This window comes from Bradyrhizobium sp. USDA 3397 (assembly GCF_054060965.1).
Genome location: NZ_JBSSDS010000001.1, coordinates 2,973,945 through 3,030,134 on the forward strand (window position 1 = coordinate 2,973,945; position 56,190 = coordinate 3,030,134).

Sequence of the window (56,190 nt, forward strand, 5' to 3'; positions counted from 1 at the left end):
CCGGCAACGACGTGCCGAACGATCGCAAGCTCGACAAACCACGCGACAGCAATGAGCACAGGCTGCAACTTCAGGCCCGCCGGCTGGACGCGTTCATGACGCTGACCATGGCGCAGCTGGATCGCATCAGGGTGCGATACCGCCCCACCGGCTTCTTCTGCCATGTTCCGCTCGCGCGCGATGCCATCGGCTATTTCAGCAACCAGTGCCTGCCGAACCAGCCGGTCACGAGCGAGCGCAGCTGAGCCGTACCGCGGAGACACCTTCCGGCGCCGGCAGCCGGCGTGATCGGCCTGTCATGACGGCCTGTTAGCATCGGCCGTGTCGATCAACCTGAAAGGACAATCCATGGATCTGAAGGCCGGCGATGTCGTGATGCTGAAATCCGGCGGTCAGCCGCTGACCGTCGCGGAGGTGAAGGAGAACGAGGCGCTGTGCCTGTGGATGGGCATGGAAGGCGACCTGTTCCGCGAGACGCTGCCGCTCGCCGTGCTCGTGCAGGTGGAAGAAGACGACGAGGACGACGAAGACGAAGATGATGACGAGGAGTAGGCACTTCTCGGACTGCATTCTCGTGCGAGCCGAGTTCGGCTCCGGCGCGCCCGGCGATGGATTTCGCAAGTGAAGCTCGCCGCCAATGGCTCGACGGTGAAGGCGCTGTGCGTCGAGGGCCTCACCGCGGCCCCGATGACGGGCGCGGGTTGATCAGACGAGGATACGAGGCGCCGCCGTGGCCTTGTCTCCGGAATTCGGCGTCCCCGTCGGTTCGATCAAGAGGATGTGCACTTCCCCACGCGCCACCGGCCGGTGCTCAACGCCCTTCGGCACGACAAAAACCTCGCCGGGCTTGAGGGTGACCGTGCGGTCCCGCAGCTCGATGTCGAGCGTCCCGCTGAGCACGAGAAAGAAGTCGTCCGTGTCCTCGTGCTTGTGCCAATGAAACGGCCCCTCGAGCTTGGCCACCATGATGTCGTTGTCGTTATAGGTCGCCACCGTGCGCGGGGAGAAGCGATCGGTAAACGTTGCGAGCTTCTCGGCGAGATTTGCGGGTGCTTTCATCGCGTTTCCTCAGGTGAACACTTCCAGCTCATATGGTGACGGGTTACGCTCCTGGAACGGATAGCACGACGTGCTTTGGGAGCTTCATGTGACGCCTTCAAGGAGCACCATGGATGAGGATCGCAATTGTCGGAAATGGCGGCGGTCCGCTCAAAATGAAGCTTGGACCATTGATTGACGGGTGCGATCGAGTCGTTCGCATCAACGAATTCCGGACCAACGGTTATGAGGAATCCGTCGGTTCGCGCCTCGATATCCACATGGTCAATAGTTGGACCAGGATCGCCGGCCGGGACGACCAATGGCGAACCGGCCAGTGTCTGTGGTTCGCCTTTCCAGATCCCGTGTCATGGACGAGGATGGCGACGGAGTACGAGGGCTTCGAGCTGGAATACCTGACGAGGTGGCATCTCGATCTTCTTCCGGAGGAGGCGTCTTCTGAAATCCACGCTCGTGCACTGGAAGCGGTCGTTTCAGGTCCCGTGCAGTATTTCAGCCAGTCATTGATGATTGATCTGGTGCGCGCAATGGATTTTGAACGCGCAGGGATCATGATCGGCAAAGACGGCAAAGTTGTACAGCCAACGACAGGTCTGAAAGCACTGTCGCTCGCGCGCCATCTTTACCCAGATGCGGAGCTGCTTGCTTTGGGCTTTGATGGCTTCCAGTCAAGTACCTACTACTGGGATCCGCAGCGAGCCGACCAGTACGACAATCACGCCTACGCTCGGGAAGTCGATTATTTCAGTCAGCTTGTGCAGCGGGGGGCGATAACGAGACTTGATGTTCGCGCGCCCTGACGGGCTGCTGCATAGCGCTGTCAATGGCAATGAGGGCTTGCGATGACGGCATTGCCTGAGAGCTGGCCGGATTGTCGGCTGACGATGCTGCTCACCGCACCGGCGGTGAGCAAATGACGACATGGATCGAGGCGAGGGTTTCGCAACGGCGAAACCCTCCTACGAGCTGATGCCGGTCGAGATCAGAACCGATAGTTGATGCCGCCCTTGGCCGTATGAAGCTGAACCTCGGTGTCGGTGAAGGACGCTCCGGGGAATGCAAGCGCATTGCCGTTCGACTTTCCGAGATTGATGTAGATGTACTCGGCCTTGAACGTCCAGCGCGGGTCGAAAGCCCATTCAAGGCCGCCACCGGCGGAGAAGCCCACCTGGACCTCCGACGAGGACGCGCTTCGCGTCAGGGCCGGGAAGAAGCCGTTGAAATTGGCGATGTTCGGCGTGGCGAGATTGGAGGTGAAGATGCTGTTCTTGACGTGGCCCCAGGCGAAGCCACCGGTACCGTAGATCAGCAGGTTGTTCGCCGCGTATCCGAGACGTCCGCGGATGGTGCCGAAGACATCGATTTCCTGCTTGAGATTGAATACGCCGGTGAAGGCGCCATTGTCGCCGCCGATCGTGCCGGTGACGCTGAACGGGCGGCTCGCCGTCTCCCTGATGGCTGCGCCGCTCACATCCGCTTCCAGACCGTACACGAACGTGCCGGACTGCCAGTTATAGCCGATTTGGCCGCCGCCGAATCCGCCCTTGGGGTTCACATCCAGGGTGAACGGCCCAGTCCCACCCGTGACGACATAGCCGGGCACCGTCCCGGTTGCGAGCGCGCCCGGATCGAAGGTCGCGGTCGGATCGCTCCAGCCATAACCACCATGCACGCCAGCATAAAAACCGGTCCAGCTGAACGCGACCGGCGCGGGCGGCGCCTTGGTGTAAGCCCTGCCGAGATCGGCCGCGGAGGCGGCGTGGGAGAGACAAAGAGCCGAGATCAGGAGAGTACCGGAGACAATGGATTTCATAACTTCCCTCGAGGCGCCGCTTGAGCACTCGTACAACCGCCGATGACCGGCCGTCCGCTTGAGCCAAGTCATACAGGTGGTCTCGCAGTATTGCTGTAGCGTCCGCGACACGGCGTGGAGCTGTGGAACACGGTTTATGCGCGCAAAATTCGCCTGGCGCGACGTGATCCGGATTTTCGCGACGTCAGATGCTCCTGGGACGCCAGACGCGCGGTGGGACTTGCGGAACGACGTGAGGGCGCTTCAAGCCAACGACATTGGGATTCGGCGCTGCACCTGCGCCATTTCAGCCGGCGTCGTTAGGCCATCAGCTGCCGCGCCACCACTGAAATCATCACCAGCCCGCCGGTGATCACGGCGGCATCGAGGATCGCCGTGTGAATCTGCACCGGCATCCGTTCGACGAAAGCCCTGGCCAGGAACGCGCCGGGCACGGCCATGCCACCGATCAGCAGCGCCAAGGCGAGCACCTGCGCGGTGACGGCGCCGGCGAGGCCGAATACCGAGATCTTGATGAGGCCGGTGCCGAGCGAGATCATCGCGTCGGTCGCAATCACCGCGGCGCCTTCGAGCCCTGCGGCCATCAACAGCGAGAGCAGGATCACGCCGGAGCCCGAGGTGCCGCCGACCAGGACGCCATAGCCGACCGAGCCAGCGGCGAGGCCGGCGTCGCCGATCCTGACATCGCGGCGGCGAAGCCTGCGGCGCAGCGGCACGCTCAGGATCAGCATGGCGCCGATCACGAGCGCGGCGCCGGCATTGGTGAGGCGGGTGTAGCCGTAGGCGCCGAGCGCGGTGGTCAAGCCTGCGCAGGCCAGCACGACCAGCACGCGGCGGCGGTCCGCATGGCGGACATAGGCAAGCGCGCGGCTCGCATTGGTCAGCATCGCGGAGATCGCGATGATCGGCACGACGGGCTCGGCCCCGACCAGCGGGACCAGCACCAAGGGCATCAGCGCACCGGTGCCGTAGCCGGCGAGACCGCCGATAATCGATGCAAACAACGCCATCGCTGCGACCAGCAGAAGCTGCAGAAGCGAGATATCGGCGAAGCCTGAGACGATGGTCAATCTTTCTGGTCGCCTCTGATGCGGGCCACGGCTTGATCGGCGATCGCGGCGAGCGTGGCTTCCTCGCGTGGGAAATCCGACGCGAGCCAAGCGTCTTCGGCGAGCGTCAGCACATGGCCGAGCGCGGGTCCTTCGGCGAGGCCGCGCGCGATGAAGTCGGCGGCCTTCAGCGGGAATTTCGGCGCGCTCCAGCGCTGCGGCAGCTCGGCGAGCGCGCGCCAGCGCGTCGATGTGACGTCGCCGCCGTTGCGTGCCCAGCCAAGCAATACGCGATCGTGATAGCGCTCGGGCCCGAGCCGGTACAGCAAGCGCCGTGCCCTGGCTTCGTCTTTGGTGGCGAAGCGCCACCAGCGGTGCCCCATCGAATCCAGCGCCTTGGCCTCGGCATTGGAAAGCCGCAGGCGCACGGCGAGGCGCTTGGCGTCTTCGGTGACGGCGACCGCGAGCGCGGCCAGGCGCCGCGTGCTGCTGGGGCTGAGGCCGAGCTCGCGCTCGATTGCGATCATTGTGTCCAGGGGACCCGTGTAGACGACGCCGCCGGTCAACGCCTGCAGCAATCCGCCCTCGGCCATGGCCCGCACGGCCGCAGCCGCACCACCGGCGACCAGCAGCTTGAGCATCTCCATGCGCACCCGCTCGGCCGACAGGCTGGCCAGGCCCGCGCGTCCGCGGATGCAGGCGAGATAGCCGTCGCGGTCGGGCTCGCCGGCACCGAAGGCGGCATGGATGCGGAAGAAGCGCAGGATGCGTAAGTAATCCTCGGCGATGCGCTGGTCGGGATCGCCGATGAAGCGCACGCGCCGCGCTTTGGCGTCGTTGATGCCGCCGACATAGTCGTAGACGACGCCGCGCGCATCGACCGACAGGCCGTTCATGGTGAAGTCGCGCCGCTCGGCATCCTTGACCCAGTCGCGGCCGAACGCGACCTTCGCCTTGCGGCCGAAGGTCTCGGTGTCCTCGCGCAGCGTCGTGACTTCATAGGGGTGGGCATCGATCACCAACGTGACGGTGCCGTGGTCGATGCCGGTCGGCACGCTCTTGATGCCGGCGGCCTTGGCGCGCCGTATCACCTCATCCGGCAGCGCCGTGGTCGCGATGTCGATGTCACCCGGCGCAAGACCGAGCAGCGCGTTGCGCACGGCGCCGCCGACCACCCGCGCCTCCTCGCCATCGGTGCCGAGCAGCGCCAGGACGCGCGCGGTGCCGCCTGCGGTCAGCCAGGGCGCATCGGCGAGTAAAGGCTCCGCGCTCATGGACCCGCCCCTACTTTTCCGTGCCCGGCACGAGCTTGCCGTCCTCGATATGGGCGGGGACGTAGGTCGAATCCGGCGGCGCGCCGGAGAACTCCGCCAAGCCGATGAGGCCCGCGATGACCAGCACGATCGCCACCAGCGCAAGACGCGCGACGATCGCGACCGGCCATGAGGAGCGTGCGAACACACCGGACCGCGTCGCCGCCAGGAACAGCGCATAGACGGCAAAGGGGATGAGGAAGATTCCGATCTCGGTCAGAACCGTCCGGATCATGACGAATAGATCCGCTCATACAGCACACGCAGCATGCCCGCCGTCGCACCCCAGATGTAGCGTTCCGCGAACGGCATCGCGTAATAGGATCGCGGCGTGCCGCGGAATTCCTTGCTGTGCACCTGGTGGTTCACCGGATTCATCAGGAAGGATAGCGGCACCTCGAACGCATCATCAACCTCGGAATGGTTGATGCTGAGCGAAAAGCCGGGCCTGACCCTGGCAACCGTCGGCAGGATGCGGAAGCCGAAGGCGGTGCCGTAGAGATCGAGATAGCCGAGCGGCTCGACGAAGTCGCGCGACAGCCCGACCTCCTCCTCCGCCTCGCGCAGCGCCGCATCGAGCGGCGAGGCATCGATCGCGTCGATCTTGCCGCCGGGAAAGGCGATCTGGCCGGCATGGTCGTTGAGATGCGCCGAGCGCTGCGTCAGCAGGATGGTGGGCTCGGGATGGTCGACCACCGCGATCAGGACCGCTGCCGGGCGCACCGGCTGCTCGCGCGCGATGATCTCGAGCATCTTGTCGGTGCCGGGATCGCCCGAGGCCGGGATGATGTTGGGATCATAGAGGCCGGGCGGCACGTCGAAGCCGAGCCGCGCCCTGGAGCGGGCGAAGAAATCCGCAGCGCCAAGCGCGACCGGCTCGTTCGTCAGGATAGGGTTGTTCAAATTCAAAGCGCCGCCCTCACCTGCTCCGCATCGGCCATGGCGAAGAACTCGCCGGCCGACTCGACACCGAACATCGGCTGGCCATCGACCATCCGCTCCTCGCCCATGTCAACCAGATCGTAATAGAGCGCGCGCGTCACCTTGGCCCAGAGGTCGGCGCGGACGTGCAAGTAGGGCGTCAGCCCGCCATCCCTTGCCTGCTCGAAACGCAGCCGGTGCGCCGCGTCGCAGCTGACCCAGTCGTCGACATTGGTGCGGAAGTGCAGCACGCGATGGCTGCCCTCGCCGTCCTTCTGCATCTCGACCGCCATGAACGGCGCATCGTCGACGCGGATACCGACCTTCTCCACCGGCGTGACCAGGAAATGCTTGTCGCCCTCGCGCTTGAGAATGGTCGAAAACAGCCGCACCAAAGCGGGACGCCCGATTGGCGTCCCCATGTAGAACCAAGTACCATCGGAGGCGATTCGGATGTCGAGATCGCCGCAAAACGGCGGATTCCACAGATGCACCGGAGGCAGGCCCTTTTTGGCGCCTTCGGCACCGGCAGCGCTTTTGGCGGCAGCAGTCAGTCCCTCGAGACCCCGATCGGCGCTCTGCCCTTGGTTCGCCATGGTTTGCCCTGACTTTGTGATTGGCACGATTGGTGCAGGTCTACGTTGTACTTAGGTGCGCGGTTCCATCCGGAATAGTCCGATGTGGAGGTCGCCACTTCGTGATGCCGTACATACCCCGAAGCCGATAAGGTGGGGATAGGTTAATTCAACGAATACATGGCCTTCCTGCAAGTCTAGCATGGGGCCCATGATCTGGCGTGATGACCTGACGTGACAGGCTGACGATGCAAGCAAGCCGCGTTGCACAGGCTGAAGGAGCAAGCGAATGGCGGAGAGTGTCGAGAAACTCGAGGACGGGATCGTCCGTTCGGCCGAGCAGGTGTCGAGCCAGGTTCGCGCGGCCAAGGACGCGATCGCCTCGGTCATCTTCGGCCAGGATCGCGTGATCGAGAACACGCTGGTCACCATCCTCTCCGGCGGCCATGCGCTCCTGATCGGCGTGCCGGGCCTTGCCAAGACCAAGCTGGTGGAGACGCTCGGCGTCACGCTCGGTCTCGACGCCAAGCGCATCCAGTTCACGCCCGATTTGATGCCTTCCGACATTCTCGGCGCCGAAGTGCTGGACGAGAGCACCGCGGGAAGGCGCGCCTTCCGCTTCATTGCCGGTCCCGTGTTCGCGCAGCTCCTGATGGCCGACGAGATCAACCGCGCCTCACCGCGCACGCAATCGGCGTTGTTGCAGGCGATGCAGGAGCAGCACATCACCGTCGCCGGCGCGCGTCACGATCTGCCGAAACCCTTCCACGTGCTCGCGACGCAGAACCCGCTGGAGCAGGAAGGCACTTATCCGCTGCCCGAAGCCCAGCTCGACCGCTTCCTGATGGAGATCGACGTCGACTATCCCGACCGCGATGCCGAGCGCCGCATCCTGTTCGAGACCACGGGCGCGGAGGAGACGCTGGCCAAGGGCGCGATGACGCCCGATGCGCTGATCACCGCGCAGCGCCTGATCCGGCGCTTGCCGGTCGGAGATTCCGTGGTGGAAGCAATTCTCTCGCTGGTGCGCTCGGCCCGCCCGGGTCCGGACGCCGGCGAAGCCGGCAAGTTCATTGCCTGGGGCCCCGGCCCGCGCGCCAGCCAATCCCTGATGCTGGCGGTGCGCGCGCGTGCGCTGATCGACGGCCGCCTGGCCCCGTCGATCGACGACGTGCTCGACCTTGCCGAGCCCGTGCTGAAGCACCGCATGGCGTTGACGTTCCAGGCGCGCGCCGAAGGCCGCACGATTCCGGACGTGATCCGGCAATTGAAGACACGGATCGGTTGATGGCAGCGGAGAACGGGCGGGCAGCGAAGGAGATCCTGGCGATCCGACGTGCCGATGGCGAAAGCCGCACGCTCGCCGCTTCGTTGCCGCGCCTGGTGCTCGAGGCCCGCCGCATCGCCGCCAACGTCATCCACGGCCTGCATGGACGGCGCCGCGCCGGCTCGGGCGAAAACTTCTGGCAGTACCGCCGCTTCGTCTCGGGCGAACCGTCGCAGAACGTCGATTGGCGCCGCTCGGCGCGCGACGACCATCTCTACGTGCGCGAGCTGGAATGGGAAGCCTCGCACACGGTCTGGATCTGGCCGGACCGCTCGCCCTCGATGGCGTTCGCCTCGAAGACCGCGCGCGTGTCCAAGCTCGAGCGGACGCTGATCGTCGCCTTCGCACTGGCCGAGCTGCTCGTCGCCGGCGGCGAGCGCGTCGGCATTCCCGGGCTGATGGCGCCGACCGCAAGCCGCAGCGTCATCGACAGGATGGCGCAGGCGATGCTGCATGACGATGCAGACCGACTGAGCCTGCCGCCATCCTTCGTTCCGGCCGCGCTGGCCGAGATCATCGTGCTGTCGGATTTCTGGTCGCCGATCGCCGAGATCAGGACGACGCTCGCCGGGCTGTCCAGCTCCGGCGCGCACGGCACGATGGTGCAGGTGGTCGATCCCGCCGAGGAATCGTTCCCCTATTCCGGCCGCGTCGAGTTCGTCGAGCCGGAAGGCTTTGGCGTGATCACCGCCGGCCGCGCCGAGAGCTGGGCGCAGGACTACACCGCGCGGCTCGCGCTGCACCGGGACCAGATCCGCGCCGAGACCAACAAGCTCGACTGGCTGTTCACGACGCACGCGACCGACCGCTCCGCCGCCGAACTCTTGCTGTTCCTGCATGCGGGCATGCAGGTGAGCAAGTCCGGCGCACGCACCACGACGATCAAGGCGGGGCCGGCCGCATGATGGGATTGCCGCTCGCCTTCACACAACCGCTGCTCCTGATCGGCCTCCTCAGCCTGCCCGTGCTGTGGTGGCTCCTGCGCGTGATGCCGCCGCGGCCGCGGCGCATCGAGTTTCCGCCGACGCGGCTGTTGTTCGACATCACGCCAAGAGAAGAGACGCCCTCGCGGACGCCATGGTGGCTGACCGCGCTTCGCCTGCTCGCCGCCGCGCTGGTGATCTTCGCCGCCGCCGGCCCGATCTGGAATCCGCAAACTGGCGTCGCCGGGAGCAAGGCGCCGCTGATGATCATGTTCGACGACGGCTGGAGCGCTGCATCGCACTGGGACGTCAGGATCAGGACCGCCGACGAGCTTATCGCCAATGCCGACAATGACGGCCGCGGCATCGCGCTGGTGCCGCTGTCCGAGCCGAACCGCGACATCACCCTGATGCCGGCGGGTGCGGCGCGCGTCGCGCTGCGGCAGCTGGCGCCAAAGCCCTATTCGATCGACCGGGTCGAGACGCTGGCTGCGGTCGACCGTTTCCTCAAGGTCACCGGCGACTGCGAGATCGCCTGGCTCTCGGACGGCGTCGACACCGGCCGCGGCGAGGACTTCGTGGCCGGCCTCGGCAAGACCATCGGCGACCGCAGCCTGACCGTGTTCGAAGGCGGCACCTCCTCGCCGCTGGCCCTGGTCGCCGCCGAGAACGCCGCGGCGAAGATGACGGTGAAGGTGCTGCGCACCGACAGCGGGATTGCGGTCGGCACGGTGCGCGCGCTGGACCAGAAGGCCTCGCCGATCGGCGAAGCGCGCTATTCGTTCGGCCCGCAGGACAAGGAAACCGAGGCGGCGTTCGATCTGCCGGTCGAGCTGCGCAACGACATCACGCGGCTCGAAATCTCCGGCGAGCGCTCGGCCGGCGCGGTGCAGCTGCTCGACAAGCGCTGGCGTCGCCGCGCCATCGGCATCATCTCGGGCGCGACCAGCGAGACCGCGCAGCCACTGCTGGCGCCGACCTTCTATCTCACCCGCGCGCTGGCGCCGTTCGCCGACGTCCGGCTCGCCGACAAGGGCTCGCCGCAGCAGGGCATCACGCAGTTTCTGGACCAGAAGCTGCCGATGATCATCCTCGCCGATGTCGGCACCATCGCCCCCGAGCTGCGCGAACGCCTCAATGCCTGGGTCGACCAGGGCGGCGTGCTGGTGCGGTTCGCTGGGCCCCGGCTGGCACAGGCGGAGGACGACCTCGTGCCGGTCAAGCTGCGCAAGGGCGGCCGCACGCTCGGCGGCAGCCTGACCTGGGAGAAGCCGCAGCATCTCGCCTCCTTCGCCGTCGACGGCCCGTTCGCCGGCGTCGCGGTGCCCAAGGACGTCACCGTGAGCCGGCAGGTGCTGGCCGAGCCCGACGCCGTGCTCGCCACCAAGAGCTGGGCCTCGCTGGAAGACGGCACGCCGCTCGTCACCGGCGAGCATCGTGGCAAGGGCCTCGTCAGCCTGTTCCACGTCAGCGCCGACATGCGCTGGTCGGATCTGCCGATGTCGGGCACCTTCGTCGAAATGCTGCGGCGGGTGGTCGACATGTCCGGCTACACCGCGAAGCCCGGCGCTGGCGTTGCCGGCGAAGCGACCGCTGAGACCGTGGCGCCGCTGCACATCCTCGACGGATTTGGCGCGTTCGGTCCGCCGCCCGCGACGGCCAAGCCGCTTCCTGCCGATTATCGCGACCGCGCCACATCAGATCATCCGCCCGGCTTCTACGGTCCGGCAGAAGGACCGCTCGCCGTGAACACGCTTGCCAGCGCCGACCGCATTGCCGCCCTGAACACCGCGAGCCTGCGCGCCCGGCACGCCACCTACACCAATGCCGAGCCGCGCGATTTGCGCGGCTGGCTGCTGTCGACGGCGCTCGCGCTGTTCCTGATCGACGCCATCATCATCGCGGTGCTCGGCGGCGGCATTGCCGCGCTGCTGCGCCGCCGCGCCGCGCCCGCGATGATCGTGCTCGCCCTGCTCGCGGGATTCGCGGCGCTCTCGCCGGCGCCGTCGCGCGCCGACGGCATCACGGACGAGTTCGCGATGAAGTCGGTGTCGCAGACCCGCCTCGCCTATGTCGTCACGGGCAATGCGGACGTCGATTCCATCGTCAAAGCGGGAATGAACGGCCTGACGCTGTTCCTGGCCCAGCGCACGGCGCTCGAGGCCGGCGATCCCGTCGGCGTCGATCCCGCGCGCGACGAGCTCGCCTTCTTCCCGCTGATCTACTGGCCGATCGTGCCGGGCGCGCCGAAGCCGCCGCAGGACGCCATCAACAAGATCGACGCCTACATGAAGCAGGGCGGCACCGTGCTGTTCGACACCCGCGACGCGATCGAGGCGCCGCCCGGCGCCAACGGCGCGGCGCAGACGCCGGCGATGCAGACTCTGCGCGAGATCCTGTCCTCGCTCGACGTGCCCGAGCTCGAGCCGGTGCCGCGAGAGCACGTGCTGACCAAGACCTTTTATCTGCTGCGCGACTTCCCCGGCCGCTTCACCGCCGGCCAGACCTGGGTCGAGACCTTGCCGCGCGAAGACGACGATGAGAGCGCGCAACGGCCGGCGCGCGGCGGCGACGGCGTCTCGCCGATCATCATCACCTCGAACGACCTGGCCGGCGCCTGGGCGGTGCGGCCCGACGGACAGGCCATGCTGCCGGTGACCGGCGGCGACGCCCGCCAGCGCGAATTCGCCTACCGTGCCGGCGCCAACATCGTGATGTACACGCTGACCGGCAACTACAAGGCCGACCAGGTGCACGCTCCGGCGCTGATCGAACGGCTGGGGCAATAGGATCGACATGAACTACGGCATCGCGTTCACACCGCTTGTTCCTACCATCGTGCTGTGGCTCGCGCTCGCCGCGATCGTCATTGTCGCGCTCGTGCTGCTGCTGGCGCGCGCGCGCGGCGCCGCGGTGCGGGTGGCCGCGCTGGCGCTGTTCCTGCTGGCGCTTTCCAATCCCTCCTTCACCCGCGAGGACCGCGATCCCCTCACCTCGGTCGCCGCTGTTGTCGTCGACAAGAGCCCGAGCCAGAACTTCGGCAACCGCAATCGCGAAGCTGCGCAAGCGCAGGAGGCGCTGGTCGACAGCCTGAAGAAGATCAAGGGCCTCGAGGTCCGTGTCGTCGAAGCCGGACAGGCCGACGGCGAGACCGACGGCACCAAGCTGTTCGGCGCACTGGCCTCGGCCTTGGCGGACGTCCCGGTCGACCGCGTCGCCGGCGCGTTCCTGATCACCGACGGCCGCGTCCACGACATTCCCGCGAACGCCGCCGCGCTCGGCTTCCAGGCGCCGGTGCACGCGCTGGTTACGGGCCAGAAGGACGAGCGCGACCGCCGCATCGCGATCACCGCCGCGCCGCGCTTCGGTATCGTCGGGCAGAGCCAGACCATCTCCTACCGCCTCGACGACCAGGGTGTCACCGGCGAGCGCGCCAGGGTCACGGTCCGCCGCGACGGCGAGGTCATCAACGAGCGCACGCTCTCCAGCGGCCAGGCCGCGAGCGTCGACGTCGACATCAAGCATGCCGGGCCGAACATCGTCGAGATCGAGGCCTCGCCGCTCGAGCGCGAATTGACGCCGGTGAACAACCGCGCCGTCGTCGCCATTGACGGCGTGCGCGACAAGCTGCGGGTGCTGCTGGTCTCGGGCGAGCCCCATTCGGGCGAGCGCACCTGGCGCAATCTGCTCAAGTCCGATGCCAGCGTCGACCTCGTGCATTTCACCATTCTGCGCCCGCCGGAGAAGCAGGACGGCACGCCGATCAACGAATTGTCGCTGATCGCGTTTCCGACCCGCGAGCTGTTCCAGCAGAAGATCAACGAATTCCAGCTGATCATCTTCGATCGCTATGCCCGCCAGGGCGTGCTGCCGATCCCCTATTTCGAGAACATGGCGCGTTACGTGCGCGCAGGCGGCGCCGTGCTGGTCTCGGCCGGCCCCGACTATGCCTCCAACAGCAGCATCTGGCGCACGCCGCTCGATTCGGTGCTGCCGGCCGAACCGGTCGGCGTCACCGAGAAGCCGTTCTATGCGCATCTGTCCGACCTCGGCAAACGCCATCCCGTCACGCGCGGGCTGGAGGGCTCCGCCAGCGAGCCGCCGCGCTGGAGCCGGTTCTTCCGCACCGTCGATACCCGCAATGCGGTCAACCCGCCCGTCATGACCGGCGTCGACGGCAAGCCGCTGCTGTTCCTGTCTCGCTTCGGCGAGGGCCGCGTCGCGCTCCTGCTGTCTGACCACATCTGGCTGTGGGCGCGCGGCTATGAGGGCGGCGGTCCGCATCTCGACCTGCTGCGGCGGATGTCGCACTGGCTGATGAAGCAGCCTGATCTCGACGAGGAGGCGTTGCGCCTCCAGGTGCAGGGCAAGGACCTCGTCGTGGTGCGTCAGACCATGGCGGACAGCGTCCAGCCCGTCAGCGTGACCTCGCCATCGGGTGTATCGCAGGATCTGACGCTGAGCGCCGGCGATCCCGGCGAGTGGCGCGCCAGCCTGCCGGCGAGCGAGCTCGGCCTGTGGCAGGCCACCGACGGCACGCTGAAAGCGCTGATCAATGTCGGCCCGACCAATCCGAAGGAATTTTCGGAAGTCACCTCCACGGTCGATACGTTGAAGCCGCTGACACAGGCGACAGGCGGCGATGCCGTGCGCGTGGCCTCTGGCTCGAGCGTCGAGCTGCCGCGCATCCTGCCGGTGCGCTCGGTCGGCATGTTCCACGGCGATGGCTGGATGGGCGTGCGGATGCGCGACGCCAGCGTCGTCAAGGGCGTCGGCGTGCTGCCGATCTTCGCCGGCGTGATCGGCCTGCTGCTGCTCCTCGGCGCATTCGCGGCGACCTGGGTGCGCGAGGGGCGGTGAGCTCCTGAGGCGCGATGAAATTCTGCCGACTGTCCATGGCTCACCTCTCCCCGACGGGGAGAGGTCGGATTGCTACGGCGCGCATTGCGCGCCAAAGCAATCCGGGTGAGGGGCCGCAGCGCATCGTGAGACCGTAAGCCCCACCCGGCTCGCATCTCCGATGCGATCCGACCTCTCCCTTCGGGAGAGGTGTTTCGAATGCTTGGCGAGCACCATTCATCCCACGCCCGTTGCCCGAAGGACACATCGGGCGGCTGCGTGCACAGGCAGCTCGCCCTGCCGTTGACATGCACGGACCGTCGGGCGATGTTATACTATAACATCGCGGCGTCCTGGGATTGACGCCTCGGTGTGGGGGTGGCGTTTTCCAGATGAAGTGGTTCCGGTCGAAGATCAGGCACGGCGCCCGGCTCGCATTGTTCGCGATGCTGGTGCAGCTCGCGCTGACGTTCGGCCACAGCCATTGGTTCGCGCAGGCCGCGCCGCTTGCTCAATCCTCGGCCCAGCACACAGAAGGCGGCGCCAAGGACGTTGCAACCACCGACAGCGCCGCCGTCGAGAAGCAATCGCCCTCAAGTCCCGACCGCGAGCATTCGCGCGACGAGGGTTGCGCCATCTGCGCCATCATTGCGATGGCGGGCACGATCGTGTCGGCGACGCCGCCCGTGCTGCTGCTCCCGCAGGCGATCGAGCTGCTCCGGCGCAGCCTCGACGCCGAGTTCGCTCATCTGACATCGGCCGGCACGGCGTTCCAGCCGCGCGCCCCTCCTGCGTCCTGACTCCAACGCTTGATCACGCCCAGCCTCGCCGCCCATCGGCAAGTATCTGGGAGAAGTTGAAGTCGAATTCCGTCGCGTCGCGACGGCAGGCCGCCTCCGGTCAGCAGAGCATCATCCGGACGGCGCCTGAGTGGAATCAGGACCATGTCATTTCAATTGCGACGCGCGCAGCGCCTTGGCGGAGCAAGCCTGCTCCTGCTCGGCGCCGCCGCTACATCCGCGTTCGCCCAGGACTCGGCACAACGACCGGCACAACAGCCGGCACAAGATAAATCGTCGACTGAGCTCCCCGCCATCACCGTAACGGCGCCGAGCCCGATCGTACGCAGAGCAGTGGTGCCGACCCGCAACGCAGGCCGCGGCACGCGAACCGCGCGGGTGCGCAGCCGCGAGCAGGCAGTTGAAGCGGCGCCGGCAGCCCCGGTGCCCGCCGCGCCTCAGCAAGGCGTGCTGCCTGTTGTGACCGATCAGTTCGCGACCGTCACGGTCGTGCCGAACGAGGAGATTCGGCGCAACGGCGGCGGCACGCTCGGCGATCTCCTGTTCTCGAAGCCCGGCATCACCGGCTCTGAATACGCACCCGGTGCATCGAGCCGCCCGATCATTCGCGGCCTCGACACCAACCGTGTCGGCATTGTCGAGAACGGAACGGGCAGCAACGGCGCGTCCGACCTCGGCGAGGATCACTTCGTGCCGATCGATCCGCTGGCAGCCAACCAGGTCGAGGTCATCCGCGGACCGGCGACGCTGCGCTACGGCTCCACCGCGATCGGCGGCGTGGTCAGCGCAACCAACAATCGAATTCCGGATGCTTTGCCGTCCTGCACGGCGCCCTTCCCGACTTACGGACTCCCGACCAAGGCGCCGCTGGCAAACGTGGGATCGCCGGGCTGCATCACCGCGGAAACACGGACGGCCGTGACGTCGGTCGATCGCGGGACCGAAGGTGCCGTGCTGCTCGACGCCGGCGGCGGCAACTTTGCCTTCCACGCCGATGCCTTTGGCCGCAAGGCCGGCGACTACAACATCCCGAGCTACCCGTTCTTGACCGACCCGACGCTGCCGTTCAACGGCCGTCAGCCGAATTCGGCATCGCAGGCCTACGGCGGATCTGTCGGCGGCTCCTACATCTTCGACGGCGGCTACGTCGGCGCGGCAATCACGCAGCACAACGCGCTCTATCACATTCCCGGTATCGAGGGCAGCGAGTTCCTGACGCGGATCGACGGACGACAAACAAAATTCACGACAAAAGGCGAGTATCGGCCGGACGCGGCGGCGATCGATGCGATCCGGTTCTGGGCCAGCGCCACCGACTATAAGCACGATGAGGTCGGGCTCGCCGACTCTGCCGACCTCGGCTCCCTCGGCGTGAGACAGACCTTCACCAACAAGGAACAGGAAGGCCGCGTCGAGGTGCAGCTTGCGCCATTCGACGTCCGCTTTGCCGCGCTGACCACCGCTGTGGGTGTTCAGGCGTCGCACCAGAAGCTGACTGCGCCGAGTCCGGACGATCCAGGCAGTCCGGTCAACGGACTGTTCGATCCGAACAAGAACACAAAGGTCGCCGGGTACATCTTCAACGAGTTCAAGTTCAGCGAAGCCACCAAGGCTCAGATCGCCGGGCGCGTCGAGAGCGCAAGGTTGAGCGGCACGGCGCCAGCCTTCGTCCCCGATGTGTTCGACCTCGCCGTCGATCCGGCCGCGATCGGCCCCGCAACAGCGGTCAACCGCAACTTCGCGCCGGTGAGCGGGAGCATCGGCCTGATCCACAGCCTTCCCTGGGATCTGGTCGCCAGCATCACCGGCCAATATGTCGAACGCGCGCCGAAACCGGCGGAATTGTTCTCGCGCGGCGGCCACGATGCCACCACCACTTTCGACATCGGCAATCCCAATCTCGGCATCGAGACCGCCAAGTCGGTCGAGGCGGGACTGCGACGGGCGGTCGGGCCGCTTCGCTTCGAAATCACCGGCTACTACACCAAGTTCAACGGCTTTATCTACCGGCGCCTGACCGGCAACACGTGTGAGGACGGCGTTTGCCAGCTTGGCGCCGGCCTCGAACTGAATCAGGCGGTCTATTCGCAGCGCGACGCGACATTTCGTGGCGGCGAATTCCAGTTCCAGTACGACGTGATGCCGGTCTGGAACGGGATCTGGGGCATCGAAGGTCAATACGACATCGTGCGTGCGACCTTCGATGACGGCACCAACGTGCCACGCATTCCGCCCCAGCGGCTGGGCGGTGGTGTGTACTATCGCGACGCCAACTGGTTTGCGCGGATCAACCTGCTGCACGCGTTCGCGCAAAACGACATCGCACCGATCGCGGAGACGCCGACGCCCGGCTACAACCTGCTAAGGGCCGAGGTCAGCTACAAAACGCAGCTCGATCAACGTTGGTTCGGCGCGCGCGAGATGCATGTTGGGCTAGTCGGCAACAACCTGCTGAACGAAAACATCCGCAACGCCGTCTCCTTCAACAAGGACCAGGTGCTGTTGCCCGGCATCGGCGTCAGGGCGTTCGCGAACTTCAAGTTCTAGGTAACGACACACGCCGTCATTGCGAGGAGCTCTTGCGACGAAGCAATCCAGACCGCCTCCGCGGAAAGATTCTGGATTGCTTCGCTGCGCTCGCAATGACGGAGTATGACGCGCGCAGCCGCGCGTCTTCTCGACGGTCTCTTAGCCGGATGAGCTACGAGCAGTGTCGTAGCCCGGATGGAGCGTAGCGTAATCCGGGGTTCTCTCGTTGCGGCAGGACCTTCCCGGATTGCGCTGCGCTCCATCCGGGCTACGGCGTTTCCAACGACGCGCGCCGCTCCTATGTCCGCGCCTTGCTCCAGTCGGGGCCGACCGCGCCCGACACGCCCTCGAAGGCGCCGTCGACGAGCTCGAACACCAGGATGCGCGCGGCATCGACGGGACCCGGCATGGTGACGCGGCCCTTCGGCACCTGCTTGAAGCCGACGCGGCCGTAATAGGGCTCGTCGCCGACCAGCAGCACGAGGCGGTGGCCTTTTTCCCTGGCGTCCTTCAGCGCGCGCTCCATCAACTGACGGCCGATGCCGCGGTCGCGGAACGGCGGCTCGACGGTGAGCGGCCCGAGCAGCAGCGCGGGCGTTTCGCCGATCAGGATCGGCAATTGCCTGACGGAGCCGACCAGGAGCGTGCCGATACGGGCCGTGAAGGACAGTTCGAGCAGATGGTCGACGTGCTCGCGGATCCGGTAGGCGCTCAGCACGAAGCGGCCGGGGCCGAAGGTGCGTTCGTGCAGCCGCTCGATCGCCTGAGCGTCGCCGGCGGCTTCGGGAAGAATGGTCAGTGAGAGATCGTTCATGTCAATTCGCGGAGTAGCACTTGCGCCTGCGAAGGTCCATGGGCGGCGGCGGTGCCCCGTTTCACCTCCCGGCGGGCGAACTGCAGGCCTGGCTCAACCTGCGTCCCGTTTCGACGCCGGCTGGGACAGATAGGCCAGCATCTTCATCTCCCGCCGCCCTCGCGTCACCGTATCGAGCACGAGCCCTGATGACACCGACAGCAGGGCCATGATCATCAGGCCCATCGACAGCACCGCGGTGGGCAGGCGCGGCACGAGGCCGGTTTCGATGAAGGTGATCACGATCGGAATCGCGAAGATGATCGACGCCAGCGCCAGCAGGATTCCGATCACCGTGAAGAAGCGCAACGGCCGCTCGCTGCGATAGAGCTTCAGCATGGTGCCGAGGATGCGAAAGCCGTCGCGCCAGGTGTTGAGCTTGGAGAACGAGCCTTCGGGGCGCGCATAGTAGGGCGTCTCGACCTCGGCGACCGGCAGCGACAATTCCAGCGCATAGACCGCAAGCTCGGTCTCGATCTCGAAACCGTCGGAGAGGACGGGAAAGGACTTGACGAAGCGGCGCGAGAACACCCGGTAGCCGGACAGGATGTCCTTGAAAGCGTGACCGAAGGTATCGGACAGGAAGCCGGTCAGCATGCGATTGCCGGTGCGGTGGCCGAGCCGGTAGGCGGCCTGGACCTGATCGACGCGAAGCCCGACCACCATGTCGAGATGCTCGTCGAGCAGCTTGTCGATCATCATCGGTGCGCTCGGCGCATCGTAGGTGGCATCACCGTCGACCAGCACATAGACGTCGGCCTCGACGTCCGCGAACATGCGGCGTACGACGTGACCTTTGCCCTGCCGCCGCTCGCTGCGCACGATCGCGCCGGCTTCGCGCGCGACCGCGGCGGTCCGGTCGCGCGAATTGTTGTCGTAGACGTAGATCTCCGCCGCTGGCAGCGCCTTGCGGAAATCGGCAACGACGGTCGCGACCGCGGCCTCCTCGTTGTAGCAGGGCACCAGCACCGCGATACGAAGTTGCGTTGTGGTCATCAGGGCAGCACTCCGAGGCTTGTCGGCTCGCGCCCGAGCGGCGTGGCCTACCGTGCGCGTCGAGCGGGTTACTAGCACAAGCCGCCCTCAGCGCCACGTCGCAATCACGGGCCTGCCATCGAGCACTTCGGCGATCCGCAGCCGCGTGCCGGGCGTGGTGCCCTCGGGCAATGCGGCATTGTCGAAGAACCCGCATTCGACGATCTCGCGGTTGGGCTCAGGGACGCGGTCCTGCCTGAACTGCCTGACCACGTAGACCGCGACGTGGTCGCGGCGGGAGACGTGGCTGTTGAGGAAGACGCCGTGCAGGATCGCCTCGCCGGTCAGATCGATGTCGCCCTCCTCCTTGAGCTCGCGTCGCAACGCCTCTTCCATGGTCTCGCCGAAGTCGACGCCGCCGCCAGGCAAATACCAGCCGCTGACGTAGCTATGCCTGACCAGGAAGACGCGATTGTCGGCATCCAGCACCACGGCGCGGACGCCGAGCGTCATGCCGCGGACGAGCAGGAAATAGACGTGGAAGAACCGCCGCAGCAGCGGCTCGGCTTTCCGTCGGGCTCGGTTCAGACGTTCTCCCATCAGGCTCCTCGACGCCCCCCGTTTCAGGCCCTGCTTGCGCGGCGCGCGCGACCTTGCCATTACAGCGGAGCAATAGCGAGGCATTCGCGCGCCATGACTCCCTTCACGCTGGCTCCCTTCACGCTCGCCCACCTGTCCGATCCGCATCTGGCGCCTTTGCCGAAGCCGCGGCTGATCGAGCTCGCGGGCAAGCGCGCGCTCGGCTATGTCAACTGGACGCGCAACCGCCACAAGTACCAGCGCCGCGAGGTGCTCGACGCGCTCGTCGCCGACATGAAGGCGCAGGCGCCCGACCACATCGCAGTGACGGGCGATCTCGTCAACCTGGCGCTGGAGGCGGAGTTCGCACCGGCGCTGGCCTGGCTCGAAAGCGTCGGCCCGCCCGACCGCGTGACCGCGATCCCCGGCAATCACGACGCCTATGTCAGCGCGACGCGTCATCGCTTCGACGAGACGTTCCTGCACTACATCGCCGCGGACACACCTGGCGGTGCAGCCTTCCCAGCGGTGCGCCGGCGCGGGCCGCTGGCCCTGATCAGCCTGTCCACGGCGGTGCCGACCCTGCCGCTGATGGCGACCGGCACGCTCGGGCGCGATCAGCTCGCCGCGCTTGCGGAGGTGCTCGAGCGGCTCGCGGCGGAAGACGTCTTCCGCGTGCTGCTGGTGCATCATCCGCTGAAGTCCAGCGCGCGGGCGAAGCGGATGACGGACGCGCCGGAATTGCTGGGACTGTTGAAGCGCCACGGCGTCGAGCTGGTCCTGCACGGGCACGACCACATTCATTCGACGATGTGGTTCGAGGGTCCAAACGGCAACATTCCCGCGCTCGGCGTGCCGTCGGCCTCCGCGCTGGCGCACGGACGTTATCCAGCGGCGGCGTATAATCTGTTCACCATCGAGAAGGACAATGCCGGCTGGCGCTGCGAGCAGACGGTGCGAAGCCTCGGGGCTGGATTTCAGATCGGACAGATCAAGCATGTGCGGTTGATCTAGTCCCCGGCCGTCATTGCGAGCGCAGCGAAGCAATCCAGGAATCTCCGCGGAGGCAGTCTGGATTGCTTCGTCGCAAGGGCTCCTCGCAATGACGGCGGAGAGAGCCTCACCAGTTCCGCAAGACCGCCAGCACTGCAAGCCCGAACAGCGCGGCCGCGCCCAGCACGAAGCCGAACACGAACGGCCAGACGCGCGAACGGCGCGGCGGCGGCGCGGCGGTCGGTGCTTGCGGTTCGGGCTGGACCACCATCGCACGCTCGCGCTCGACCATGCGGCGCGCGACATAGTCGGTGACGGCCTCGACGATCACGGCGGTGTCGTGCGATTCGGCGAGCACGATGCGGCCGAAGCGGGTGTCCTGGACGAAGCGGTACATCCGCTTGTCGCGCCCCATCACGATGTGGGCGACGACGTCGATCCACAGCCGCGGCGTATCGCCCTGGCTGATGCCGCGGTCGAACAGATCGATCTGATCGGGCACCTGCGCGAACAGGGGATCGAGCGCGTCGTTGAGGATCTCGAGCCGCGCCACCTCGGCGTCGCGCAAATCGACGACGACGCCGGTGCGGTCGGCCGCCTCGATCCGCGCGCGCAGCAGCGCATCGCGCAGTCGCACCGGGCGCGGCTGGCCGGGATCGGTCCCGCTGGTCTCGGGCTCTGACATTGTCGGCCTCGTCCTCGACTTATCCCCATTAACCTATCAGCAACCAAACCCTCCGCAAAGGCCCACAATTCCAGAGACTTACGGCGCCCACAGCCGTTTCACCTGTGCCAAAAACAGACGATCCCACCCAGGCAGGGCCTGGATGGGACCATCCGTCCTTGGACGTCTTCTTAAGTCGGGGCGATCAGGCCGAGACCCGCGAGGGCTCTTCCACGATCGAGAAGCGGACGCCGGCCTTGTGACGGCTTTCTTCCGAGACTTCCTTCCAGCACTCTTCGGCTTCCTTGCGGGTCTTGAACGGACCTTTGACCTGGGCCGAGCCTTCCACGAGCTTGTGGAAGTTCATCGAACCGAACTCGCCGCCGATCACCCAGAAATTGCTGCCTTTGGTCATTGTCAGTCTCCTGTTGAGGTGCGTGACCGGCCTGGACTCCAACCTGGCTTCCAGACCGGTCCGATCCGCCGTTAGCCGAACTGGTTCATCGTGTTGTGGACGCCGCCCGCCTTCAGCGCAGCTTCGCCCGCGAAGTACTCCTTGTGGTCGTCGCCGATGTCGGAGCCGGCCATGTTCTGGTGCTTCACGCAGGCGATGCCCTGACGGATCTCGGCGCGCTGGACGTTCTTGACGTAGCCCAGCATGCCCTGCTCGCCGAAATACTCGCGGGCGAGATTGTCAGTCGAGAGCGCGGCCGTGTGATAGGTCGGCAGCGTGATCAGGTGGTGGAAGATGCCGGCGCGCTTGGCCGAATCCGCCTGGAAGGTACGGATGCGCTCGTCGGCTTCCTTTGCCAGCGGCGTGTCGTCGTACTCCGCCTTCATCAGCTCGGCACGATTGTACTTGCTGACGTCCTGGCCCGCTTCCTTCATCGCGTCGTAGACCTGCCAACGGAAGTTGAGGGTCCAGTTGAACGACGGCGAGTTGTTGTAGGCGAGCTTGGCGTTCGGCACCACCTTGCGGATGCGGTCGACCATGCTGGCGATCTGCTCGATATGCGGCTTCTCGGTCTCGATCCAGAGCAGGTCGGCGCCGTTCTGCAGCGAGGTGATGCAATCGAGAACGCAGCGGTCCGCACCGGTGCCGGGGCGGAACTGGTAGAGGTTCGAGGGAAGCCGCTTCGGACGCATCAGCTTGCCGTTGCGGTTGATGATGACGTCGCCGTTCTTGGCGTTCTCCGCGGTGATTTCCTCGCAATCGAGGAAGCTGTTGTACTGGTCGCCGATGTCGCCGGGCTTGTGGCTGACGGCGATCTGCTGCGTCAGGCCGGCGCCGAGCGAGTCGGTGCGGGTCACGACGATACCGTCTTCGACGCCGAGCTCGAGGAAGGCGTGGCGGCAGGCGCGGATCTTCGCCAGGAAGACGTCATGCGGCACCGTGACCTTGCCGTCCTGGTGGCCGCACTGCTTCTCGTCGGAGACCTGGTTCTCGATCTGCAGCGCGCAGGCGCCCGCCTCGATCATCTTCTTGGCCAGCAGATAGGTCGCCTCCGCGTTGCCGAAGCCGGCATCGATGTCGGCGATGACGGGGACGACATGGGTCTGGAAGTTGTCGATCTTCTCGATCAGCTCCTTCTCACGGGTCTTGTCGCCTTCCTTGCGCGCCTTGTCGAGCAGACGGAAGATGTCGTTGAGCTCGCGCGAATCGGCCTGACGCAGGAAGGTGTAGAGCTCCTCGATCAGCGCCGGCACCGCGGTCTTCTCGTGCATGGACTGGTCGGGCAGCGGACCGAATTCGGAGCGCAGCGCCGCGATCATCCAGCCGGAGAGATAGAGGTAGGTGCGGTCGGTCTTGCCGCCGAAATGCTTCTTGACCGAGATCAGCTTCTGCTGGGCGATGAAGCCGTGCCAGCAACCCAGCGACTGGGTGTACTTGGTGGGATCCTTGTCATAGGCGGCCATGTCGGCGCGCATCACGGCCGCGGTGTAGCGGGCGATGTCGAGGCCGGTCTTGAAGCGGTTCTGCAGGCGCATGCGCGCGACGGCCTCGGCCGACACGCCGTTCCAGGTCGGCTGGGTCTCGAGGAGCGCCTGAGCCGCCTTGACCTCGTCCTGATACGAGGACGGACCCTGGAGGGTGCTGATACCGCGGGGCTGGTAGTTCATGTGCCTGATCCTTTCGCTGACGACGGCGAGGGCAACCATCGACATTCTTGACAATGCATTGCGAGATGCGTGTCAGGAGCTAAACGCGAAAAGGAAAAGTTCGTACAGATGGCTTGTTTTTTATTGGTGATGTCATGTAACATCTGAACGTGTAATAGATGTCACTTTGTAAAATCTGTAAAATAATAGGTCAATGATTCTGACCTTGATTGAGTCTGGAGATCTGAGACATGCCCGTCGAATCCGCTGTTTTCTCCCTCTCCCCGTTCTTACGGGGAGAGGGTCGGGGTGAGGGGCTCTCTCCGCGAGTCCGACTCTCACCTCCCCTGCGGAAGCTCCTCCTCACCCGCCACGCCCCGAACGATGCTTCGCATCGCTCGGTGCGTGTCGGCCTCTCCCCGCAAGCGGGGAGAGGCGAAGAAGGGAGCTGGTGATGCCCGCCGATTCCGGGAAGAAACTCTTCGTCGGCCCGCGCTTCCGGCGGATCCGGCAGCAATTGGGGCTGTCGCAGACCCAGATCGCCGAGGGGCTCGGGATCTCGCCTAGCTATGTCAACCTGATCGAGCGCAACCAGCGCCCGGTCACGGCGCAGATCCTGCTGCGGCTCGCGGAGACCTATGACCTTGACCTGCGCGACCTCGCAACCGCGGACGAGGACCGCTTCTTCGCCGAGCTGAACGAGATCTTCTCCGATCCCCTGTTCCGGCAGATCGACGTGCCCAAGCAGGAGCTGCGCGACCTCGCCGAGCTCTGCCCGGGCGTCACCCATGCGCTGCAGCGGCTCTACGCGGCCTATACCGAGGCGCGCCAGGGCGAGACGCTGGCCGCGGCGCAGATGGCCGACCGCGACGTCGGCACGCGCTATGAGGCCAATCCGGTCGAGCGCGTGCGCGAGCTGATCGAGGCCAATCGCAACTATTTTCCGGAGCTGGAGCAGGCGGCGGAAAATCTGCGCGACGAGCTGAACGAGCCCGCCGAAGGGCTGTATGCCGCGCTGATCGCGCGCTTGCGCGAGAAGCACTCGATCCAGACCCGCATCATGCCGGTCGACGTGATGCGTGAGACGCTCCGCCGATTCGACCGCCACCGCCGCCAGCTGCTGATCTCGGAGCTGGTCGATCCGCCCGGCCGCGCATTCCAGCTCGCCTTCCAGCTGGGCTTAGCAGAATGCGCGCAGGCGCTGGAGACCATCATCGGCCGGGCCGGCCCGCTGGACGATGCGCCGCGGCGGCTATTCCGGATCACGCTCGGCAATTACTTCGCGGCCGCAGTGATGATGCCCTACCCGGCGTTCCTCGCGGCCGCCGAAGCGCTGAATTACGACATCCACGTGCTGGCACAGCGCTTCAATTCCGGCTTCGAGCAGGTCTGCCACCGCCTCACCACGCTGCAGCGACCGAATGCGCGCGGCATTCCGTTCTTCCTCTTGCGCGTCGACAATGCCGGCAACGTCTCCAAGCGCTTCTCCTCCGGCACCTTCCCGTTCTCGAAATTCGGCGGCACGTGTCCGCTCTGGAACGTGCACTCGACCTTCGACACGCCGGATCGTCTGCTCAAGCAGGTGATCGAGCTGCCCGACGGCACGCGCTATTTCTCGATCGCGCAGATGGTGCGCCGCCCCGTGGCGCCGCATCCGCTGCCGCAGCCGCGCTTTGCCATCGGCCTCGGCTGCGAGATCCGCCACGCCGCCCGCCTGACCTACGCCACCGGCATGGACCTGGAGAAGGCCGAGGGCACCCCGATCGGCGTCAACTGCCGCCTCTGCGAGCGCGAGAACTGCGCCCAGCGCGCCGAGCCGCCGATCACGCGCACGTTGATCCTGGACGAGACGACGCGAAGGGTGTCGAGCTTTGCGTTCTCGAATGCAAGGGAGTTGTGAGGGAGCGGCTGCGCGTTTGGCAAAAGGAGCACGCTACACCCACCGCTGTCATGCCCCGCGAAAGCGGGGCATCCAGTACGCCGCGGCCCATCGGCTCAATCACTGCTGCCGCGGAGTACTGGATCGCCCGCCTCCGCGGGCGATGACAGTTGAATGTGTGGCGATAGCGACCCGCCCAACTACGCCAGCGTATGCACGATCACCGGTCCCGCCACGGCGCGGGCGTCGCCGGCGAGCAGCGGGCCGAGATCCTTCTCGATCCAGGCGATGGCGCGCTTGTTCGCTTCCTCGGCCTGCTCGAACTTGTCGAAGATCGAGATCGCGGTGACCGTGTCGTCGCCGCCATAGACGACGTAATAGGCGCGGAAACCGTCGACGTCGCTGATGATGGGAACGGCGCCGTCCTTGATGCGGCGCGTCAGCTCTTCCGCGCTCCCGCTTTTCGCCTTGGCCTGACGGATGGCGGCATACATGGCATCCTCCCCTTCGGCTATGATGTGAGGGCCTCGAGCCCGGGCGGATGTTACGCCGAAGCGCGCAGCCGATCCACGCTTGGTTAACCCGACCCTAATCCGCCCGCGCGATCTGCAACCAACGGTTAAGCACGCCTCAACATCGGTGCCTTAGTCTCGCCGCACTCACTTTTCGCAAACAAGGGCGGCCTAATCTGCCGGGCGAAGTGACATCAGGGGGTTCACCATGCGCATTGCGTTGCTGCTGACCGCGACCATTGTCGGCGCGCTATTCGCCAGTCCAACCATCGCCGGGTCGCTCGATGCCGGCGCGGCGCAGCCGCTTCCGCCGGGCTTCCAGAGCTACCGCGGCTACATGTTCGACATCTCCGAGAACCGCGACCGCAAGGATGTCGACAAGCTCACCGAGAACCTGAAGAGCCAGATCGACGTCGTCGAAGGCGTCGGCCTCTCCCCGCGCGTGCTGCGCTTTTTCCACACCGTTCCGATCGTCGCGAGCGAACTCGCCTGCCTCGACGAAGGCGCCGCCACCGCCTGCTACGGCCGGGTCACGCCGGACATGCAGCGCACCGCGCCCCGGACCCTGACGGTCTGGGACCCCGCCAAGCAGCGCTGGACCAATCCCAATGCCGTCGACCTCGCGGTCGATTCGGGCCTCGGCGTGATCATGCTGCGGCCGGACATGATGCGCTACGAGAAGGAGGCCGTGCTGCTGCACGAGATGCTGCACGCCTTCCACGCGCGGCTGCTGCCGGACGGCTACGCCAACAAGGGCGTGATCACCTATTACGCCCTCGCCAAGTCCAAGGACCTCTTGCCCAAGGAATCCTATGCGATGAAGAATCCCATGGAATTCTTTGCGGTGACCGCCAGCATCTTCCTGGCCGGCAAGAGCGAATTCCACGATCCAAAGTCGCGCGAGGCGCTCAAGGAGAAGATGCCGGACTATTACAAATATCTCGTCGGCGTGTTCGGCTTCGACCCCGAGCCGGCGGCCTCGAACGGCCCGGTCGCCTCGCTGAAATGAGCGGACGGCGCCAAGCCAAGCCAAGCCAAAGAGCCGCGCGAACAGCGCGGCTTTTTTGTTTCGCACGCCGGAAGCTGCGGATGACGCACAGCCGGGAATTGCCAAGCCGGGGTCCGATCTGCATAGTCCCGCCCGCATCGATACCGTTTTCGAAGGGGATGAGAGACCATGGCGGACGCCGACCTGGATGTCGTGATCCGGCAACTGGCCAGACAGCTGCATGCGGGCCTGATGACCCGCGCCAAGGAGCGGCGGGATCGCTTCAACAGCCTTGCGGCCAAGGCCAAGGGCAAGGAGACCGGCGAGCGCTTCAAGATGATGGCCAAGGCCACCATGGAGCAGGCCAATGCGGCCGCCAAGCGCCTGCAGATGTCCGCCGACAACGTCGCCGACAGCTACGCGCGGTCGATGCGCCTGGCCGCCAACACGCCTGTTACGGTGAAGGCGGAGAAGGCAAAGGACGGGAAGCCGGCGAAGAAGGCCGCAAAGAAAGCCAAAGCGAAAAAGAAGACGTAGCCGTTGCTCCTCCCTGATCGCCGCTGCGGGTTGGCGATCTGGAGGCTCGACGACCTGTCTACCCTGTCATCTCCGGCGTGATCGGATCGCCGCGTTGCGCGTTTGCGACACGCTCCCGCGCGCCCGCCGCAATCGGGCCGGCCGCGACCTCGACGATCCCAGCCCTAGGATGCGCTGCGCCAACACAGTCGAGCGACATCCCTCACATGTATTGCCTCACACTTTGGAGAAAGCGCTCTTTCTCGCCAGGCGCGTAACCTTGGGACGCTCCATAATAGGGTTCATTGAACTGATTGTAGGGTGCAGCCCGGTAGTGGATCGGCGGCCTCGGTGGCACGTAGGTCTGGCGATGCTGACGCCGAGCGTTTCCTCTCGCCGGAGGACCGGCGTAGTAGGGATTGAGGACGCACATCTGGCCGTTTGCCGACGCCCTGCATTGGTCCATCGTCGTGAAGCTGCATCGGTAGTAAGGGGTCATTCCGCGAGAAACGACGTTCAAGCAAACGGGATAAGCGGGGTCATATCTTTGGGCCCGGGCATCTCCCGCTGTCAGGGCGATACTCACGGTCAGAATCGTCAAAGCCCATTTGTACATTGGAAGCTCCTCCAGGGGCGCACGACATGGATGCACTCTGGACCCTGCCGGTATTGATCCAACTCAATACTTGTTGAATTGGTTCATACGCGCAGCAGGCAGCCGCGACAGTCTCGCTTTCCGCATCTCTCACCGATCTCGTCGCTATGCGGCAAGCCACCTGTCCTAAAGACGTGAGAGGGTGCCGCCGCGCCAGATGCTCATCTTCGCGGCGCGGCCACCAGTGTCGGCTCGGCGCTGTCGAGTTCCGCGAGCTTGGCGCGCGCGGCCTCTCGCGCGTGACCGTCCTTGCCGGCGGGCAGCGCCAGCGCGGCCTCGAAATCGGCGCGGGCGTCGTCGGTCTGGCCGCGGGCGAGGAACGCAAGGCCGCGGTCGAGACGGGCCTGCGCATCGGAGGGGTCGAGGCGGACCGCCGTGCTGTAGCTCAGGATGGCGCGGTCGAGATCGCCCATTGCGGCGAGCGCGAGACCACGCTGGTGATAAGGTGCGGCGCGCTTGGGATCGTGCGCGATCGCCTCGTCGTAATCCGCAATGGCAAGCTCGAGGTCGCCGTTCTGCCGGCGCGCCAGCGCCCGGTAGCGATAAAGCGAAGCGCGGTTGGGATTGAGGTGGATGGCCTCATCGAAATCGGCGATCGCCCGCTTGAAGTCGCCGTGACGTAGCGCGATCCGTCCACGTCCCGCATAGGCGAAGGCGATCAGCGAGCCGCGCAGCGGCGAGAAGCCGATCACGGCCGAGCAGATGTCGGGATCATCCTCGTCGCCGCAATTGACGACCATGTGCGTGGACAAGCCGACGAGCACGCAAAGGACGATCAGCAATGGTACGGCAATTCTGGTCATCTTCGACGGTGGCCGGCAGCGCGCCGGCCACGCATCCCCTTTCGAAGGAATGGTCACGCCGAGGAGTTAACACCGGTCGGGGACCCCCCTGTGTGCGCCAGATCACAAAGCCAGACGCAATCCTTGCCGGCTCCGTCAGCCCCAGGGACTACGACGTGAGGAGGAGCGGCCCCACGGCCCGCGCGGTGGATAGTTTTCGTTGGCGCCGACCGACGGCGCCGCGCGCGCGCCTAGCTCGGCCGCAAGTTGCTGGAGGGCGGCGACGCGGTTCTGCGTCGAGGGGTGGGTGGCAAACAGGTTGTCCACCCCGTGGCCGGACAGCGGATTGATGATGAACATGTGCGCGGTCGCAGGGTTTCGCTCGGCCTCGTAGTTCGGGACCTGGTGCGCGGCGCCCTCGATCTTCACCAGCGCAGAGGCCAGCCACATCGGCTGCCCCACGATGCGCGCACCGAGATTGTCGGCGGCATATTCGCGGGTCCGGCTGATCGCCATCTGCACCAGCATGGCACCGAGCGGAGCGAGGATCATCAACAGGATCGAGCCGACGATGCCCGGACCGTTGTTGTTGTCGCGATTGCCACCGAAGAACATGCCGAACTGCGCCAGCATCGAGATCGCGCCGGCGATGGTCGCGGTGATCGTCATCAGCAGCGTGTCGTGATGCTTGATATGCGCGAGCTCGTGCGCAATGACGCCGGCGAGCTCCTCGCGGCTGAGCTGGTTCATCAGACCGGTGGTGACGGCGACCGCGGCGTTTTCCGGATTGCGGCCGGTGGCGAACGCGTTGGGCTGGACCTCATCCATCACGAACACGCGCGGCATCGGCAGGCCGGCACGGCCCGCAAGCTCGGCGACGAGGCCGACCAGCTCCGGCGCGGTCGAACGATCGACCTCATGGGCGCCGTACATCGACAGCACCATGCGGTCGGAGTTCCAGTAGGTGAAGAGGTTGGTCGCGGCGGCAATGACGAGCGCGATCATGGCGCCCGAGGCGCCTCCGATCAGATAGCCGACGCCCATGAACAGGGCGGTCAGGCCAGCGAGCAGCATTGCGGTACGAAAATAGTTCATGGCCGTCTCCTAGGGCGGCCGCGGGCGAACCTCTGGCCGGCACCTTCGAGGTATGAATGCGGCCGCCGGCTGCAAGGTTCGTGCGTCGTGGAGCCGCAGACGCCAGCGGCGCCAGCCAGCCTTTCCGCCGCCACTAAAGCTTGACCGGGATTTGCGCAAAAACACACGCGGAGGCTTAGCAACCTGGAAAGCGCAATTTCCGCATAACTCGCGGTAACGGGCACGCGGCATTGGCCTTGTGCATTGACCGGGTTCCCGTTGGCCTCCCGTCAGCAAGGTGACCGCCATGGTAGACCGCTCGAGCGCCGCCTCCGTCGCCCCCTCATCCGCCCCCCCTCCCCACGACGCCAGAACTGATGCGAAGGGTTTGCAGGACTCCCTGCACGAGCACCTCTTCACCAATGACGAGTCCGACCATGCTTCCACGACGCAGAGCGGGCAAGAATCGGGGCGCCGCTGGCCGTATCTGCGGCGCGGCGCCAAGGTCGCGATCGGGCTCGCCATCGTCGCCGTTTTCGGCTGGCTGCCGCTGCGGGCGATCTGGGAAAATTCGAGCGTCGAAGCCGTGCTAAATTCCCGCCTCGTCACCTTGCGCACCCCGATCGGTGGCCGCGTCGCAGCCGCCCAGCGCGTCACTGACCAGGCCAAGCTCGAAGCCGGGACCGTCGTCCTGCGCGTCTTCAACTCGCGCGGCGATCGCACCCGGCTTGACGATCTCCGGCGGCAGAAATCGCGCCTGGAGAACGAACGGCCGAGCCTTGCGGCGAAGCTCGCTTCGGCGCAGGCGGCACAAAAGGATCTGGCGCGGCAGGCCGCGCTGTTTCGCGACGGACGCGTGCTCCAGCTCGAGGCCCGCATCGCGGAGATCCAGACCTCGATCGAGGCGGCGGCGGCGCGGCGGGACGAGGCCAGTGCCGCCGTCGAGCGCGCCTCCTCGCTGGCAAAATCGGGCAATGTCTCGACCGTCGAACTGGCACGTCTGACGCGCGAGCTCTCGGTGTCGCAACAGACCGAGCTCGGTGCGCGCAAGCGGCTGGACGCGGCCAAGGTCGAGCTCGCCGCGGCGCGGAACGGATCCTTCCTCGGCGACAGCTACAACGACCGGCCCAGCTCGGTTCAGCGCGAGGAGGAGATGCGCCAGCGTGCCGGCGACCTCGAGGCCGATCTCGCGCGCACCGATACGGAGATCGCCTGGCTCGCCAACGAGATCATCGTGGAGGAGGTCCGGTTCGCGGATCTCACCGAAGCCAACATTACGACACCCGTCGCAGGCCGCGTCTGGGAGATGATGACATCGCCGGGCGAGGACGTGCAGGCAGGCCAGCCATTGCTCAAAGTGCTCGATTGCAGCGGCGCCGTGATCACCGCCAATGTCACCGAGAGCGTCTACAACCGCCTGCAGCTCGGCGACCACGCGACGTTCGAGCCCAATGACGGCGGCGAGCCGATCTCCGGCACCGTGGTCAACCTGACCGGCGCTGCCGGCGCGCCGGCCAATCTCGCCATCAATCCGGATGCGCTGAGCAAGGAGCCCTATCGTGTGACCGTGGCCTCGCGCGATGCCGCAGCTCGCGCCTGCACGGTCGGCCGCACCGGCCGCGTGGTGTTTGCGCGGCACGAGACCGCACCGTGACGGCGGCGCTGACGCCCGGCCTGATCGCGCTCGGCGCCTTCATGGCGATCGTACCGCTGCTGAGGCGCGACAGCACGATGGCGCGCTCGTTCCTGGCCATTGTCTCGGTGACCTTGCTGCTGCGCTATCTCTATTGGCGGATCATGTCGACGCTTCCGCCGCCGCGCCTGACCGTCGATGCCGTGATCGGCTACCCCTTCATGCTGCTGGAGGCGGCCTCGCTCGTCGCGGTCGCGTTGTCGCTGCTGTTCCTGAGCCGGACGCGCGACCGCACCGGCGCAGCGAAGGTCGACGGCCGCACCACCGATCCGGGCGCGCCGCTGATCGACGTCTTCATCTGCACCTACAACGAGGAACGAGGAATTCTCGAGCGCACGATCATCGGCGCGACGGGCATGGGCTACGGCAATTACCGCGTCTGGGTGCTCGACGACGGAAGGCGGCCCTGGCTGCGGCGGCTGTCCGCCGAGCTCGGCTGCCACTATCTGACGCGGCCCGACAACCAGCACGCCAAAGCAGGCAACATCAACCACGCACTGAGGCATGTCGGGGCGCTGCCGGAGCGGCCGCAGTTCGTCGCCATTCTCGATGCGGACTTCGTGCCGCGGCCCGATTTCCTTGCGCGCACCGTCTCGCTCATGGACGATGCGTCGGTCGGCGTAGTCCAGACCCCGCAGCACTTCATCAATCCCGACCCGATCCAGACCAACCTCGCCGCGACCGACGTCTGGCCCGACGAGCAACGCTTCTTCTTCGACATCCTGCTGCCGGCCAAGGACGCCTGGGGCGTCGCGTTCTGCTGTGGCACCTCCTCCCTCATCCGCTATTCCGGACTGATGCGGATCGGTGGCTTTCCGACCGATTCGGTGACGGAGGACTATCTCGTCACGCTGCGCCTCAAGGAACGCGGACTCAATACCATCTATCTCAACGAGCGCCTGACGATCGGGCTCGCGCCGGAAGGGCTGAAGGAATACATCACCCAGCGCGCCCGCTGGTGCCTCGGCTTGATGCAGATCGTGCGCGGCCGCAGCGGGCCGCTCTCGCGGGACTCGAAGCTGCCCTTCATCGACCGCCTCTCGCTGGCCGACGCCTTCATGAGCTGGTCCGCGGTCTACACCTCGAAAGTGGCGGGCCTTGTGGTGCCCTGGCTGTTCCTGCTGTTCGGCATCCAGGCGGTGCGGGCCGATCTGAGCGAGCTGTTACGGGTCTTTCTGCCCTTCTATGTCTGGAACGGCCTCAGCATGGCCTGGCTTTCGCGCGGCCGCTCGCTCGCAATGATGACGGATGTGTCGCAACTGATTGCCGCGCCTGCCGTGCTCAAGGCGGTGGCGACCGGCCTGTTGAAGCCGAAGGGACACAAGTTCAAGGTCACCGCGAAAGGCGGCGACCGCGACCGACGCTTCGTCGAATGGCCGCTGCTGCGCATCTACGGCTGCGCACTTTTCATCACGCTCGCATCCATCGCCTATGCCTTCATCCTGCAGCAGCGCGGTGAGAACATCGCCTATGGCGGACTGGCGCTCGCCTGGAGCTTCTACAACGCGTTCATCCTCACCGTGGTCTGCTTCGTCTGCATCGAGCAGCCGCGCAAGCGCAAGTCGGAGCGCTTCAATCGCAACGAGCCGGTGCTGCTGCGCCAGGACGGCAGGTCGCATCTGGCGCGGCTCGCCGATATCTCCATCACCGGTGCGCGGCTAATCGATCTCGATCCGCCGGCGCTTGGGAGCACCATCGAGTGCCAGCTCTACGGCCGCTCGATCGCGGCCATCGTGGTGCGGCGGACCATTGATGGATTTGCCGTGCGGTTCGCGGAAGGCATGGACACGCGCGTGCATGCAATCAGGGCGTTCTATGCCGGCGAATATGTTCGGGCCTATCGGGGCGTCAGGGCGCTCCCGGTCGGTAAGGCGCTGCTGATGCGGCTGTTCGGCTAGCGCCGCGCACTGTTAGCGGCAAGGTCGGCTTCCTCTCCGCTAGGGGGCGGGATGCACCTCTCTCGAGCTATCCGACTCGACGCCTGTGGCCACTCGAGCGCTCTGGATATCGATCATCAATTGCTTCGCCATCTCCTGCAGGCGGTCACGATCCCGGTCGGTGAACTCCCGCGGCTGAGTATCAATTACACAAAGACAGCCTACAACATGACCGGATGAAGTCCGTAGCGGGACCCCCGCGTAGAAGCGAATGCCTCGCTCCAGCACATGCGGATCGTCGGCGAAGCGCGGGTCTTCGGTCACATCCTCCGAAACCAGCATATCGCCTGCAGCGATCACATGCGCGTCGAGGGAGCCCTCGTGATTGCTCGGCAGACCTGCTTGAACTTCTTGGGCGCGGGTTTCAGCGGCGGTTAGCTGAATATTATCGACCAATGTCACCAGCGCGATCGGAACGTTGAACGCTTGCGCGACCTTTCTGGACGCCTCATCCAGGTCCTGGCGTTTCGAGGCGTCCAGGCCAAGTCCGCGCAGCGCGGCGAGCTGCGCACGTTCGGCGTCGGCCGTGAGCTGGGGCGTATCGCCGAGAGCTGCCGCGCGACCGACCCATGCTTCAACCTGCTCGACGCATGCTTGGAGAGAGGCGAATGCCGCGTCGGCCGCCATCTGGGTCTTGAGCTCTCCCGTCTGTTCCGTTCCGGCGATCAAATTCCAGCAGCAGGCGGCAAGCTTCACCTGTGGAGCCCGACGGCGCAGGCGACGAAAGACATAGCGGGCGTAGACCTGCGGCTGCGGGTGAAAGTAGGACAGGCACACCACGTCGACCCCCTGGAGATCGAGTTGCTCCAATGCTCCCCGACTGACCGCGATCGGCGGCAAGACCTTGGCGCCGATGGTGCGCTCCTCGAGCACCTGCGCGAGCATCTCCGCCGCTGCATGATCGAGCTCCGTGCGTCCAGCGAGACAGAGGACGCATGGTCGCTGCGCCGAGTGATTGCCCTCTTTCACTGCAGGCGCCTTCTCGCAGATATGGTCGTCAACCTCCCGCACAACCGAGATAGCGGTATCCGCGACCAGACGACGATAGTTGGTATCAATGCTGCTGCGCTGACGATCGTTCTCCGCCAGGCGCAGCGCTGGAATTCCGACGTTATCGTACAGCTCACACGAGGAACACTCGTCGACATAATTCTCGGCGAACTCAACCGCCTCCTCCAGGTTGCCGGCCAATAGGCGCTGGTAGAGTTGCTCCTCCGGCGCGAGCACAGGGTCGCTGCCGAGAAGTATGCCCAAGAACTCTAACTGCGGGACGTAGCGCCCGATGACGACGAGGCAGACGGTCAAAGGTGTCGCCAGAAACAGCCCGACGGGTCCCCACAGCATCGTCCAGAAGATCGCGGCGATGATGATTGCGAGGGACGACAGCCCGGTGCTGGAGCCGTAAAGCCAAGGCTCTATGACATTGTTGCTGACGAGTTCAGCGGTAACGAACAAACCGACGACCCAGAACAGCATCGTCCAGCCCGGATCGACGGCGATCGCCAGGGCAACGGGAAATATCGCAGCCAGGAAAGGGCCGAGGTAGGGAATGAATCGGAGTACCGCTGCGAGCAAGCCCCAGAGAATCGCGTTCGGTACGCCAATAAAGTAGAGTGCAAGACCGATCGGCACGCCGTAAGTCAGATTGACAACGAGCTGCATCAGCAGATAGCGGCTGACCCGGGACGCAGCATCGTTGATGGCCTGAGTACTCTTCTGAAGGTCACCGGCTCCTGCCAGTTTGATGAATCGATCGCGCAGGTCTTCGCGCTCGAGCAGCACGAAGATCACGAAAATGACGACCAGCCCGGAAGTCGCAAGCGGCGCCAGCAGCGGACCTATGACGGAACGAATGAGCTCCAGCGGTCTCGGCTGTGGCGGCTCCACCCGCACGGTGATTGGCTCCCGACTCTCACCACCGGTGCCAAGCCGGGAGGACGCGGCCGGCGACTTTTTCTCATCTCCCGAGATCTCTCTGCCGAGATCCTGCATCGTCGTGGTGACGGCGTCGACGACCCCACCGCCCGGCGCCGAGCTTTGCAACGATCGGATCTTCTCGGTGATGGTGGTCTGATAATTGGGAAGGTTGCTGGCGAGCTGGACCAGTTGGCGCCCAACGACCACGGCGATCCCTGCGACGACGATGAAGGCAAAGAAAACGGCAATCAGCACTGCCGCAATGCGGGGCACTTTCCAACGTCTCAGCCAATTGACCAAGGGCGTGAGAACGAAGCTCAGCAGGATCGCAAGGGCAAAAGGAACGAAGATTTCCCGGCCGAGATAGAGGGCTCCGATGGCGAGGACGATGCCGCCGGCCGTGAGCATGGGCGAGGATGCGGCTGGCACCGCCGGTGTTCGTTGCGTCGACGCCGGAGGCAACTCGGCCATAGCACGAGCCTTTCCGTAACGGTTTCGACAGGTCAACCCCGATTTCGCTGGATTGATCCCACCGAGCCAAGCGCTTGATTTCTGGATACATGCCCCGCGCACCAAGGCGGGCGACCTATCGTCCTCCAGATCAGGTGCAGGGTGGGGATGGCCTGGGGCGGCCGCTTCCCCTAAACTCCGGTCGAATCCACGCCTGCTCCTCCCCGCCGGAACCCCCATGGTCCAGACCCGATTTCCGATCGCGGCCGTCGCGCTTGTCGCATGCACGGCCACGGCATCCGCCCAAATGCTTCCGCCGCCGGCCAAGCCCGCAGCGCCGAAAGCGACAGCCCCCTCGCCGCGCGCCGCCTCGTGCCACAATGGCGCGAGCTTCTATCGCTTCGTGACTGAGGTGAAGCAACAGGCGGTGGCCGCCGGCGTGTCGCAGCGCACGATCGCGGAGGCATCGCCCTATCTTGTCTACGACCAGGGCATCGTCAACCGCGACCGCGGCCAGCGCGTGTTCGGCCAGCTCTTCACCGAATTCGCCGGCCGCATGGCCGCGGCCTATCGCATGCAGAACGGGCAACAACACATCAAGCAATACGCCGCGGCGTTTGCGCGCGCGGAAAAGGAATACGGCGTGCCGCCCGCGGTGATCGCCGCGTTCTGGGGCCTCGAAAGCGATTTCGGCGCCAACATGGGCAATCTGCCGACGCTGAAATCGCTGGTGTCGCTGGCCTATGATTGCCGCCGTTCGGAGATGTTCGTGAACGAGACCATCGCGGCGCTGAAGATCATCGACCGCGGCGATCTGCATCCCGACGAGATGATCGGCTCCTGGGCCGGCGAACTCGGCCAGACCCAATTCCTGCCCGTGCACTACGTCAACTACGCGGTCGACTTTGACGGCGACGGACGGCGCGACCTGTTGCGCTCGCCGGCCGACGTGATCGGCTCGACCGCGAACTACATCGCAAACGGACTGAAATGGCGGCGGGGCGAGCCGTGGCTGGAGGAGATCAAGGTGCCGCCGAACCTGCCGTGGGAAAAGACCGACCTCACCGTACGCGAGCCGCGCTCGACATGGGCGCAACTCGGCGTCACCTATCCCGACGGCCGGCCCTTGCCGAACGACAATCTCGCAGCCTCCGTGCTGCTGCCGATGGGACGCTTCGGGCCGGCCTTCATGGCCTATCCGAATTTCGCCGCCTACACCGAGTGGAACAACTCGCTGATCTACGCGACCACCGCGGGCTATCTCGCCTCGCGCATCGCCGGAGCCGCGCCGATGCGCAAGCCGGCTGCGCCGGTCGCGCAATTGCCGTTGAACGAGCTCAAGGAGTTGCAGCAGCTGCTGGTGCGCGCCGGCTTCAACGTCGGCAAGGTCGACGGTGTGCTGGGGCAGCAGAGCCGCGCCGCGGTGAAGGCGACGCAGATCAAGTACGGCCTGCCGGCGGATTCCTGGCCGACCGCCGAGCTGCTTGCGCGCATGCGCGGCGGCACGGCGCAGGTCCTGCCCCAGACGACGGTGCGGTAGAATTTTCGCATCGCACAAGCGGCTTTCCGCGATTGCAATTTTCCATGAGGCTCCCATGTGAGTGGCTCAGGTTTTCTCCTGGGATTTCCCCACCATTTAAAGCGAGCATCACATGTCCTTCTACGACGCCGTCGTCCCCGCCTATTTGCAGATGCTGAACAGCGTGACCGGGCTGCTCACCAAAGCTGAGGCGCATTGCGCGGCCAGGAAGATCGATCCCAGCGTCCTGCTCGGCTCGCGCCTGTTCCCGGACATGCTGCCGCTGTCGCGGCAGATCCAGCTGGTCAGCGACTATCCGACCAGAGGCTGCGCGCGGCTGACGCATAGCGAGGTCCCCTCGACGCCCGACACCGAAACGAGCTTTGCGGAGTTGAAGCAGCGGCTGGCGAAAACGATCGACTATGTCAAGTCCTTCAAGCCCGAGCAGTTTGAGGGCGCCGACGCCAAGGACGTCACCTTTCCGATCGGCCCCGGCAAGACCATCACCATGACGGGACAGCAATTCCTGAGCTCGTTCTCGCTGCCAAACCTCTATTTCCACGCCGCAATCGCCCACGGCATCTTGCGTCACAACGGCGTCGAGATCGGCAAGCGCGATTTCCTCGGCGCGAACTGATTTATGAAATCGCACGGCCGCGACAGTGGGATTTCGCTGTCGCAGCCGACATTGCACATGAATTATGCTACGCGCGCCCTGCCGCGTAGCTCGCCTGCACTTTCCGTATGGCTCATCCCTTGCGCCCGATGTCGCGATGCACAATTGTTCGAGACCTCTCACCGCCCGGAAGCATTCCCATGAGCCGTTCGGCCAAATTGTTTGAGACCTACAAGCTCGGCCCGCTCACGCTGGCCAACCGCCTCGTCATGGCGCCGCTGACGCGCAACCGCGCCGTATCCGGCACCTTCGTGCCCGGTCCGCTCGCCGCCGAATATTACGCCCAGCGCGCGTCCGCAGGCCTGCTGATCACCGAGGCAAGCCAGGTCTCGCAACAAGGTCAGGGCTACCAGGACACGCCTGGCATCTATAGCAAGGAGCAGGTCGCCGGCTGGCGCAAGGTCACCGACAAGGTGCATGAACGCGGCGGCAAGATCTTCGTCCAGCTCTGGCATGTCGGCCGCATCTCGCACGTCGATCTGCAGGCGAATGGCGCAGCCCCGGTGGCACCGAGCGCGATCCGCGCCAAGGGCAAGACCTTCGTCAATGGCGGCTTCGCCGACGTCTCCGAGCCGCGCGCGCTCGAGCTCGCTGAAATTCCAGGGATCATCGACGACTTCAAGCGCGCCACGAAGAACGCGCTGGAAGCCGGCTTCGACGGCGTCGAGATCCACGGCGCCAACGGCTATCTGCTCGAGCAGTTCGCCAAGGACGGCGCCAACAAGCGCCTAGATGCCTATGGCGGCTCGATCGAGAACCGCGCGAAGCTGATGCTGGAGGTCTCCAAGGCCGTCGTCGCCGAGGCCGGCGCCGAGCGCACCGGCATCCGCATCTCGCCGGTGACGCCGGCCAACGACATCTCGGATTCCAATCCGCAGGCGCTGTACGATCACATCGTCGACGGCCTCAGCGCGTTGAAGCTGGTCTATCTCCACGTGGTCGAGGGCGCCACCGGCGGGCCGCGCGACATCGCGCCGTTCGACTATGCATCGTTGCGCAAGCGCTTCTCGGGCGCCTACGTCGCCAACAATGGCTACGATTTCGACCTGGCCAGCAAGGTGCTGGATGCGAACGCCGCCGACCTCATCGCCTTCGGCAAGCCGTTCATCTCCAACCCCGACCTGGTCGAGCGGCTGAAGCAGGGAGCGGCGCTGAACGATTGGGACAAGAACACCTTCTACGGCGGCGGCGCCAAGGGCTACACGGATTACCCGACGCTGGCGGCCGAGCCGGCGGAGTAGGTTCTTCTCCACACAGGACGCTGTCATGCCCCGCGAAGGCGGGGCATCCAGTAGGCCGCGGCTTCTCGGTTCAACCACGACCGTCTCTGGAATACTGGATTGCTCGCCTTCGCGGGCAATGACACCGAGGGTGTGAAAAACCCTCGCACCACAACGACAAAACAAAAAGGCCGGGATCGCTCCCGGCCTTTCGCGTTTGATGTCGCTCTAAGCGCCGCTTACTTCGCTTCCGCGCGCTTGGGCGGAGTGGCGGGCCACGACTTGATCAGAGTGTCGTAGTCCACCGTCTCGCCCTTCGGCTTCTCGTTGGCGAGCTTGCGCTGCGGCGCGATGGTGCCGTCCTTCTGAGCCTTGGCGAACCAGTACTCGGCCGACTCCTTCTTGTGCAGCTTCGGACCGCAGGCGCCCTGCACGCCGGACTTCTCCAGACGCTCCAGCACGGAGTCCTGAGCCGCCGCGAGAGCATCCATCGCCTGCTGCGGCGTCTTCGCACCGGACGACGCATCGCCGATGTTCTGCCACCACAGCTGCGCGAGCTTCGGATAGTCGGGCACGTTGTTGCCGGTCGGGGTCCACTGCACGCGCGCGGGCGAGCGGTAGAACTCGATCAGGCCGCCGAGCTTCGGCGCACGCTCGGTGAACGACTTGTCCCAGATGTCGGATTCACGGATGAAGGTGAGACCGACATGGCTCTTCTTCAAGCTCACCGACTTGGAGACGATGAACTGGAGATAGAGCCAGGCTGCCTTGCGGCGATCCGGCGGAGTCGACTTCAGCAACGTGGCGGAGCCAGCGTCCTGGTAGCCGAGCTTCATGCCTTCCTTCCAGTAGGAGCCGTGCGGCGACGGAGCCATACGCCACTTCGGCGTACCATCCGCATTCACCACCGGCAGACCCGGCTTCACCATGTCGGCAGTGAAGGCGGTGTACCAGAACATCTGCTGGGCGATGTTACCCTGCGACGGCACGGGGCCGGACTCGGAGAAGGTCATGCCCTGCGCCTGCGGCGGGGCATACTTCTTCATCCAGTCGAGATACTTCGTGATCGAGTAGACTGCGGCCGGGCCATTGGTGTCGCCGCCACGCTCCACCGAAGAACCGACCGGGCGGCAGCCCTCCATGCGGATGCCCCATTCGTCGACCGGCAGACCGTTCGGAATGCCCTTGTCACCGTTGCCTGCCATCGACAGCCAGGCGTCGGTGAAGCGCCATCCGAGCGAGGGGTCCTTCTTGCCATAGTCCATATGGCCGTAGACCTTGACGCCGTTGATCTCCTTGATGTCGTTGGTGAAGAACTCGGCGATGTCTTCATAGGCCGACCAGTTCACGGGCACGCCGAGCTCGTAGCCATACTTGGCCTTGAACTTGGCCTTGTAGTCGGCATTGGTGAACCAGTCGTAGCGGAACCAGTAGAGGTTCGCGAACTGCTGGTCGGGCAGCTGGTAGAGCTTGCCGTCCGGCCCGGTGCCGAACGACTTGCCGATGAAGTCGTTGACGTCGAGCATGGGGTTGGTGACGTCCTTGCCCTCGCCGGTCATGTAGTCGGAGAGCGCAATGGTCTGGTTGTAGCGGAAATGCGTGCCGATCAAATCGGAATCGTTGATCCAGCCGTCATAGACGTTCTTGCCCGACTGCATCTGGGTCTGCAGCTTCTCGACGACGTCACCTTCCTGGATGAGATCGTGCTTGAGCTTGATGCCGGTCAGTTCGGAGAATGCCTTGGCGAGCGTCTGCGCCTCGTATTCATGAGTCGTGATCGTCTCGGAGACGACGTTGATCTCCATGCCCTTGAACGGCTCGGCGGCCTTGGCGAACCACTCCAGCTCCTTCTTCTGGTCTTCCTTCGACAGCGTCGAAGGCGTGAATTCCGCGATCCACTTCTGGATCACGGCCTCGTCGGCGGCGCGAACCGGCGCCGAGACGGCGAACGACACCGCGATGATCGCAGCGGCGCTGGACATGGTCAGAAAACTATTCTTGGTCAATGGACCTTTCCTTCTCCTAAACTGTCGCATGTTGTTCCTCCGTTGCAGCGACAAACTTTTATACAGGCCCGGGTTGCTCCCGGATCTGGCCGTCCCTTCGCAAGCTTCAGACCGTGCGGAAAATGAGCGCGGCCGTGACCAGCGAAATTCCTGATGCGAGCCACAGGCTCGAGATTTCAAACCCCTCCTCGCCGATAGGCAGCGTAGCGATCGCGTCGGTGCCGACGAGGCCGATCCAGGCGAGGTGGATGACGGCGGCCGCGATCAGCGAGATGAACAGGCGGTCGCCGCGCGTGGTCGGAATGCGCAGCACGCCGACGCGCTCGGCCTCCGGATAGACCGCGGCGAGCCAGGTCATCAGCGCCAGCGTGCAGGCGAGCGCGGCGAAGAAGATCGCGGTCGGCAGCGTCCAGGCCATCCATGCGATTGACTCCATGGTTGCCTCCTTACACGCGGCCGAGCGCGAAGCCGCGCGCGATGTAGTTGCGGACGAACCAGATCACCAGCGCGCCCGGAATGATGGTGAGCACGCCGGCGGCGGCGAGCAGGCCCCAGTCCATGCCGGCGGCCGAGACCGTGCGCGTCATGATCGCGGCAATGGGCTTTGCGTGCACCGAGGTCAGCGTGCGCGCCAGCAGCAGCTCGACCCAGGAGAACATGAAGCAGAAGAAGGCGGCGACGCCGATGCCGCTCGCGATCAGCGGCACCAGGATCTTGATGAAGAAGCGCGGGAAGGAATAGCCGTCGAGGAAGGCGGTCTCGTCGATCTCGCGCGGCACGCCGGAGACGAAGCCTTCGAGGATCCACACCGCCAGCGGCACGTTGAAGATGCAGTGCGCGAGCGCGACGGCCCAGGGGGTGTCGAACAGGCCGATCGCCGAATAGAGGTTGAAGAACGGCAGTGCATAGACCGCCGCCGGCGCCATGCGGTTCGACAACAGCCAGAAGAACAGATGCTTGTCGCCGAGGAAACGGTAGCGCGAGAAGGCGTAAGCCGCCGGCAGCGCCACGGCGATCGAGATGATGGTGTTGAGGACGACGTACTCCAGCGAATTGATGTAGCCCGAATACCAGCTCTCGTCGGTGAAGATTCGCTTGTAGTGCTGCAGCGTCGGATTGTGCGGCCAAAGCGTCATCGTCGAGACGATCTCGCTGTTGGTCTTGAAGCTCATGTTGACGAGCCAGTAGATCGGCAGCAGCAGGAAGATCAGGAACAGCCCCATGATGAGGCGGCGGCCGGGGATCGAATGCATCAGGCCACTCCTTCCCTTGGCTCGAGTGCGGGCACGGGCTTGAGCGCGGGCGAAGGCTTGGGCTCCACCGCCGGCTCGCTCGAAGCCTGGACTTTGCGTTCGACACCGGCATTGGTCATGACGGTGTAGAAGATCCAGCAGACAATCAGGATGATGAGATTGTAGACCAGCGACAGGGCGGCGGCCTTGCCGAGGTCAAATTGGCCGAGCGCGATCTTGACGAGCTCGATCGACACGAAGGTGGTGGAATTGCCGGGTCCGCCGCCGGTGACGACGAACGGCTCGGTGTAGATCATGAAGCTGTCCATGAAGCGCAGCAGCACCGCGATCAACAGCACGCGGTTCATCTTCGGCAGCTGGATCGCCTTGAACACGGCCCAGCGCGAGGCGCCGTCGATCTGCGCGGCCTGGTAATAGGCTTCGGGAATCGACTTCAGGCCGGCATAGCACAGCAGCGCGACGAGGCTGGTCCAGTGCCAGACGTCCATCACGATGACCGTGAACCAGGCATCGACGTCGTTGGAGACGTAGTTGTAGTCGAAGCCCATGGCGTTGAGGACGTAGCCGAGCAGCCCGATGTCGGGACGCCCGAAGATCTGCCAGATGGTGCCGACCACGTTCCAGGGGATCAGCAGCGGCAGCGCAAGAATGACGAGGCAGGCTGCGACCGTCCAGCCCTCGCGCGGCATCGACAACGCGACGACGATGCCGAGCGGCACCTCGATGGCGAGGATGACGAGCGAGAAGAACAGGTTGCGGCCGAGCGAGGCGAGGAAGCGGCCGCCGAGGTCGGTGGAGGGATCGAGCAGCTCCTTGAACCAGCCGACGCCGTTCCAGAAGAACTGGTTGTTGCCGAAGGTGTCCTGCATCGAATAGTTCACCACCGTCATCAGCGGCAGCACCGCCGAGAAGGCGACGACCAGGAACACCGGCAGCACCAGGAACCAGGCTTTTTGGTTGACGGTCTTGTCCATCAGGCGGCTCCCTCCACCAGAAGGCTGTCGGCATAGACGTGGACGTGCGACGGATCGAATTTCAGCCCGGCGGTACCGCCCGCGCTGGTGAAGCCGCCAGGGGCGCGCGCCGCGAGCTTGGCGTCGCCGACGCGCACGCGCGCGAAGCGGATGCGGCCGAGATCGTCGATGCGCTCGATCCTGGCAGTGAGCAGGCTAGGTGCGGGCGCGACCACCTCGACGAATTCGGGACGGACGCCGATCTCGATCTTCGCCCCTGCAGGCAGGTTGTCGTAGCTGCGATTCAGCGCGATGACGTGGCCGTCGATCCTGGCCTCACGCCCCCTCACCTCGGCCGGCAGGATGTTCATGCCGGGCGAACCGATGAAATAGCCGACGAAAGTATGCGCCGGCTTGTCGAACAGCTCGGCCGGCGTGCCGCTCTGCACCACGCGGCCGTCATGCATGACGACCACGGTGTCGGCGAAGGTCAGCGCCTCGGTCTGGTCATGGGTGACGTAGATCATCGTGAGGTCGAGCTCGCGATGCAGCGCCTTCAGCTTGGAGCGGAGCTGCCATTTCAGCTCGGGGTCGATCACGGTCAGCGGCTCGTCGAACAGCACGGCGGCAACGTCGTTGCGCACGAGGCCGCGGCCGAGCGAGATCTTCTGCTTGGCGTCGGCGGTCAGGCGCGTGGCCTTGCGGTTCAGATAGGGCTCGAGATCGAGCAGGCGACCGATCTCGGCGACGCGCCTGTCAATGTCGGCCTTCGGCACGCCGCGGTTCTTCAGCGGAAACGCCAGGTTCTGCCCCACCGTCATGGTGTCGTAGATCACCGGAAACTGGAACACCTGCGCGATGTTGCGCTTCTGGGTTGACAGCGGCGTGATGTCCTTGCCGTCGAACAGGATCTTCCCTCGCGACGGCGTGATGATGCCGGAGATGACGTTCAGAAGCGTGGTCTTGCCGCAGCCGCTAGGGCCAAGCAGCGCATAGGCGCCGCCCTGCCGCCAGGTCATAGTGACAGGTTTGAGCGCAAAGCTCTCCTGCGGCGCATCGTTGCCGCCGTAGGAATGGGCGAGATCGACGAGGTCAATGCGGGCCATGGCGCATCTCCCTCCTAAGAGCCCGGTGCCGCGACCAGACGGTCGGCGGCATCGAAGACGAAGACATCATTGGGATCGAGCACGGCATCGAGCATCTGGCCCGGCTCGAACTCGTGCACGCCGTGCAGCACCGCCACCCAATTCGATCCGTCGCGGGTCAGATGCACGAAGCTCTCCGAACCCGTGATCTCGGTCACCGTGACAGTGGCGTGGAAGGCGTGACGGTCGGCCTCGCCATTGGCAAGCCCGAGCTGATGGGCACGAAAGCCGACGCGATAGAAGCCGTCGGGCAGACCGGCATAAAGCCCGGAGGCGGGCGCTGCACTCCCGCCCGCATATTGGACCATGCCGTTCCCCTTCTCGAGGCCCACAAGATTCAGCGGCGGATCCGAAAACACCTGCGCAACGCGCAAGGTCTGCGGCCGGCGATAGACATTGGTGGTCTCACCCATCTGCAGCGCCTGGCCCTCCCACATGCACACCGTGTTGCCGCCGAGCAGCAGCGCCTCGGTCGGCTCGGTTGTGGCATAGACGAAGATCGCGCCGGAGGCCTCGAAGATGCGCGGCAGCTCCGCCCGCAGCTCCTCGCGCAGCTTGTAGTCGAGATTGGCGAGCGGCTCGTCGAGCAGCACGAGGTCGGCGCCCTTGACCAGCGCGCGTGCGATCGCGGTGCGCTGCTGCTGGCCGCCGGAGAGCTGGAGCGGCGTGCGCTTCAGGAATGGCTCGAGCCGCAGCAGCTTTGCGGCCTCGGCGACGCGCGCCTCGATCTCGTCGCGCGGCTTGCCCTGCACGCGCAGGGGCGAAGCGATGTTCTCGTACACCGTGAGCGAGGGGTAGTTGATGAACTGCTGGTACACCATCGCGACCGAGCGCTGGCGCACGTCGGCGCCGGTGACGTCCTTGCCGTTGACGAACACCTTGCCCGTGGTCGGCTTGTCGAGGCCGGCGAGCAACCGCATGATCGAGGTCTTGCCTGACAGCGTCGGCCCGAGCAGCACGTTGAGCGTACCGCTTTCGAGCGTCAGCGAGACGTCACGGATGTGCGGCACGCCTTCCACGGTCCGGGTCACGTGATCGAGTGTCACGGTCATGAGCGTCCTCCCGCTTCCAGCAGGGGACTTTGCGCCACGGCATGGCTCCTGATCCAGTCGTCGAGGGTCGCGATCTCGTCGGCAGATAGTCGCAGGCCGAGCTTGGAACGGCGCCAGACCACGTCCTCGGCGGTGACGGCCCATTCATTGGCCATGAGATAGCGGACCTCGCGTTCGGTCAGCGTGGCGCCAAAGGCCTGGCCGAGATCCGCAGCCGATTTTGCATCGCCGAGCAGCTTGATCGCACGGGTGCCATAGGCGCGCGCCAGGCGCCGCGCATGCTCATGGCTGAGGAAGGGATAGCCGCGTTGCAGCTCGGCGATCAGGCCGTCGATGTCGGATACGTTCATGTCACCGCCCGGCAGCGGCCATTTGCCGGTCCAGCCCTCGCGCGCTTTCGCACTGCGCAAGTAAGGCGCAAGGCGCTCCAGGGCCTCTTCGGCGAGCCTGCGATAGGTCGTGATCTTGCCGCCATAGATCGACAGCAGCGGCACGCCGCCGGGCGTGTCGAGCTCGAACACGTAGTCGCGCGTCGCGGCCTTGGCCTCGCTGGCGCCGTCGTCATAGAGCGGACGCACGCCGGAATAGGTCCAGACCACGTCGGCGGGCGCGACGGGCTTGGCCAGATATTCGCTGGCCGCCTTGCAGAGATACTCGATCTCTTCAGTCGTCGCCTTCACCTTGGCAGGATCGCCGTCATAGTCGCGGTCGGTGGTGCCGATCAGCGTGAAGTCATCCTGGTACGGGATCACGAAGATGATGCGGCCATCGGCATTCTGGAACATGTAGGCGCGGTCGTGGTCGTAGAGCTTCTTCACGACGATGTGCGAGCCCTGCACCAGGCGCACCTTGGCTTTCGCATTCACGCCGGCGCCGCGGCCGAGCACGTCCTCGACCCAGGGCCCGCCGGCATTGATCAGCGCCTTGGCCTGGATCTGCGAGCGCGCGCCGGTCAGCGTATCGACCATGCTGAGGGTCCAGACGCCGTCCGACTGGCGAATCTCGGTGGCGCGGGTGCGGGTGCGGATCTCGGCGCCCTTGTCGGCTGCATCGCGCGCATTGAGCACGACGAGGCGGGCGTCGTCGACGAAGCAGTCCGAATATTCGAAGGCGCGGCTGTAGCGGTTCGGGATCAGCGGCTTGCCGACCTCATCGCGCTTGAGATCGACCGAGCGGGTCGCCGGCAACAGGTGGCGGCCGCCGATGTGATCATAGAGGAAGAGGCCTAGGCGCAGCAGCCAGGCTGGGCGCAGGCCGGCGTGATGCGGCAGAACGAAGCGCAGGGGCCGGATGATGTGGGGCGCGATGCCCCAGAGGATCTCGCGCTCGATCAGCGCCTCGCGGACCAGCCGAAACTCGTAATATTCGAGATAGCGCAGGCCGCCATGCACGAGCTTGGTTGACCAGGACGATGTCCCGCTCGCCAAATCGTTCATTTCGCACAGGAAAACGGTATTGCCGCGGCCCACCGCGTCACGCGCGATGCCGCAGCCGTTAACACCGCCTCCGATGATGGCGAGATCGAAAATACGCTCCAACTGACGCATCCCCCGGCGACCGCCCGTTCCGTCGAGCGGCTACTTTCGCTTTTGATTAGATCACACCGAAAAACGAAAGCAAGATGAAAGAGAGGCGAAAGGAAGCGAAAGAGGAACTTTTTGGTGGGCAAGGAGGCGGCGAGATCGGCAGGTGGACGGACAGACTTGCGGCAAGCCGCACAATCGAACGGCAGCCAGCATCGGCGAACCAGCTTGCATGTAGCAACATTTCTACATAAATTCCCCCAATCGACATTCCACGGCTTGGAGGCTCAGAAGATGGTCACCACCCTCAGCAGCCGAGAATTCAATCAAGACACCAGCGGCGCCAAGAAAGCGGCATCGCGAGGACCCGTTTTCATTACGGATCGCGGCCGTCCAGCCCATGTCCTGCTGACCATCGAGGATTACTTGCGCCTGACCGGCGGGCACATGAGCCTTGCGGAAGCTCTGGCGCAGGCGGATGCGGCCTTCGACTTCGATCCGCCTCGCATTGAGGGCGGCATCTCTAAGCCCGCCGATCTCGACTGATGTTTCTGCTGGATACCAATGTCGTTTCCGAGCTGAGGCGACCGGACAAGGCTGATCGGCACGTCGTTGCCTGGGCAGGCGCAATTCCAGCAGCAAACTTCTTCATCTCAGTCATCTCGATTCTCGAGATCGAACTTGGCGCACGCCTGATCGAACGCAAGGACACAGCGCAAGGTGCCATCTTGCGCAGCTGGATCAACAGCCAGATTCTGGCTCGCTTCGAGGGTCGGATCCTGGCGATCGATACCATCGTGGCGCAGCGTTGCGCGCAACTTCACGTTCCCAATCCGCGCGCTGAACGCGACGCGCTCATTGCTGCAACGGCGCTAGTTCATGGTTTGACGGTTGTTACGCGCAATGTAGAGGATTTCAAACCGACGGGCGTTCCGCTGCTCAACCCGTGGGACGACGCTTAGCCGCTATCTCAGCCGCACCACTGGTGCGGCTTCCGGTGCGGCATCCTGCACCTCGGCCGACGCATCGTCGACCTCCGCGCCCTTCGGCATCGCCTCGACCACCTCGATGCCCTTGCTGTGACAGATGGTGGCGAGGCGCTCGGGCAGCTCCTGGTCGGTGACGAAGGTCTGGATCTGGGTGATGTGCGCGATGCGCACCGGCGCGCTGCGGCGCAGCTTGGTGGAATCGGCGACCAGCATGACGCTGCGGGCATTGGCGATGATGGCCTGCGCCACCTGCACCTCGCGATAGTCGAAGTCGAGCAGCGCCCCCTCCTCGTCGATCGCCGAGGCGCCGATGATGGCATAGTCGACCTTGAACTGTCCGATCAGCTGCGTCGCGGTCGAGCCGACCACGGCGCCATCGGCGCGCCGCACCGTGCCGCCGGCGACCACCACCTCGATGCGCGGATGGCGGTAGAGCAGCATCGCGACATTGAGGTTGTTGGTGATGACGAGCAGATCCTCATGCGAGGTCAGCGCGCTCGCCACCTCCTCCGTCGTGGTGCCGATGTTGATGAAGAGCGAGCAGCCGTTCGGGATCAGCGAGGCGGCGGCAGCGCCAATCGCCTTCTTCTCGTCGGCGGCGACGAAACGGCGCGCCTCATAGGCGAGGTTTTCCACGCCCGAGGCGATGATGGCTCCGCCATGGATGCGGGTCAGCGATCTCCGCTCACAGAGATCGTTGAGATCCTTGCGGATGGTCTGCGCGGACACCTCGAAGCGGCGCGCGAGCTCCTCGACCATGACACGGCCGGAGGCGCGCGCGATGTTGAGGATTTCGGCTTGGCGATGGGTCAATCCGGTCACGGCAAAGGCCTCACATCAGAATAATGCATGGTGCGGCGGTTTGCGCCCTCGGTCAATGCGGACGCCGATCACGGTTAACCGACCGAGGTCTTACCATGCCATGGCACTCGCGAGACGCGCGAGCAGCGTCGGGTCGTCGAACGAGCTCGCGGACGTGACTGCGCCTGCTCCAACTAGGTCAGAATGGCTGAGGCTGGTGCGGATGCCGACAGTCGGGATGCCGGCGGCCGTTGCGGACTGCACGCCGGTGCGGGAGTCCTCGAATGCGATCGAGGCTTGCGGGCTCGCGCCGACGAAACGCAGCCCTTCCTGATAGGGGAGCGGATGCGGCTTGCCGTGCGGCAGCTCGGCGCCGATCACCAGCGCCTTGAAACGATGCGTGATGCCGAGGCCGGAGAGCAGCAGCTCGGCGTTGAGTCGCGGCGCGTTGGTCACCGCGACCACGGGGATGCCGGCGCCATCGGCGCGGTCGAGCAGCGCCATCAGCCCCGGCAGCGGTGCGATCTGCCCGGCCACCAGCGTGCGGAAGACCTCCTCCTTCTCTTCGAGAATCAGGGCGCGCCGCTCCGGCGCCTCGTGGGGCAGAAAGCGCTCGCCGATCGCGACATTGGCAAAGCCCTGCAGCTCGAGGGAGAAACGTGCGTGATCGAAGACGTGTCCGTGGGGGCCGAGCACCTGGTTGAAAGCCTTCAAGTGCAACGGATCGGTGTCGGCGAGCGTGCCGTCGATGTCGAACAACAGCGCCCGGCCCATTCCATCGTGTTTGGTCTCGATCATTTCCGTACTTTCCCAAATGCGCGACGCATCGATGCGGAAGGCGTATCAATACGGCCTCGATCGCGCAATGACGCATCCACATGAGGCAGGTGACACTCGACAAAGTCGCGTGCGACTGCAACACTGATTGCAAGATCAAAAAGGAGGAAACCATGACGATCAACCGACGCGATCTGGCTCTCTCGACGCTCGCCGTGTCCGCGCTTGCGTTCGCGACGCCCGCGCTCGCCGCTTCGGCAGACGAGGAAGCGGTGGCGAAGAGGGTCGAGGCCTTCCGCCTCGCCCAGATCGCGGCCGATCCCAAGGCGCTCGGCGCGCTCTGCGCGGAGGAACTGAGCTACAGCCATTCGAGCGGCAAGGTCGAGGACAAGGCGACGTTCATCGCCAACGCGACCGACGGCAAGTCGAAATTTCTGTCCATCGAATACAAGGATCCCACCATCAAGGTCGTCGGCCCCGCAGCGATCGTGCGTTTCCACTGGCTGGGCGAGCAGGAGATGGCGGCCGATGGGAAAAAAGTATCGACCAACCTTCACATCCTGATGAACTGGCAGAAGCAAGGCGACGAGTGGAAGCTGTTGTCGCGGGCGGCGACGAAGTTGTGATCACGTCTTTCCCTCTCTCCTTGCGGGAGAGGGTGGCTTCGCAAGCGAAGCCGGGTGAGGGGTATCTATCCGCGGATCTAACTCTCTATTGAATTCGCGGAGCCAACCCCTCAACCGGCGCCGTTGCCGAAGCTTTGCTTCGGCGTTCTATTAACGCACGGCCGCCGGAGGCGGCCTAGGCCACCTTCCCCCACAAAGGGGAGAAGGAACGGCAGCGGTGCGCTCGGCAAAAAATTCCGACCACGCCTCGCGGGCCGGAATGACAGTTACGCCGCCTCCTTCACGTCGCCATTCACCAGCCTGCGCGCGGCGCGCTCGGCTTCGCGGGCGTTGCGGAATAACTGGCCTTCGAGACGGTTGAAGCGGTGCGATGAGGCGAAGAAGCAGTAGCCTCCAGAAGAACGAACGACGATACCTGCGGTCTGCGAATCGACTTCGATGATGTAGCTGTCCGGCATAGTCCGTGGCTTCCTCAGTGCGGGCAAATAACGGTGCTCGTGCCCAAAGGTTCCCTAGGGCATTGAGGCCGTTTCCACCCCGAATCGACACGCAATTGAGTACGCCGGGACCTCATCCGTTTTATGACTGGTTCTTGGCGAAGCCGCGACGAGGTGACTAGCTCGTGCCGTGTTTTGCGGCGCTGCAAGACCTCGCAGGTGGGGCAGAGCGTCGCGCGCGGATTACGTCGCGATCGGCGGATCGTTTCGCTGGATAGCCTGTGGACGGCCGTGGTCGTCGATCGAGACGTAGGTGAAATGACCGTCGGTGACGAGGAACGGATGCAACTCCTTGCGCCGCAATGCCCAGGCCTCGAGATGCACGGTTAGCGAGGTGCGCCCGACGCGCACGAGATTGGCATAGACCGAGACGAGATCGCCGACATAGACCGCTTTGCGAAAATTCATCGCCTCAATCGCGACCGTCACGGTGCGCGACCGCGCGACCTTCGAGGCGAACACGCCGCCGCCGACGTCCATCTGGCTGAGCAGCCAGCCGCCGAAGATGTCACCATTGGCGTTGGTGTCGGCCGGCATCGCCAGCGTGCGGATGCAGAGATCCCCGCTCGGTCCGGTCTCTTGTTCGCTCATATGACTCTCACTTGAAATTGTCCCAGCCCGGATCGGGCGCGAAACGCGCGCCGAATCGTTCCGCCAGCGCGCGCAGGGTGGATACGATGTTTTCCACGCCGCGCGTGCGCGCATAGTTCAGCGGACCGCCCCGGAACGGGGCATACCCCGTGCCGAAGATCATGGCGCCATCGACCGCTTCGGCGTCGTCGACGATACCCTCGCGAAGCGCCGCAACGCAGACATTGGACATCGGCAGCACCAGGCGGTCGATCATCTGGTCGGTGACGCGCGGTCCGGTCTCCGGCAACGGTGCTTTCTCCGCCTTGCCGTCCTTCCAGGTGTAAAAGCCCTTGCCGGTCTTGCGGCCGAGTTCGCCCTTGGCGACCTTCTCCCGCAGCCAGGCCGGCGTCGGCGGCAGGAGATCGCCGAACTTGGTGCGCAGCATGTCGCCGACGTCGAGGCAGATGTCGAGCCCGACCTGATCGGCCAGCTCGATCGGACCCATCGGCATGCCGAACTGCACGGCCGCTTCATCGATCAGGCGCTGGTCGATCTTCTCGTCCAGCATCATCATCGCTTCCAGCATGTAGGGCGTCAGCGCGCGGTTGACGAGGAAGCCCGGCGAGCTCTTTACAGGCAAAGGCAGACGGTCGATCGCTCCGACGAAGGCGAGCGCCTCTTTCAGCACGTGTGCATCGTTGCCGTCATGGCTGACGACCTCGACCAATTGCAGCCGCGACACCGGGTTGAAGAAATGCAGGCCGACCAGCCGCTCCGGCCGCGCCAGCGTGGTGCGCAGGTCCTGCAGCGGAATGCTGGACGTGTTCGTCGCAAGGATGGCTCCGGGCTTCATCCGCGGCTCGAGCACGGCATAGACCTTCTGTTTCAGCTCCAGCTTTTCCGGCACCGCCTCGATGATGAGGTCGGCGTTGCGAACGCCCTCGCCGTCCATGTCCGGGATCAGCCGATCGAGCGCATCGCGCACTTCGGTGGGCTTGCGGATGATCTTACGATAGAGGTCGGCCGCGCGCTTGACCGCGCCTGCGATCGGCTCCGGCTTCATGTCGGCGAGCGAGACGCGAAGGCCCTGCCCCGCACACCAGGCCGCGATGTCGCCGCCCATCGCGCCGGCGCCGATGACGTGGACATGCTTCACCGTGCTGCCGGCGCCTGCCGCCTTCTTCATCTGCTCGCGCAGGAAGAAGACCCGGATCAGATTCTGCGCGGTCGGCGTCACCATCAGCTTGGCGAACGCGGCCTGCTCGGCCTTCAGCATCGCGGACTTGCTGCCGCCATGGGACTCCCAGAGATCGATCAGCGCGTAAGGCGCTGGATAATGCTCGCGCGATGCGGCCTTCGCGGCCTCCGCGCGCATGCGCTTGGCCAGCAGGCTGCGCACCGGCCCGAGACTGGCGGCGCGCGTCAGCAGACCGGGCTTGGCCCGCTTCAGGCGGCCGAACAGCGCATCCTTCACCGCGCCCTGGACATGCCGCTCCTGCGTCACGGTGTCGACGAGGCCGATCGCCTTGGCGCGGCGGGCGTCAATGGTGCGGCCGGTCAGCATCAGGGCCATCGACTGGGTCGGGTTGACCAGCGCCGTGAACCGCGCCGTGCCACCAAGGCCGGGATGCAGGCCGAGCATCACCTCCGGGAAGCCGAAGCGTGCGCCCTCGATGGCGATGCGCGCCTGGCAGGCCAGCGCCACCTCGAGCCCGCCGCCGAGGCAGAAGCCGTGAATGACAGCGACCGTCGGCAGCTTCAATGCTTCCAGATGGTCGACCACGGCGTGCGCGGCGCGGATGCGCGTCTCCACCATGCCTGCATCGCTGGCACCGCGGAATTCATTGACGTCGGCGCCGGCAATGAAGCCCGACGGCTTTGCCGAGCGGATGACGAGACCGGCGGGACGCTCGGTCTCGATCGCTGCGAGCACCGCATCGAACTCCTCCATCACGTCGGAGGACAGGGTGTTGGCGCTGGCATCAGCGCGGTCGAACAGCAGCCAGGCGATGCCGTCTTCATCTCGCGTCAGCTTGAAATGCTTGTAGGGCCCCTCCGGCGCGGGGCGCGGCCCGAGCTCCAGCACGCGGTCGGCGAGCACGGTCATGATCTTGGAATCCATGGTCATACCGCCTCGATCAGCATGGCGCCGCCGAGCCCGCCGCCGATGCATTCGGTGGCAATTCCGCGCCGCGTGCCGAGCCGCTTCATCGCGTTGACGAGATGCAGCACGATGCGGTTGCCGGAGGTGCCGACGGGATGGCCGAGCGAGATCGCGCCGCCGTCGACGTTCAGCTTCTCGCGCTCGATCTCGCCGGCGGCGCCGTCGAGCCGCAAGATTTCGCGACAGAACTTGTCGTCGTTCCAGGCGGCGAGACAGCCGAGCACTTGCGTTGCGAAGGCCTCGTTCAGCTCCCAGGTCTCGACGTCCTTGAGGGTGAGATCGTTGCGCTTCAGCAGCGGCGTCACCGACATCACCGGACCGAGCCCCATGATGCTGGGGTCGAGCGCGGCCCAATGGCTGTCGACGATCGCAGCTTTCGGCGTCAGCTTGTGCTTTGCAACGGCAGCGTCAGAGGCGAGGATCACCCAGGAGGCACCGTCTGTGATCTGCGAGGAATTGCCGGCGGTGACCTGGCCCCACGGCCGCTCGAACACCGGCCGGAGCTTTGCGAGCGTCTCGGCGGTGGAGTCCGGACGCACGCCATCGTCGTGGTCGAAGAACTTGCCGTCGCGGGAAAACGCCGTTTCGACCTCGCCCTTCAGATAACCCGCGCTTTGCGCATGCGCGAGCCGGCGATGGCTCTCGGCCGCATAGGCATCCGACTGCGCGCGCGTGATGCCGAAGAGATGGCCGACGACCTCCGCCGTCTGGCCCATGTTCAGCTCGGTGACGGGATCGGTCAGGCCGCGCTCGAGGCCGATGATCGGCTTGAGATCGCGCGGCCTCAGCTTGAACGCCGAGGCGAGCTTCGCGGCCACGCCCTTGGCGGTGGCAAGGCCGGCGAACCAGCGCACGCCGGAATTCGGCCAGACCAGCGGCGCGTGGCTCAAGGCCTCGGTGCCGCCGGCGAGGATCATGTCGGCATGGCCTTCGCGGATATAGCGGTAGGCGGTGTCGATCGACTGCATGCCCGAGCCGCAATTGATCTGCACGGTGAAGGCGACCATGTCCTCGCCCATGCCGAGCCGGAGCGCGGCGACGCGGGCCGGGTTCATCTCGTCCGCGATCACGTTAACGCAGCCGAGGATGACCTGGTCGAAGCTGTCGGGCGAGAACGGCTGGCGCGCCAAGAGCGGCCGGCCGCATTGCACGGCGAGATCGACCGGCGTGAACGGCCCCGGCCCCGAACGCGCCTTCAGGAACGGCGTCCGGCTGCCGTCGACGATGAATACCGGTCGTGCCATCAGCTCGCCGCCCTCTGCTCACCGAGTTCCTGGAAGAACTGATGCACATTGACGGTTTTCTTGTAAATCGGCGACAGCGCCTCTGGCGCAAAATCGTCGACCTCTATCACTTTTGTGACGGCTTCGCGGGCAGCGGCGAGTTGCTCGCCCTCGGCTTGCGTGATCACGCCCTTGGTCACCGCCTCCTTCCAGTCGCGGATCTGCGCAGCGCGCATGCGCCTGGCGATCGCATCCGTCGCCGCGACCAGCTTGAACGCGCGCTCCAGCCGCGCAAAGCCGCCGTCGTCGTCGACATGGGCCAGATCCGGCGTGAGGCGCTCGCGTGCCGCCGATGGCTCCAGCACGATGGCAGCGCATTGGTGCACGATTCGGTCGGACGGGCCGAGCACGCGGGCGCCGAACGGCTGGACCACGAGCCTAAGGAAGCTGGCAACGAAGCGGTTCGGCAGGTTGGCGAGGATTTCGGCGAGCCGGTTCTCGATGGTTTTGAACCCGGTCGCCATGCACCATTCCAGCGCGGCAAAGTCCTCCTTCTGCCGCCCCTCGTCCTGCCAGCGCTTCAGCGCGGCCGAGAGCAGATAGAGCTCGGACAGGATGTCGCCGAAGCGGGCCGACAGCATTTCCTTGCGCTTGAGCGCGCCGCCGAGCGTCAGCAGCGCCATGTCGGCACAGAGCGCGAAGGCCGCCGAGTAGCGCGAGAGCTGGCGATAGAAGGGCGTGGCATCGCCCGCATCGGGCACTGGGGCGAATGCGCCAAAGGTCCAGCTGCGACCCATGGCGCGGAAGAGTGTCCTGAAGCTGTGGCCGACATGCTTCCAGAACGCCTTGTCGAACGCGCCGAGGCCGCGCTCGCGATCGCTATCTGCGAGCGCGTTCATCTCGTCGAGCAGGTAAGGATGGGCGCGGATCGCGCCTTGCCCGAACACGATGAGATTGCGGGTCAGGATATTGGCGCCTTCCACCGTGATGCCGACCGGCACGGCGCGGTGGAGATTGCCGAGATAGTTTTGCGGACCGTCGATCACGGCCTTGCCGCCATGGATGTCCATGGCGTCGTCGACCGCGGTGCGCATCCGCTCGGTCGCGTGCAGCTTCATGATGCCGGAGATGACGGCGGGATGGATGCCGGCGTTCAGTGCCGCGCAGGTGAGCCGGCGCGCGGCGTCGAGCTGGTAGGCGGTCGCGACGATGCGGGCGAGCGGCTCCTCGACGCCTTCGAACTTGGAGATCGAGATGCCGAACTGCTCGCGGATGCGCGCATAGGCGCCGGTGGTGCGCGCCGCATAGGCGGCCCCGGCGGCCGACAGTGACGGCAGCGAGATGCCGCGGCCGGCTGCGAGCGCGGTCATCAGCATCTTCCAGCCCTGCCCGAGGCGCTCCTTGCCGCCGATGACGTAGTCGAGGGGGATGAAGACGTCGCGGCCCCAATTCGGGCCGTTCTGAAAGACCTGCATCGA

53 protein-coding genes (2 of these 53 running past the window's edge) are annotated in these 56,190 nt (G+C 65.3%); 21 read left to right on the top strand and 32 right to left on the bottom strand.

Going from position 1 to position 56,190, the window contains the following annotated elements:
* Positions 1-245, top strand: the 3' end of a protein-coding gene (locus ACVWYQ_RS14085) for a hypothetical protein (protein WP_128263021.1). The gene continues 805 nt to the left of window position 1, outside the view; 245 of the gene's 1,050 nt are visible here — the last part of the coding sequence; its start codon lies beyond the left edge, outside the window; it ends in the stop codon at positions 243-245.
* A gap of 103 nt (positions 246-348) precedes the next feature.
* Positions 349-552, top strand: coding sequence for a DUF2158 domain-containing protein (locus ACVWYQ_RS14090; RefSeq protein WP_036024831.1), 204 nt, complete (start codon positions 349-351; stop codon positions 550-552).
* A 153-nt stretch (positions 553-705) separates the two neighbouring features.
* Here the strand turns inward: ACVWYQ_RS14090 and ACVWYQ_RS14095 are convergent, their stop codons facing one another.
* Complete coding sequence (locus ACVWYQ_RS14095) at positions 706-1,059, bottom strand: cupin domain-containing protein (protein ID WP_128263019.1); 354 nt, start codon at positions 1,057-1,059, stop codon at positions 706-708.
* Between the two features lie 113 nt (positions 1,060-1,172).
* Here ACVWYQ_RS14095 and ACVWYQ_RS14100 point away from each other — a divergent pair, with 113 nt between their 5' ends.
* Positions 1,173-1,859 carry a glycosyltransferase family 29 protein gene (locus ACVWYQ_RS14100; protein WP_128263018.1) on the top strand — a complete coding sequence of 229 codons (687 nt, stop codon included), beginning with the start codon at positions 1,173-1,175 and terminating at the stop codon, positions 1,857-1,859.
* Between the two features lie 182 nt (positions 1,860-2,041).
* On the opposite strand, the gene ACVWYQ_RS14105 is transcribed toward ACVWYQ_RS14100, so the two are convergent.
* From ACVWYQ_RS14105 to ACVWYQ_RS14130, 6 genes are all read right to left on the bottom strand, one after another.
* A complete protein-coding gene (locus ACVWYQ_RS14105; RefSeq protein ID WP_404543408.1) occupies positions 2,042-2,872 on the bottom strand; it encodes an outer membrane protein in 831 nt (276 codons plus the stop codon).
* 299 nt (positions 2,873-3,171) lie between these two features.
* On the bottom strand, positions 3,172-3,942 hold the full coding sequence (locus ACVWYQ_RS14110; RefSeq protein ID WP_404543409.1) for a sulfite exporter TauE/SafE family protein: 771 nt from the start codon (positions 3,940-3,942) through the stop codon (positions 3,172-3,174).
* The gene (locus ACVWYQ_RS14115) at positions 3,939-5,195 is read right to left on the bottom strand and encodes a CCA tRNA nucleotidyltransferase (protein WP_404543411.1); all 1,257 of its coding nucleotides are present in this window, start codon (positions 5,193-5,195) and stop codon (positions 3,939-3,941) included. Before ACVWYQ_RS14115 ends, ACVWYQ_RS14110 begins: the two co-directional genes overlap by 4 nt.
* Before the next feature lie 10 nt (positions 5,196-5,205).
* A complete protein-coding gene (locus tag ACVWYQ_RS14120) occupies positions 5,206-5,469 on the bottom strand; it encodes a DUF6111 family protein (RefSeq protein WP_036013774.1) in 264 nt (87 codons plus the stop codon).
* Entirely contained in the window at positions 5,466-6,137 is a 672-nt protein-coding gene (locus ACVWYQ_RS14125) for a CoA pyrophosphatase (protein ID WP_157286391.1), read from the bottom strand. The genes ACVWYQ_RS14120 and ACVWYQ_RS14125 overlap by 4 nt, the downstream gene beginning before the upstream one ends.
* A 2-nt stretch (positions 6,138-6,139) precedes the next feature.
* Entirely contained in the window at positions 6,140-6,751 is a 612-nt protein-coding gene (locus ACVWYQ_RS14130) for a DUF1285 domain-containing protein (RefSeq protein WP_404543413.1), read from the bottom strand.
* A gap of 268 nt (positions 6,752-7,019) precedes the next feature.
* Here ACVWYQ_RS14130 and ACVWYQ_RS14135 point away from each other — a divergent pair, with 268 nt between their 5' ends.
* The 6 genes from ACVWYQ_RS14135 (at position 7,020) to ACVWYQ_RS14160 (ending at position 17,166) form a co-directional block, all read left to right on the top strand.
* The gene (locus ACVWYQ_RS14135; RefSeq protein ID WP_025038173.1) at positions 7,020-8,018 is read left to right on the top strand and encodes an AAA family ATPase; all 999 of its coding nucleotides are present in this window, start codon (positions 7,020-7,022) and stop codon (positions 8,016-8,018) included.
* Positions 8,018-8,962, top strand: coding sequence for a DUF58 domain-containing protein (locus ACVWYQ_RS14140; protein WP_036024824.1), 945 nt, complete (start codon positions 8,018-8,020; stop codon positions 8,960-8,962). The genes ACVWYQ_RS14135 and ACVWYQ_RS14140 overlap by 1 nt, the downstream gene beginning before the upstream one ends.
* Positions 8,959-11,769 (top strand): DUF4159 domain-containing protein, encoded by a 2,811-nt coding sequence (locus ACVWYQ_RS14145; protein WP_404543415.1) that lies wholly within the window; start codon positions 8,959-8,961, stop codon positions 11,767-11,769. The genes ACVWYQ_RS14140 and ACVWYQ_RS14145 overlap by 4 nt, the downstream gene beginning before the upstream one ends.
* A 7-nt stretch (positions 11,770-11,776) precedes the next feature.
* On the top strand, positions 11,777-13,840 hold the full coding sequence (locus ACVWYQ_RS14150; RefSeq protein ID WP_157286395.1) for a hypothetical protein: 2,064 nt from the start codon (positions 11,777-11,779) through the stop codon (positions 13,838-13,840).
* Positions 13,841-14,211: 371 nt separating this feature from the next.
* Complete coding sequence (locus ACVWYQ_RS14155) at positions 14,212-14,619, top strand: DUF2946 domain-containing protein (protein ID WP_275497535.1); 408 nt, start codon at positions 14,212-14,214, stop codon at positions 14,617-14,619.
* Positions 14,620-14,763: 144 nt separating this feature from the next.
* Positions 14,764-17,166, top strand: a complete 2,403-nt coding sequence (locus ACVWYQ_RS14160) for a TonB-dependent receptor (RefSeq protein WP_404543418.1) — start codon at positions 14,764-14,766, stop codon at positions 17,164-17,166.
* A 280-nt stretch (positions 17,167-17,446) separates the two neighbouring features.
* Here ACVWYQ_RS14160 and ACVWYQ_RS14165 read toward each other — a convergent pair whose 3' ends face one another.
* From ACVWYQ_RS14165 to ACVWYQ_RS14175, 3 genes are all read right to left on the bottom strand, one after another.
* Entirely contained in the window at positions 17,447-17,962 is a 516-nt protein-coding gene (locus ACVWYQ_RS14165) for a GNAT family N-acetyltransferase (RefSeq protein WP_157286398.1), read from the bottom strand.
* A 93-nt stretch (positions 17,963-18,055) separates the two neighbouring features.
* Positions 18,056-18,997, bottom strand: coding sequence for a glycosyltransferase family 2 protein (locus ACVWYQ_RS14170; protein WP_275508356.1), 942 nt, complete (start codon positions 18,995-18,997; stop codon positions 18,056-18,058).
* An 87-nt stretch (positions 18,998-19,084) separates the two neighbouring features.
* Positions 19,085-19,576 carry an NUDIX domain-containing protein gene (locus tag ACVWYQ_RS14175; RefSeq protein WP_036037090.1) on the bottom strand — a complete coding sequence of 164 codons (492 nt, stop codon included), beginning with the start codon at positions 19,574-19,576 and terminating at the stop codon, positions 19,085-19,087.
* 108 nt (positions 19,577-19,684) lie between these two features.
* On the opposite strand from ACVWYQ_RS14175, the gene ACVWYQ_RS14180 reads away from it, so the two are divergent.
* A complete protein-coding gene (locus ACVWYQ_RS14180) occupies positions 19,685-20,569 on the top strand; it encodes a metallophosphoesterase family protein (protein WP_404546329.1) in 885 nt (294 codons plus the stop codon).
* Between the two features lie 106 nt (positions 20,570-20,675).
* On the opposite strand, the gene ACVWYQ_RS14185 is transcribed toward ACVWYQ_RS14180, so the two are convergent.
* From ACVWYQ_RS14185 to ACVWYQ_RS14195, 3 genes are all read right to left on the bottom strand, one after another.
* Complete coding sequence (locus ACVWYQ_RS14185; protein WP_157286400.1) at positions 20,676-21,233, bottom strand: hypothetical protein; 558 nt, start codon at positions 21,231-21,233, stop codon at positions 20,676-20,678.
* Between the two features lie 184 nt (positions 21,234-21,417).
* Positions 21,418-21,627 carry a DUF4170 domain-containing protein gene (locus ACVWYQ_RS14190; protein ID WP_036013800.1) on the bottom strand — a complete coding sequence of 70 codons (210 nt, stop codon included), beginning with the start codon at positions 21,625-21,627 and terminating at the stop codon, positions 21,418-21,420.
* 71 nt (positions 21,628-21,698) lie between these two features.
* Positions 21,699-23,333: an isocitrate lyase gene (locus tag ACVWYQ_RS14195; RefSeq protein WP_036013803.1), complete on the bottom strand. Its 1,635-nt coding sequence runs from the start codon at positions 23,331-23,333 to the stop codon at positions 21,699-21,701.
* A gap of 433 nt (positions 23,334-23,766) precedes the next feature.
* On the opposite strand from ACVWYQ_RS14195, the gene ACVWYQ_RS14200 reads away from it, so the two are divergent.
* Complete coding sequence (locus ACVWYQ_RS14200) at positions 23,767-25,212, top strand: helix-turn-helix domain-containing protein (RefSeq protein ID WP_157286402.1); 1,446 nt, start codon at positions 23,767-23,769, stop codon at positions 25,210-25,212.
* A 179-nt stretch (positions 25,213-25,391) separates the two neighbouring features.
* Here ACVWYQ_RS14200 and ACVWYQ_RS14205 read toward each other — a convergent pair whose 3' ends face one another.
* Positions 25,392-25,685 (bottom strand): hypothetical protein, encoded by a 294-nt coding sequence (locus ACVWYQ_RS14205; RefSeq protein ID WP_036013813.1) that lies wholly within the window; start codon positions 25,683-25,685, stop codon positions 25,392-25,394.
* Positions 25,686-25,911: 226 nt separating this feature from the next.
* Between ACVWYQ_RS14205 and ACVWYQ_RS14210 the strand changes: the two genes are divergently transcribed.
* Positions 25,912-26,712: a hypothetical protein gene (locus tag ACVWYQ_RS14210; protein WP_036024809.1), complete on the top strand. Its 801-nt coding sequence runs from the start codon at positions 25,912-25,914 to the stop codon at positions 26,710-26,712.
* Positions 26,713-26,880: 168 nt separating this feature from the next.
* Positions 26,881-27,228: a hypothetical protein gene (locus tag ACVWYQ_RS14215; RefSeq protein WP_404543422.1), complete on the top strand. Its 348-nt coding sequence runs from the start codon at positions 26,881-26,883 to the stop codon at positions 27,226-27,228.
* Between the two features lie 202 nt (positions 27,229-27,430).
* Here the strand turns inward: ACVWYQ_RS14215 and ACVWYQ_RS14220 are convergent, their stop codons facing one another.
* The 3 genes from ACVWYQ_RS14220 to htpX form a co-directional block, all read right to left on the bottom strand.
* Positions 27,431-27,823 (bottom strand): DUF3551 domain-containing protein, encoded by a 393-nt coding sequence (locus tag ACVWYQ_RS14220; protein WP_343212577.1) that lies wholly within the window; start codon positions 27,821-27,823, stop codon positions 27,431-27,433.
* 200 nt (positions 27,824-28,023) lie between these two features.
* Complete coding sequence (locus ACVWYQ_RS14225) at positions 28,024-28,665, bottom strand: tetratricopeptide repeat protein (RefSeq protein WP_157286405.1); 642 nt, start codon at positions 28,663-28,665, stop codon at positions 28,024-28,026.
* A 135-nt stretch (positions 28,666-28,800) separates the two neighbouring features.
* The gene (gene htpX, locus ACVWYQ_RS14230) at positions 28,801-29,739 is read right to left on the bottom strand and encodes a zinc metalloprotease HtpX (protein WP_157286406.1); all 939 of its coding nucleotides are present in this window, start codon (positions 29,737-29,739) and stop codon (positions 28,801-28,803) included.
* Positions 29,740-30,106: 367 nt separating this feature from the next.
* On the opposite strand from htpX, the gene ACVWYQ_RS14235 reads away from it, so the two are divergent.
* Together ACVWYQ_RS14235 and ACVWYQ_RS14240 are read left to right on the top strand one after the other, a co-directional pair.
* Positions 30,107-31,372: an HlyD family secretion protein gene (locus ACVWYQ_RS14235; RefSeq protein WP_404543424.1), complete on the top strand. Its 1,266-nt coding sequence runs from the start codon at positions 30,107-30,109 to the stop codon at positions 31,370-31,372.
* Entirely contained in the window at positions 31,369-33,309 is a 1,941-nt protein-coding gene (locus ACVWYQ_RS14240) for a glycosyltransferase (protein ID WP_456725715.1), read from the top strand. Before ACVWYQ_RS14235 ends, ACVWYQ_RS14240 begins: the two co-directional genes overlap by 4 nt.
* A 39-nt stretch (positions 33,310-33,348) precedes the next feature.
* On the opposite strand, the gene ACVWYQ_RS14245 is transcribed toward ACVWYQ_RS14240, so the two are convergent.
* The gene (locus ACVWYQ_RS14245) at positions 33,349-35,673 is read right to left on the bottom strand and encodes an AI-2E family transporter (protein WP_404543428.1); all 2,325 of its coding nucleotides are present in this window, start codon (positions 35,671-35,673) and stop codon (positions 33,349-33,351) included.
* 280 nt (positions 35,674-35,953) lie between these two features.
* Between ACVWYQ_RS14245 and ACVWYQ_RS14250 the strand changes: the two genes are divergently transcribed.
* The 3 genes from ACVWYQ_RS14250 (at position 35,954) to ACVWYQ_RS14260 (ending at position 39,151) form a co-directional block, all read left to right on the top strand.
* Positions 35,954-37,255 (top strand): lytic murein transglycosylase, encoded by a 1,302-nt coding sequence (locus tag ACVWYQ_RS14250; RefSeq protein ID WP_456725716.1) that lies wholly within the window; start codon positions 35,954-35,956, stop codon positions 37,253-37,255.
* A 112-nt stretch (positions 37,256-37,367) separates the two neighbouring features.
* A complete protein-coding gene (locus ACVWYQ_RS14255) occupies positions 37,368-37,871 on the top strand; it encodes a DUF1993 domain-containing protein (protein ID WP_036013837.1) in 504 nt (167 codons plus the stop codon).
* Between the two features lie 179 nt (positions 37,872-38,050).
* Positions 38,051-39,151 carry an alkene reductase gene (locus ACVWYQ_RS14260; RefSeq protein ID WP_404543431.1) on the top strand — a complete coding sequence of 367 codons (1,101 nt, stop codon included), beginning with the start codon at positions 38,051-38,053 and terminating at the stop codon, positions 39,149-39,151.
* 218 nt (positions 39,152-39,369) lie between these two features.
* Here ACVWYQ_RS14260 and ACVWYQ_RS14265 read toward each other — a convergent pair whose 3' ends face one another.
* From ACVWYQ_RS14265 to glpD, 7 genes are all read right to left on the bottom strand, one after another.
* Positions 39,370-41,112 carry an ABC transporter substrate-binding protein gene (locus tag ACVWYQ_RS14265; protein WP_271538835.1) on the bottom strand — a complete coding sequence of 581 codons (1,743 nt, stop codon included), beginning with the start codon at positions 41,110-41,112 and terminating at the stop codon, positions 39,370-39,372.
* A gap of 130 nt (positions 41,113-41,242) precedes the next feature.
* Positions 41,243-41,572, bottom strand: a complete 330-nt coding sequence (locus ACVWYQ_RS14270; RefSeq protein WP_157286412.1) for a DUF2160 domain-containing protein — start codon at positions 41,570-41,572, stop codon at positions 41,243-41,245.
* A gap of 10 nt (positions 41,573-41,582) precedes the next feature.
* Positions 41,583-42,389 (bottom strand): carbohydrate ABC transporter permease, encoded by an 807-nt coding sequence (locus ACVWYQ_RS14275; protein ID WP_157286413.1) that lies wholly within the window; start codon positions 42,387-42,389, stop codon positions 41,583-41,585.
* Complete coding sequence (locus tag ACVWYQ_RS14280) at positions 42,389-43,363, bottom strand: carbohydrate ABC transporter permease (protein ID WP_157286414.1); 975 nt, start codon at positions 43,361-43,363, stop codon at positions 42,389-42,391. The genes ACVWYQ_RS14275 and ACVWYQ_RS14280 overlap by 1 nt, the downstream gene beginning before the upstream one ends.
* Positions 43,363-44,448 carry an ABC transporter ATP-binding protein gene (locus ACVWYQ_RS14285; protein WP_404543434.1) on the bottom strand — a complete coding sequence of 362 codons (1,086 nt, stop codon included), beginning with the start codon at positions 44,446-44,448 and terminating at the stop codon, positions 43,363-43,365. Before ACVWYQ_RS14285 ends, ACVWYQ_RS14280 begins: the two co-directional genes overlap by 1 nt.
* A 14-nt stretch (positions 44,449-44,462) precedes the next feature.
* The gene (locus ACVWYQ_RS14290) at positions 44,463-45,539 is read right to left on the bottom strand and encodes an ABC transporter ATP-binding protein (RefSeq protein ID WP_057026248.1); all 1,077 of its coding nucleotides are present in this window, start codon (positions 45,537-45,539) and stop codon (positions 44,463-44,465) included.
* Positions 45,536-47,086, bottom strand: a complete 1,551-nt coding sequence (gene glpD, locus ACVWYQ_RS14295; protein ID WP_404543436.1) for a glycerol-3-phosphate dehydrogenase — start codon at positions 47,084-47,086, stop codon at positions 45,536-45,538. The genes ACVWYQ_RS14290 and glpD overlap by 4 nt, the downstream gene beginning before the upstream one ends.
* Positions 47,087-47,356: 270 nt before the next feature.
* Here glpD and ACVWYQ_RS14300 point away from each other — a divergent pair, with 270 nt between their 5' ends.
* Positions 47,357-47,608 (top strand): type II toxin-antitoxin system prevent-host-death family antitoxin, encoded by a 252-nt coding sequence (locus ACVWYQ_RS14300; protein ID WP_404543438.1) that lies wholly within the window; start codon positions 47,357-47,359, stop codon positions 47,606-47,608.
* Positions 47,608-48,024, top strand: coding sequence for a type II toxin-antitoxin system VapC family toxin (locus tag ACVWYQ_RS14305; protein ID WP_404543440.1), 417 nt, complete (start codon positions 47,608-47,610; stop codon positions 48,022-48,024). The genes ACVWYQ_RS14300 and ACVWYQ_RS14305 overlap by 1 nt, the downstream gene beginning before the upstream one ends.
* A 3-nt stretch (positions 48,025-48,027) precedes the next feature.
* Here the strand turns inward: ACVWYQ_RS14305 and ACVWYQ_RS14310 are convergent, their stop codons facing one another.
* Positions 48,028-48,873, bottom strand: coding sequence for a DeoR/GlpR family DNA-binding transcription regulator (locus tag ACVWYQ_RS14310; protein WP_036013860.1), 846 nt, complete (start codon positions 48,871-48,873; stop codon positions 48,028-48,030).
* A 90-nt stretch (positions 48,874-48,963) separates the two neighbouring features.
* Positions 48,964-49,650, bottom strand: coding sequence for an HAD family hydrolase (locus ACVWYQ_RS14315; protein ID WP_404543441.1), 687 nt, complete (start codon positions 49,648-49,650; stop codon positions 48,964-48,966).
* Between the two features lie 152 nt (positions 49,651-49,802).
* Here ACVWYQ_RS14315 and ACVWYQ_RS14320 point away from each other — a divergent pair, with 152 nt between their 5' ends.
* Complete coding sequence (locus ACVWYQ_RS14320; protein WP_157286420.1) at positions 49,803-50,255, top strand: nuclear transport factor 2 family protein; 453 nt, start codon at positions 49,803-49,805, stop codon at positions 50,253-50,255.
* A 266-nt stretch (positions 50,256-50,521) separates the two neighbouring features.
* Here ACVWYQ_RS14320 and ACVWYQ_RS14325 read toward each other — a convergent pair whose 3' ends face one another.
* The 5 genes from ACVWYQ_RS14325 to ACVWYQ_RS14345 all read right to left on the bottom strand — a co-directional run.
* Positions 50,522-50,713 (bottom strand): hypothetical protein, encoded by a 192-nt coding sequence (locus ACVWYQ_RS14325; protein WP_036013862.1) that lies wholly within the window; start codon positions 50,711-50,713, stop codon positions 50,522-50,524.
* A gap of 222 nt (positions 50,714-50,935) precedes the next feature.
* Complete coding sequence (locus ACVWYQ_RS14330; RefSeq protein WP_157286421.1) at positions 50,936-51,343, bottom strand: acyl-CoA thioesterase; 408 nt, start codon at positions 51,341-51,343, stop codon at positions 50,936-50,938.
* A gap of 7 nt (positions 51,344-51,350) precedes the next feature.
* Positions 51,351-53,447 carry a 3-hydroxyacyl-CoA dehydrogenase NAD-binding domain-containing protein gene (locus ACVWYQ_RS14335; protein ID WP_404546331.1) on the bottom strand — a complete coding sequence of 699 codons (2,097 nt, stop codon included), beginning with the start codon at positions 53,445-53,447 and terminating at the stop codon, positions 51,351-51,353.
* Positions 53,448-53,449: 2 nt separating this feature from the next.
* Entirely contained in the window at positions 53,450-54,733 is a 1,284-nt protein-coding gene (locus tag ACVWYQ_RS14340; RefSeq protein ID WP_404543443.1) for an acetyl-CoA C-acetyltransferase, read from the bottom strand.
* On the bottom strand, positions 54,733-56,190 hold the 3' portion of the coding sequence (locus tag ACVWYQ_RS14345; RefSeq protein WP_404543445.1) for an acyl-CoA dehydrogenase. Its footprint extends 810 nt past the window's final position; 1,458 of the gene's 2,268 nt are visible here — the last part of the coding sequence; the start codon falls outside the window, past its right edge; it ends in the stop codon at positions 54,733-54,735. Before ACVWYQ_RS14345 ends, ACVWYQ_RS14340 begins: the two co-directional genes overlap by 1 nt.

Coding starts and splice junctions, on each gene's coding strand:
- ACVWYQ_RS14090 (WP_036024831.1), top strand. CDS start 349: ATGGATCTGAAGGCCGGCGATGTCGTGATGCTGAAATCCGGCGGTCAG.
- ACVWYQ_RS14095 (WP_128263019.1), bottom strand. CDS start 1,059: ATGAAAGCACCCGCAAATCTCGCCGAGAAGCTCGCAACGTTTACCGAT.
- ACVWYQ_RS14100 (WP_128263018.1), top strand. CDS start 1,173: ATGAGGATCGCAATTGTCGGAAATGGCGGCGGTCCGCTCAAAATGAAG.
- ACVWYQ_RS14105 (WP_404543408.1), bottom strand. CDS start 2,872: ATGAAATCCATTGTCTCCGGTACTCTCCTGATCTCGGCTCTTTGTCTC.
- ACVWYQ_RS14115 (WP_404543411.1), bottom strand. CDS start 5,195: ATGAGCGCGGAGCCTTTACTCGCCGATGCGCCCTGGCTGACCGCAGGC.
- ACVWYQ_RS14120 (WP_036013774.1), bottom strand. CDS start 5,469: ATGATCCGGACGGTTCTGACCGAGATCGGAATCTTCCTCATCCCCTTT.
- ACVWYQ_RS14130 (WP_404543413.1), bottom strand. CDS start 6,751: ATGGCGAACCAAGGGCAGAGCGCCGATCGGGGTCTCGAGGGACTGACT.
- ACVWYQ_RS14135 (WP_025038173.1), top strand. CDS start 7,020: ATGGCGGAGAGTGTCGAGAAACTCGAGGACGGGATCGTCCGTTCGGCC.
- ACVWYQ_RS14140 (WP_036024824.1), top strand. CDS start 8,018: ATGGCAGCGGAGAACGGGCGGGCAGCGAAGGAGATCCTGGCGATCCGA.
- ACVWYQ_RS14145 (WP_404543415.1), top strand. CDS start 8,959: ATGATGGGATTGCCGCTCGCCTTCACACAACCGCTGCTCCTGATCGGC.
- ACVWYQ_RS14150 (WP_157286395.1), top strand. CDS start 11,777: ATGAACTACGGCATCGCGTTCACACCGCTTGTTCCTACCATCGTGCTG.
- ACVWYQ_RS14155 (WP_275497535.1), top strand. CDS start 14,212: ATGAAGTGGTTCCGGTCGAAGATCAGGCACGGCGCCCGGCTCGCATTG.
- ACVWYQ_RS14160 (WP_404543418.1), top strand. CDS start 14,764: ATGTCATTTCAATTGCGACGCGCGCAGCGCCTTGGCGGAGCAAGCCTG.
- ACVWYQ_RS14165 (WP_157286398.1), bottom strand. CDS start 17,962: ATGAACGATCTCTCACTGACCATTCTTCCCGAAGCCGCCGGCGACGCT.
- ACVWYQ_RS14170 (WP_275508356.1), bottom strand. CDS start 18,997: ATGACCACAACGCAACTTCGTATCGCGGTGCTGGTGCCCTGCTACAAC.
- ACVWYQ_RS14175 (WP_036037090.1), bottom strand. CDS start 19,576: ATGGGAGAACGTCTGAACCGAGCCCGACGGAAAGCCGAGCCGCTGCTG.
- ACVWYQ_RS14185 (WP_157286400.1), bottom strand. CDS start 21,233: ATGTCAGAGCCCGAGACCAGCGGGACCGATCCCGGCCAGCCGCGCCCG.
- ACVWYQ_RS14190 (WP_036013800.1), bottom strand. CDS start 21,627: ATGACCAAAGGCAGCAATTTCTGGGTGATCGGCGGCGAGTTCGGTTCG.
- ACVWYQ_RS14195 (WP_036013803.1), bottom strand. CDS start 23,333: ATGAACTACCAGCCCCGCGGTATCAGCACCCTCCAGGGTCCGTCCTCG.
- ACVWYQ_RS14200 (WP_157286402.1), top strand. CDS start 23,767: ATGCCCGCCGATTCCGGGAAGAAACTCTTCGTCGGCCCGCGCTTCCGG.
- ACVWYQ_RS14205 (WP_036013813.1), bottom strand. CDS start 25,685: ATGTATGCCGCCATCCGTCAGGCCAAGGCGAAAAGCGGGAGCGCGGAA.
- ACVWYQ_RS14210 (WP_036024809.1), top strand. CDS start 25,912: ATGCGCATTGCGTTGCTGCTGACCGCGACCATTGTCGGCGCGCTATTC.
- ACVWYQ_RS14215 (WP_404543422.1), top strand. CDS start 26,881: ATGGCGGACGCCGACCTGGATGTCGTGATCCGGCAACTGGCCAGACAG.
- ACVWYQ_RS14220 (WP_343212577.1), bottom strand. CDS start 27,823: ATGTACAAATGGGCTTTGACGATTCTGACCGTGAGTATCGCCCTGACA.
- ACVWYQ_RS14225 (WP_157286405.1), bottom strand. CDS start 28,665: ATGACCAGAATTGCCGTACCATTGCTGATCGTCCTTTGCGTGCTCGTC.
- htpX (WP_157286406.1), bottom strand. CDS start 29,739: ATGAACTATTTTCGTACCGCAATGCTGCTCGCTGGCCTGACCGCCCTG.
- ACVWYQ_RS14245 (WP_404543428.1), bottom strand. CDS start 35,673: ATGCTCACGGCCGGCGGCATCGTCCTCGCCATCGGAGCCCTCTATCTC.
- ACVWYQ_RS14250 (WP_456725716.1), top strand. CDS start 35,954: ATGGTCCAGACCCGATTTCCGATCGCGGCCGTCGCGCTTGTCGCATGC.
- ACVWYQ_RS14255 (WP_036013837.1), top strand. CDS start 37,368: ATGTCCTTCTACGACGCCGTCGTCCCCGCCTATTTGCAGATGCTGAAC.
- ACVWYQ_RS14260 (WP_404543431.1), top strand. CDS start 38,051: ATGAGCCGTTCGGCCAAATTGTTTGAGACCTACAAGCTCGGCCCGCTC.
- ACVWYQ_RS14265 (WP_271538835.1), bottom strand. CDS start 41,112: ATGTCCAGCGCCGCTGCGATCATCGCGGTGTCGTTCGCCGTCTCGGCG.
- ACVWYQ_RS14270 (WP_157286412.1), bottom strand. CDS start 41,572: ATGGAGTCAATCGCATGGATGGCCTGGACGCTGCCGACCGCGATCTTC.
- ACVWYQ_RS14275 (WP_157286413.1), bottom strand. CDS start 42,389: ATGCATTCGATCCCCGGCCGCCGCCTCATCATGGGGCTGTTCCTGATC.
- ACVWYQ_RS14280 (WP_157286414.1), bottom strand. CDS start 43,363: ATGGACAAGACCGTCAACCAAAAAGCCTGGTTCCTGGTGCTGCCGGTG.
- ACVWYQ_RS14285 (WP_404543434.1), bottom strand. CDS start 44,448: ATGGCCCGCATTGACCTCGTCGATCTCGCCCATTCCTACGGCGGCAAC.
- ACVWYQ_RS14290 (WP_057026248.1), bottom strand. CDS start 45,539: ATGACCGTGACACTCGATCACGTGACCCGGACCGTGGAAGGCGTGCCG.
- glpD (WP_404543436.1), bottom strand. CDS start 47,086: ATGCGTCAGTTGGAGCGTATTTTCGATCTCGCCATCATCGGAGGCGGT.
- ACVWYQ_RS14300 (WP_404543438.1), top strand. CDS start 47,357: ATGGTCACCACCCTCAGCAGCCGAGAATTCAATCAAGACACCAGCGGC.
- ACVWYQ_RS14305 (WP_404543440.1), top strand. CDS start 47,608: ATGTTTCTGCTGGATACCAATGTCGTTTCCGAGCTGAGGCGACCGGAC.
- ACVWYQ_RS14315 (WP_404543441.1), bottom strand. CDS start 49,650: ATGATCGAGACCAAACACGATGGAATGGGCCGGGCGCTGTTGTTCGAC.
- ACVWYQ_RS14320 (WP_157286420.1), top strand. CDS start 49,803: ATGACGATCAACCGACGCGATCTGGCTCTCTCGACGCTCGCCGTGTCC.
- ACVWYQ_RS14325 (WP_036013862.1), bottom strand. CDS start 50,713: ATGCCGGACAGCTACATCATCGAAGTCGATTCGCAGACCGCAGGTATC.
- ACVWYQ_RS14330 (WP_157286421.1), bottom strand. CDS start 51,343: ATGAGCGAACAAGAGACCGGACCGAGCGGGGATCTCTGCATCCGCACG.
- ACVWYQ_RS14335 (WP_404546331.1), bottom strand. CDS start 53,447: ATGGATTCCAAGATCATGACCGTGCTCGCCGACCGCGTGCTGGAGCTC.
- ACVWYQ_RS14340 (WP_404543443.1), bottom strand. CDS start 54,733: ATGGCACGACCGGTATTCATCGTCGACGGCAGCCGGACGCCGTTCCTG.